The 55,832-nt window shown below is 63.5% G+C and carries 52 protein-coding genes and 1 tRNA gene (1 of these 53 running past the window's edge); 32 read left to right on the top strand and 21 right to left on the bottom strand.

The window, feature by feature from the left end:
* Positions 1-557, bottom strand: the 5' portion of a protein-coding gene (locus AC04SF_RS32305; protein WP_488481085.1) for an SDR family oxidoreductase. The gene continues 310 nt to the left of window position 1, outside the view; the window shows 557 of its 867 coding nt (coding positions 1-557); the start codon lies at positions 555-557; the stop codon falls past the left edge of the window.
* A 58-nt stretch (positions 558-615) separates the two neighbouring features.
* Between AC04SF_RS32305 and AC04SF_RS32300 the strand changes: the two genes are divergently transcribed.
* A complete protein-coding gene (locus tag AC04SF_RS32300; protein WP_027047430.1) occupies positions 616-1,467 on the top strand; it encodes a YihY/virulence factor BrkB family protein in 852 nt (283 codons plus the stop codon).
* Between the two features lie 94 nt (positions 1,468-1,561).
* Here AC04SF_RS32300 and AC04SF_RS32295 read toward each other — a convergent pair whose 3' ends face one another.
* Both AC04SF_RS32295 and gluQRS read right to left on the bottom strand, forming a co-directional pair.
* On the bottom strand, positions 1,562-2,473 hold the full coding sequence (locus AC04SF_RS32295) for a DMT family transporter (protein WP_488481084.1): 912 nt from the start codon (positions 2,471-2,473) through the stop codon (positions 1,562-1,564).
* 150 nt (positions 2,474-2,623) lie between these two features.
* The gene (gluQRS, locus tag AC04SF_RS32290; protein ID WP_488481083.1) at positions 2,624-3,499 is read right to left on the bottom strand and encodes a tRNA glutamyl-Q(34) synthetase GluQRS; all 876 of its coding nucleotides are present in this window, start codon (positions 3,497-3,499) and stop codon (positions 2,624-2,626) included.
* Positions 3,500-3,574: 75 nt separating this feature from the next.
* Here gluQRS and AC04SF_RS32285 point away from each other — a divergent pair, with 75 nt between their 5' ends.
* Positions 3,575-4,216, top strand: coding sequence for a DNA-3-methyladenine glycosylase family protein (locus AC04SF_RS32285; RefSeq protein WP_488481082.1), 642 nt, complete (start codon positions 3,575-3,577; stop codon positions 4,214-4,216).
* A 128-nt stretch (positions 4,217-4,344) separates the two neighbouring features.
* Positions 4,345-4,902: an HNH endonuclease gene (locus AC04SF_RS32280; protein ID WP_010911702.1), complete on the top strand. Its 558-nt coding sequence runs from the start codon at positions 4,345-4,347 to the stop codon at positions 4,900-4,902.
* 400 nt (positions 4,903-5,302) lie between these two features.
* On the opposite strand, the gene AC04SF_RS32275 is transcribed toward AC04SF_RS32280, so the two are convergent.
* The gene (locus tag AC04SF_RS32275; RefSeq protein WP_488481081.1) at positions 5,303-5,821 is read right to left on the bottom strand and encodes a disulfide bond formation protein B; all 519 of its coding nucleotides are present in this window, start codon (positions 5,819-5,821) and stop codon (positions 5,303-5,305) included.
* Between the two features lie 78 nt (positions 5,822-5,899).
* Entirely contained in the window at positions 5,900-6,487 is a 588-nt protein-coding gene (locus AC04SF_RS32270) for a YqaA family protein (RefSeq protein WP_096450663.1), read from the bottom strand.
* A gap of 573 nt (positions 6,488-7,060) precedes the next feature.
* On the opposite strand from AC04SF_RS32270, the gene AC04SF_RS32265 reads away from it, so the two are divergent.
* From AC04SF_RS32265 to AC04SF_RS32255, 3 genes are all read left to right on the top strand, one after another.
* The gene (locus AC04SF_RS32265) at positions 7,061-8,134 is read left to right on the top strand and encodes a DUF3616 domain-containing protein (protein ID WP_488481080.1); all 1,074 of its coding nucleotides are present in this window, start codon (positions 7,061-7,063) and stop codon (positions 8,132-8,134) included.
* A gap of 123 nt (positions 8,135-8,257) precedes the next feature.
* Positions 8,258-8,342 (top strand) — tRNA-Leu (locus tag AC04SF_RS32260).
* A gap of 265 nt (positions 8,343-8,607) precedes the next feature.
* A complete protein-coding gene (locus AC04SF_RS32255) occupies positions 8,608-8,808 on the top strand; it encodes a hypothetical protein (protein WP_488481079.1) in 201 nt (66 codons plus the stop codon).
* A gap of 243 nt (positions 8,809-9,051) precedes the next feature.
* On the opposite strand, the gene AC04SF_RS32250 is transcribed toward AC04SF_RS32255, so the two are convergent.
* The 6 genes from AC04SF_RS32250 to secA all read right to left on the bottom strand — a co-directional run bounded on the left by AC04SF_RS32250 (position 9,052) and on the right by secA (position 17,648).
* Positions 9,052-9,855: an oligogalacturonate-specific porin KdgM family protein gene (locus AC04SF_RS32250; RefSeq protein WP_488481078.1), complete on the bottom strand. Its 804-nt coding sequence runs from the start codon at positions 9,853-9,855 to the stop codon at positions 9,052-9,054.
* 148 nt (positions 9,856-10,003) lie between these two features.
* The gene (locus tag AC04SF_RS32245) at positions 10,004-11,167 is read right to left on the bottom strand and encodes a YVTN family beta-propeller repeat protein (protein ID WP_488481077.1); all 1,164 of its coding nucleotides are present in this window, start codon (positions 11,165-11,167) and stop codon (positions 10,004-10,006) included.
* The gene (locus AC04SF_RS32240) at positions 11,164-12,036 is read right to left on the bottom strand and encodes a creatininase family protein (protein ID WP_488481076.1); all 873 of its coding nucleotides are present in this window, start codon (positions 12,034-12,036) and stop codon (positions 11,164-11,166) included. Before AC04SF_RS32240 ends, AC04SF_RS32245 begins: the two co-directional genes overlap by 4 nt.
* A gap of 75 nt (positions 12,037-12,111) precedes the next feature.
* Entirely contained in the window at positions 12,112-13,392 is a 1,281-nt protein-coding gene (locus AC04SF_RS32235) for a GNAT family N-acetyltransferase (RefSeq protein WP_096450651.1), read from the bottom strand.
* Entirely contained in the window at positions 13,392-14,792 is a 1,401-nt protein-coding gene (locus AC04SF_RS32230) for a lipopolysaccharide biosynthesis protein (protein WP_488481075.1), read from the bottom strand. The genes AC04SF_RS32235 and AC04SF_RS32230 overlap by 1 nt, the downstream gene beginning before the upstream one ends.
* Positions 14,793-14,915: 123 nt before the next feature.
* On the bottom strand, positions 14,916-17,648 hold the full coding sequence (gene secA, locus AC04SF_RS32225) for a preprotein translocase subunit SecA (RefSeq protein WP_488481074.1): 2,733 nt from the start codon (positions 17,646-17,648) through the stop codon (positions 14,916-14,918).
* Positions 17,649-17,910: 262 nt separating this feature from the next.
* On the opposite strand from secA, the gene AC04SF_RS32220 reads away from it, so the two are divergent.
* A complete protein-coding gene (locus AC04SF_RS32220) occupies positions 17,911-18,834 on the top strand; it encodes a peptidylprolyl isomerase (protein WP_488481073.1) in 924 nt (307 codons plus the stop codon).
* 66 nt (positions 18,835-18,900) lie between these two features.
* On the opposite strand, the gene AC04SF_RS32215 is transcribed toward AC04SF_RS32220, so the two are convergent.
* Entirely contained in the window at positions 18,901-19,500 is a 600-nt protein-coding gene (locus tag AC04SF_RS32215; RefSeq protein ID WP_488481072.1) for a TetR/AcrR family transcriptional regulator, read from the bottom strand.
* Between the two features lie 207 nt (positions 19,501-19,707).
* Between AC04SF_RS32215 and AC04SF_RS32210 the strand changes: the two genes are divergently transcribed.
* Positions 19,708-20,925 carry an MFS transporter gene (locus AC04SF_RS32210; RefSeq protein ID WP_488481071.1) on the top strand — a complete coding sequence of 406 codons (1,218 nt, stop codon included), beginning with the start codon at positions 19,708-19,710 and terminating at the stop codon, positions 20,923-20,925.
* A 21-nt stretch (positions 20,926-20,946) separates the two neighbouring features.
* Here the strand turns inward: AC04SF_RS32210 and AC04SF_RS32205 are convergent, their stop codons facing one another.
* Entirely contained in the window at positions 20,947-22,176 is a 1,230-nt protein-coding gene (locus AC04SF_RS32205) for a caspase family protein (RefSeq protein WP_488481070.1), read from the bottom strand.
* Positions 22,177-22,344: 168 nt separating this feature from the next.
* Between AC04SF_RS32205 and argJ the strand changes: the two genes are divergently transcribed.
* From argJ to AC04SF_RS32180, 5 genes are all read left to right on the top strand, one after another.
* The gene (gene argJ, locus AC04SF_RS32200; protein WP_488481069.1) at positions 22,345-23,586 is read left to right on the top strand and encodes a bifunctional glutamate N-acetyltransferase/amino-acid acetyltransferase ArgJ; all 1,242 of its coding nucleotides are present in this window, start codon (positions 22,345-22,347) and stop codon (positions 23,584-23,586) included.
* Positions 23,587-23,615: 29 nt separating this feature from the next.
* A complete protein-coding gene (locus AC04SF_RS32195; protein ID WP_096450637.1) occupies positions 23,616-24,368 on the top strand; it encodes a GNAT family N-acetyltransferase in 753 nt (250 codons plus the stop codon).
* Positions 24,369-24,376: 8 nt separating this feature from the next.
* Positions 24,377-24,799, top strand: coding sequence for an 8-oxo-dGTP diphosphatase MutT (gene mutT, locus AC04SF_RS32190; protein ID WP_488481068.1), 423 nt, complete (start codon positions 24,377-24,379; stop codon positions 24,797-24,799).
* Between the two features lie 128 nt (positions 24,800-24,927).
* Positions 24,928-25,245 (top strand): hypothetical protein, encoded by a 318-nt coding sequence (locus AC04SF_RS32185; RefSeq protein WP_488481067.1) that lies wholly within the window; start codon positions 24,928-24,930, stop codon positions 25,243-25,245.
* Between the two features lie 110 nt (positions 25,246-25,355).
* On the top strand, positions 25,356-25,538 hold the full coding sequence (locus tag AC04SF_RS32180) for a Flp family type IVb pilin (RefSeq protein ID WP_095199754.1): 183 nt from the start codon (positions 25,356-25,358) through the stop codon (positions 25,536-25,538).
* Positions 25,539-25,617: 79 nt separating this feature from the next.
* Here the strand turns inward: AC04SF_RS32180 and AC04SF_RS32175 are convergent, their stop codons facing one another.
* On the bottom strand, positions 25,618-26,490 hold the full coding sequence (locus AC04SF_RS32175) for a methyltransferase domain-containing protein (protein WP_488481066.1): 873 nt from the start codon (positions 26,488-26,490) through the stop codon (positions 25,618-25,620).
* A 65-nt stretch (positions 26,491-26,555) separates the two neighbouring features.
* On the opposite strand from AC04SF_RS32175, the gene AC04SF_RS32170 reads away from it, so the two are divergent.
* The 4 genes from AC04SF_RS32170 to AC04SF_RS32155 are packed head-to-tail and all read left to right on the top strand — an operon-like array spanning position 26,556 to position 28,951.
* Complete coding sequence (locus AC04SF_RS32170) at positions 26,556-27,356, top strand: ComF family protein (protein ID WP_096450631.1); 801 nt, start codon at positions 26,556-26,558, stop codon at positions 27,354-27,356.
* A 26-nt stretch (positions 27,357-27,382) separates the two neighbouring features.
* Entirely contained in the window at positions 27,383-27,652 is a 270-nt protein-coding gene (grxC, locus tag AC04SF_RS32165; RefSeq protein WP_095199655.1) for a glutaredoxin 3, read from the top strand.
* Between the two features lie 10 nt (positions 27,653-27,662).
* Positions 27,663-28,529 carry a carbon-nitrogen hydrolase family protein gene (locus AC04SF_RS32160; protein ID WP_488481105.1) on the top strand — a complete coding sequence of 289 codons (867 nt, stop codon included), beginning with the start codon at positions 27,663-27,665 and terminating at the stop codon, positions 28,527-28,529.
* Positions 28,526-28,951 (top strand): DUF1178 family protein, encoded by a 426-nt coding sequence (locus tag AC04SF_RS32155; RefSeq protein ID WP_096450627.1) that lies wholly within the window; start codon positions 28,526-28,528, stop codon positions 28,949-28,951. The genes AC04SF_RS32160 and AC04SF_RS32155 overlap by 4 nt, the downstream gene beginning before the upstream one ends.
* Before the next feature lie 4 nt (positions 28,952-28,955).
* Here AC04SF_RS32155 and AC04SF_RS32150 read toward each other — a convergent pair whose 3' ends face one another.
* Complete coding sequence (locus tag AC04SF_RS32150; protein ID WP_488481065.1) at positions 28,956-29,441, bottom strand: MarR family winged helix-turn-helix transcriptional regulator; 486 nt, start codon at positions 29,439-29,441, stop codon at positions 28,956-28,958.
* Between the two features lie 117 nt (positions 29,442-29,558).
* Here AC04SF_RS32150 and AC04SF_RS32145 point away from each other — a divergent pair, with 117 nt between their 5' ends.
* Entirely contained in the window at positions 29,559-30,467 is a 909-nt protein-coding gene (locus tag AC04SF_RS32145; protein WP_488481064.1) for a DMT family transporter, read from the top strand.
* 6 nt (positions 30,468-30,473) lie between these two features.
* Here AC04SF_RS32145 and AC04SF_RS32140 read toward each other — a convergent pair whose 3' ends face one another.
* On the bottom strand, positions 30,474-31,067 hold the full coding sequence (locus AC04SF_RS32140; protein ID WP_488481063.1) for a winged helix DNA-binding protein: 594 nt from the start codon (positions 31,065-31,067) through the stop codon (positions 30,474-30,476).
* Between the two features lie 110 nt (positions 31,068-31,177).
* On the opposite strand from AC04SF_RS32140, the gene AC04SF_RS32135 reads away from it, so the two are divergent.
* Positions 31,178-32,302, top strand: coding sequence for an LLM class flavin-dependent oxidoreductase (locus AC04SF_RS32135; protein ID WP_488481062.1), 1,125 nt, complete (start codon positions 31,178-31,180; stop codon positions 32,300-32,302).
* Between the two features lie 69 nt (positions 32,303-32,371).
* The gene (locus AC04SF_RS32130; RefSeq protein WP_488481061.1) at positions 32,372-32,884 is read left to right on the top strand and encodes a flavin reductase family protein; all 513 of its coding nucleotides are present in this window, start codon (positions 32,372-32,374) and stop codon (positions 32,882-32,884) included.
* 43 nt (positions 32,885-32,927) lie between these two features.
* Here AC04SF_RS32130 and ubiG read toward each other — a convergent pair whose 3' ends face one another.
* Entirely contained in the window at positions 32,928-33,677 is a 750-nt protein-coding gene (gene ubiG, locus AC04SF_RS32125) for a bifunctional 2-polyprenyl-6-hydroxyphenol methylase/3-demethylubiquinol 3-O-methyltransferase UbiG (protein WP_096450615.1), read from the bottom strand.
* A 246-nt stretch (positions 33,678-33,923) separates the two neighbouring features.
* Between ubiG and AC04SF_RS32120 the strand changes: the two genes are divergently transcribed.
* Together AC04SF_RS32120 and AC04SF_RS32115 are read left to right on the top strand one after the other, a co-directional pair.
* Positions 33,924-34,493, top strand: coding sequence for a putative glycolipid-binding domain-containing protein (locus AC04SF_RS32120; protein ID WP_488481060.1), 570 nt, complete (start codon positions 33,924-33,926; stop codon positions 34,491-34,493).
* Between the two features lie 122 nt (positions 34,494-34,615).
* Positions 34,616-36,847, top strand: a complete 2,232-nt coding sequence (locus AC04SF_RS32115; protein ID WP_488481059.1) for a diguanylate cyclase — start codon at positions 34,616-34,618, stop codon at positions 36,845-36,847.
* A 110-nt stretch (positions 36,848-36,957) separates the two neighbouring features.
* On the opposite strand, the gene AC04SF_RS32110 is transcribed toward AC04SF_RS32115, so the two are convergent.
* Together AC04SF_RS32110 and AC04SF_RS32105 are read right to left on the bottom strand one after the other, a co-directional pair.
* The gene (locus tag AC04SF_RS32110) at positions 36,958-37,140 is read right to left on the bottom strand and encodes a hypothetical protein (RefSeq protein WP_488481058.1); all 183 of its coding nucleotides are present in this window, start codon (positions 37,138-37,140) and stop codon (positions 36,958-36,960) included.
* 5 nt (positions 37,141-37,145) lie between these two features.
* The gene (locus tag AC04SF_RS32105) at positions 37,146-38,987 is read right to left on the bottom strand and encodes a CHASE3 domain-containing protein (RefSeq protein WP_488481104.1); all 1,842 of its coding nucleotides are present in this window, start codon (positions 38,985-38,987) and stop codon (positions 37,146-37,148) included.
* 246 nt (positions 38,988-39,233) lie between these two features.
* Between AC04SF_RS32105 and AC04SF_RS32100 the strand changes: the two genes are divergently transcribed.
* The 8 genes from AC04SF_RS32100 to AC04SF_RS32065 all read left to right on the top strand — a co-directional run bounded on the left by AC04SF_RS32100 (position 39,234) and on the right by AC04SF_RS32065 (position 50,964).
* Positions 39,234-40,487: an aspartate kinase gene (locus tag AC04SF_RS32100; protein WP_096450605.1), complete on the top strand. Its 1,254-nt coding sequence runs from the start codon at positions 39,234-39,236 to the stop codon at positions 40,485-40,487.
* Positions 40,488-40,568: 81 nt separating this feature from the next.
* On the top strand, positions 40,569-42,839 hold the full coding sequence (gene ptsP, locus AC04SF_RS32095) for a phosphoenolpyruvate--protein phosphotransferase (protein WP_096450603.1): 2,271 nt from the start codon (positions 40,569-40,571) through the stop codon (positions 42,837-42,839).
* 10 nt (positions 42,840-42,849) lie between these two features.
* On the top strand, positions 42,850-43,929 hold the full coding sequence (gene prfA / locus AC04SF_RS32090; RefSeq protein ID WP_488481057.1) for a peptide chain release factor 1: 1,080 nt from the start codon (positions 42,850-42,852) through the stop codon (positions 43,927-43,929).
* The gene (gene prmC / locus AC04SF_RS32085; RefSeq protein WP_488481056.1) at positions 43,922-44,794 is read left to right on the top strand and encodes a peptide chain release factor N(5)-glutamine methyltransferase; all 873 of its coding nucleotides are present in this window, start codon (positions 43,922-43,924) and stop codon (positions 44,792-44,794) included. The genes prfA and prmC overlap by 8 nt, the downstream gene beginning before the upstream one ends.
* A gap of 310 nt (positions 44,795-45,104) precedes the next feature.
* A complete protein-coding gene (locus tag AC04SF_RS32080) occupies positions 45,105-46,043 on the top strand; it encodes a DUF4167 domain-containing protein (protein WP_488481055.1) in 939 nt (312 codons plus the stop codon).
* 220 nt (positions 46,044-46,263) lie between these two features.
* Positions 46,264-48,870 (top strand): ATP-dependent chaperone ClpB, encoded by a 2,607-nt coding sequence (gene clpB, locus AC04SF_RS32075; RefSeq protein ID WP_488481054.1) that lies wholly within the window; start codon positions 46,264-46,266, stop codon positions 48,868-48,870.
* A gap of 63 nt (positions 48,871-48,933) precedes the next feature.
* On the top strand, positions 48,934-49,296 hold the full coding sequence (locus tag AC04SF_RS32070; RefSeq protein WP_488481053.1) for an MmcQ/YjbR family DNA-binding protein: 363 nt from the start codon (positions 48,934-48,936) through the stop codon (positions 49,294-49,296).
* Between the two features lie 150 nt (positions 49,297-49,446).
* Positions 49,447-50,964 carry a L,D-transpeptidase family protein gene (locus AC04SF_RS32065; protein WP_488481052.1) on the top strand — a complete coding sequence of 506 codons (1,518 nt, stop codon included), beginning with the start codon at positions 49,447-49,449 and terminating at the stop codon, positions 50,962-50,964.
* Here the strand turns inward: AC04SF_RS32065 and AC04SF_RS32060 are convergent.
* Positions 50,938-51,570 carry a TMEM175 family protein gene (locus tag AC04SF_RS32060; RefSeq protein WP_096450591.1) on the bottom strand — a complete coding sequence of 211 codons (633 nt, stop codon included), beginning with the start codon at positions 51,568-51,570 and terminating at the stop codon, positions 50,938-50,940. The two genes, AC04SF_RS32065 and AC04SF_RS32060, sit on opposite strands and share 27 nt — an antisense overlap.
* 151 nt (positions 51,571-51,721) lie before the next feature.
* On the opposite strand from AC04SF_RS32060, the gene AC04SF_RS32055 reads away from it, so the two are divergent.
* A complete protein-coding gene (locus AC04SF_RS32055) occupies positions 51,722-53,296 on the top strand; it encodes an MFS transporter (protein ID WP_488481051.1) in 1,575 nt (524 codons plus the stop codon).
* A gap of 25 nt (positions 53,297-53,321) precedes the next feature.
* On the opposite strand, the gene AC04SF_RS32050 is transcribed toward AC04SF_RS32055, so the two are convergent.
* A complete protein-coding gene (locus tag AC04SF_RS32050) occupies positions 53,322-55,292 on the bottom strand; it encodes a M23 family metallopeptidase (protein ID WP_488481050.1) in 1,971 nt (656 codons plus the stop codon).
* Positions 55,293-55,580: 288 nt separating this feature from the next.
* Between AC04SF_RS32050 and AC04SF_RS32045 the strand changes: the two genes are divergently transcribed.
* Positions 55,581-55,832, top strand: a 252-nt coding sequence (locus AC04SF_RS32045) for a hypothetical protein (RefSeq protein ID WP_488481049.1), incomplete at its 3' end; no start/stop codon positions are given.

Below are 55,832 nucleotides of genomic sequence, written 5' to 3'. Positions count from 1 at the left end.
AGGCAAACATGGACGCCGCTGCCTTCCAATTCCTGGCGCTGACAGAGCATCAGCGCTTCGAGTGCATGTTTGGATGCCGAATAGGCACCACGAAAGCGTACCGGCACGAGACCAAGGATCGATGAGCAATGGACGAGGCGGCCTTGGCGCTGGCGGCGCATCACCGGCACGAGACGGCTGGTCAAATCATGCCAACCGAAGAAATTGACCTCGAACTGCTCCTTGAGCACTGCCACCGACAGGTCTTCGACGGCGCCGGCCTGGGCGTAGGCGCCGTTGTTGAAGAGCGCGTCCAGCCTTCCGCCCGTGCGCTCGAGCACTGAAGTCACCAAAGCGGCGATTGAGTCCGGTTCGCTATAGTCGAGATAAAAAGCCTCGATGCCGTCCGTTTCGAGGGCGGCGATGTCTTCCGGCTTGCGCGCCGTGGCGAACACGCGCCAGCCCTCGGCCTTCAGCGCTCGCGCGCAATAGGCGCCTATGCCTGAGGACGCACCGGTGATGATGATGGTGCGCAACTCGGTCGCTGGAGAATTCGTGGTTTGACTCAGGGTTGCCATTTGCCGCATTCACTTCCCATATTCGCGGCGTCGAGACAATCGAAGGGAGCGCGCGTCCTTGCTGCGGAATATTGTCGCCCTGCGCCGCGTGCTCTACGACGCGCTCGGTCATTTCAACACCGATGACGGCTGGGCGATGGCCAGCCATCTGGCGATCACCTCGCTGATGGCGCTGTTTCCGTTCCTGATCTTCGCCACGACGCTGGGCAGCTTCCTCGGCGCCCAGGCCTTTGCCGACACGGCCGTGCACCTGGTCTTCGACACCTGGCCGGATCAGATCGCCAAGCCGATCGCGCATGAGGTGCTGAACGTGCTGACCGTCCGGCGCACCGATCTGTTGACCTATGGCGTGCTGCTTGCCGCCTACTTTGCCTCGAACGGCATCGAGGCGCTGCGCACGTCGCTCAACCGCGCCTATCGGGTCACCGAGACGCGCGGCATCATCTATCGCCGCGTGCAGAGCATCTTCTTCGTGCTGATCGCGACGGCCGGTTTCCTGGCGATCAGCGTGCTTCTGGTGTTCGCGCCGTTGCTGGCGCGGTTGGCGGAAGCGCATTTCGAATGGATCAAGCCCTATACCGGCACGATCACGCTGTGGCGTTACGTCATTGCCTCAGCCGTAATCATCGGCGGATTGTTTGCCGTACATTACTGGCTACCTGCCGGCAAGCGCCGCTTCGTCTCGCTGGTGCCCGGCATCGTCTTCACGCTTGCGGCATGGCTCATCGGTTCGACGATGTTTGCCACCTATCTCGACCATTTCTCGTCCTATGTGACGACTTATGCTGGTCTCGCCTCGATCATGATCGCGGTGGTTTTCCTCTACATCGTCTCGGCGATCTTCATCCTTGGGGGCGAGCTCAACGCTGCCATCAGCCGTTATCTGGAGGCGCGGGCGCGGGTTGGATGAGGAAATGAGGAACTGGAGAGTTGAGGAGCTGAGGAACTGAGGAACGAGCACACAGCGCCAGATATGGCCGCTTTTTCTTCAATTCCTCTATTCCTCAATTCTTCAGTTCCCCAATTCCCAGCCCCACAGCTCTCCCCTTGGCCTGCCGCGCCGTCGCCAGGCCGACGCCGAAGGTGGTGATCGCCATGCCGACGATCTGCAGCGCGTTGAGCTGTTCGTCGAACAGCGCCCAGGCGATGATCGCCGTCACCGCCGGCACCAGGTAGAACAGCGAGGCGACTTTCGACATTTCGCCGTCGCGGATCATCACCATCAAAAGGAAGATGGCGCCGAGCGACAGCACCAGCACCAGCCAGGCCATGGCGAAGATCAGTTCGCCGTTGATGATGACGGTGTGTGTTTCGAAGGCGAGCGCGGCCAGGATCATCAGCGCGGCGCCGCCGACATATTGCCACATGGTCGCCGCCACCAGGTCACCGCCGGAAGCAAAGCGCTTTTGCCAGATCGTGCCGGCGCTCATGCCGAGCACCGAGACCAGCGAGGCGGTCAGTGTCGCCGCGGTCACGCCGCCGCCCAGCGCGCCAAGCTTTGGCCACAGCACGATGACGATGCCGATCAGGCCGATGCCGAGGCCAAGCCAGTGGCGCGGCAGGATGGCCTCGCCCAGGAACTTGCCGGCCAGGACGGCCGTGATCAGCGGTTGCAGGCCGACGATCAGGGCCGAAAACCCGGCCGGCATGCCCCTGTGGATGGCCCAGAAGACGGCGCCGAGATAGACGCCATGCATCAGCACGCCGGCGCCGGTGGCGTGCAGCGCTTCCTTTCGGGTGGCTCGTTTCGAGCCTAGGACGGGCATCAGCACAGCCAGCAGGATGGCCGCAATGACGAAACGGGCGGCGAGGAAGGTGAACGGCTCCGCCCACGGCATGGCGTAGCGCGCGCCGATGAAGCCGGTCGCCCACAGGACGACGAAGGTGGCGGGGATGAACCGCTTGATGCTGTGCATTTTCGGGAGACCGCGACGCTGGTGAGAACTGAACGTGGCGTTGCTCTAGCCCCGTTCAAGCCGGCGTGCAAAACGAAACGATTGATCCATGCATCACGGGAATTCAATCGGTGGCGGGTTCTGCGGGTGGTTCTCCCGATCTCGCAGCCGTCAAAGTCCGACCATTCGCCTGATATCGTCGGGGCTAGCGCCGGCCCCGCGCAGCTTGGCAAGGCCGGTGTCGCCAAGGCTCTTCGATAGTTTTCGCCCGTCCGGTCCGAGGATAAGCCGATGGTGGAAATAGGCGGGTTGCGGCAGCCCAAGCAGTTCCTGCAGCAGGCGCTGCACGCCGGTGGCGGAAAACAGGTCCTGTCCGCGCACGATATGGCTGACGCCTTGCAGGGCGTCGTCGACAATGACGGCGAGGTGGTAGCTGGTCGGGATGTCGCGGCGCGCCACGATCACGTCGCCCCAGTCCTGCGGACGCGCTTCGACCGAACGGGTCGCGGACAGCGTCTCATCGGTGAACTCGGTCCATGCGAGGTCTCTGCCGACATGCGCCATGGCGGCGCCGATATCCAGCCGCCAGGCGAAGGGCGCATTTTCGGCGATGCGCCGCTTGCGCTCGCTCACGCTCAACGCCTTGTCGGACGGAGGGTAGAGCGGCACGCCGTCGGGATCGCGCGGCCAGTCGCGCCCGCGCTTTTCGCCGTCGGCGATGAAGGCCCTGATCTCGCCACGGCTCATGAAGGCGGGATAGACGAGTTCTTCTTGGATCAACCGGTCGAGCACCGCCTCGTACTCGGCGAAATGCTCGGACTGGCGGCGCACCGGTTCCTCCCAGCCAAGCCCCAGCCATTTCAGATCGGCAAACACGCCCGCCTCGAATTGCGGCGTGCAGCGCGTGGTGTCGATATCCTCGATGCGCAGCAGCAGGCGGCCGCCACCGGCCTTTGCCAGCTTCTGGTTGAGCAGCGCCGAATAGGCGTGGCCGAGATGCAGTTCGCCGTTGGGGCTGGGCGCGAAGCGGAATGTCAGGAGCGTCATGTTTCAGGCGGCAATCGGGTTGTGCTGCGGTTTCGGCGGTTGCTACTTTGCGGCACATTCGCGGACAAGGATACCATGCAACGCATCGCCACACTGGACGACATTGCGCTCGGGCTCGATGCGCTTTGCATCATCGACCCGCGCCTGGAAAAGGTGCGTGGCATGGCCGGCGAAGTGCCGCTGCGGCTCTCCGAGCCTGGCTTCAGGAGCCTCGCCTCGATCATCGTCTCGCAGCAGGTCTCCCGGGCGAGTGCTGATGCCATATTCGGCCGGCTGACGAAGCTGGTCGATCCGCTGACGCCGCAGGCGATCCTGGCCGCCGGCGAGGACATGTTTCGCGAGGCCGGCCTGTCGCGGCCCAAGCAGCGCGGCCTGATCGCGATTGCCCAGGCCGTGGCCGACGGGCTCGACCTCAATCACCTCTGTTCGCTCGATGCAGAGGAAGCGATCACGGCGATGACGGCGGTGCCCGGTATCGGTCCCTGGACGGCGGAAGTGTACCTCCTGTTCGCCGCCGGGCACCCCGACATTTTTCCCGCGCGCGACGTCGCGCTGCAAACGGCGGTCGGCCATGCGCTCGGCATCGACCCGCGTCCGCCGGAGAAAACACTGATCGCATTGGCCGAATCATGGAGCCCGTGGCGAGGTGTCGCATCGCGGCTTTTCTGGTCCTATTATCGCGAAACCAGGGGCAGGGACGCCGCACCGCCCGCCTGAATCCGCAAAAAAGCATAAAAATCATGCTTTTTTGGCACGTCGCGCGAACCACAATCCGCTTCACATCCCTGTCATGTCGGGCTTACAGTATCCGCGCCGTTCGGGTCTAGAACCAAGGAGGTAAACACGTGACGGTTGCCGTATCTCCGGATGGGCTTCCAGCACTGGTGCTGAATGCGGATTACCGTCCGCTCAGCTATTACCCCTTGTCGCTCTGGTCTTGGCAGGACGCCATCAAGGCGGTGTTCCTCGATCGGGTGAACATCGTCGCTGAATACGAGCATGCGGTGTCCTCGCCGACCTTCTCGATGAAGCTGCCGAGCGTGGTCAGCCTGAAGGCTTATGTGAAGCCGTCAAGGCATCCGGCCTTCACCCGCTTCAACGTCTTCCTGCGCGACCGCTTCCAGTGCCAATATTGCGGTACGCCTGACGATCTGACCTTCGACCATGTCATCCCCCGCCATCGCGGCGGTGCGACGACCTGGGAGAATGTCGTGGCCGCCTGTTCGCCCTGCAATCTGAGGAAGGGCGGCATGATGCCGGCGCACGCCAAGATGTGGCCGCTGCAGAAGCCCTATCAGCCGACCGTGCATGATTTGCACAACAATGGCCGCCTGTTCCCGCCGAACCATCTGCATGAAAGCTGGATGGATTATCTCTACTGGGATGTCGAGCTGGAGCCATAGAGTTCGGCAGAAATCCGCCATGCTGGCCGCCTGACGCAGCTTTCTGCGCTTCCGGTGCTCACGCACTTATCGGACCAGCTTGGCCGTGCTCACTTATCTGCGGCTTCGCATTTACCGACCGGCTTCCCCACTCCGTCGCTGCTTCGCAGCGCCACCTCTCCCCCCTCCGGAGGGAGAGGAAGGGAGCCTGTTAGCGGCCTGGAGTAGAGAGCCTGTTGGACGAGCGCTGGCTACAACAGGCTCGCGCCCTTCCTCTACCCCGTCGATCGGGGGAAAGGTGGCTCGGCGAAGCCGAGACGGACTGGGGGTCGACCTGGCTCGGGCGTCGAAAGCCGCGCCACGCGACTCAGCCTACCGAATTTTGCTCGAACCCTGCGCCGTGCGACTCAATCGAATTTGATCAATCGCTGGCCAGCGCGCCGCGGAAGGCGACGGCCGCGAGGATCAGGCTGGCGATGGCGTTCCAGCCGGCCAGCGACAGGCCCAGGATGCGCAGCGCGGCCTTGTCGCAGGAGGGCGGCACGAATTTGTCGAGCGCGTCGAGCACGCCCTTGCCGCCGGTGTCGACCGGGCCAGCGCCCGCCGTGCAATCGGTCGGGCCGGCCCACCACTGCCATTCGACGCCGGAATGGTAGACGCCGAGATAGAGGCCGTAGAGCATCAGCAGGCCGCCAATGCCCAGCAGGCCACGCGTCAGCCAGACCGGCGCGCGCAGCATCGAGGCAATCACCGCCAGCACCATCAGCGGTGCGCCGATATAGTAGGGGGTGCGCTGTTCCAGGCAGAGGTGGCAGGGGATATAGCCGCCAATGTACTGGAAGCAGAGCGCCGAACCAACGGTCGCGGCCATGGCGACGGCGAGAAACAGGGCGGTTCGCGTCCGCTGGCGTCCGGTATCGGCATTCATGGTCGCTGTCATGGGTCTTTCGTCCATTGAGTTCGCCGCCCGCTAGGTCCGCTTGCCGTCTCAAAGCCGTTACCCGGTTTTGACGAGGCCTCAGAGGGCGTATTTGACGACGATATAGAGCAAAATCAGGGCAGCCGCCGCGGCGCCGACGATCAGGCCGAGGCGCTTTTCGATGAACTCGCGGATCGACTCGCCGTAGCGGCGCAACAGCCAGGCCAAGAGTAGGAAACGGGCGCCGCGCGCCACGATGGCCAGCGCGATGAACAGCGCCAGATTGACGCCGATAACGCCGGACAGGATCGTCACCACCTTGATCGGCGGCAGGTGCGCCGCGCCCGAGGTGATCAGCATCAGGATGATGAAGCCGACGCCCGACGAGACGCGCAACTGCTCGAACTCGTCATATTTGCCGTAGAATTCGAGGATCGGCCTTGCCACCGCCTCATAGGCGTAGTGACCGATGAACCAGCCGGCAATGCCGCCCAGCACCGAGGCGACGGTGGCGATCAGCGCATAGCGATAGGCGCGATCCGGCCGCGACAAGGCCATCGGCAGATAGAGCACGTCGGCCGGCACCAGGAACACCGAGCTCTCGACGAAAGCGATGAAGGCCAGCCACCATTCGGCGGATTTGCGCGCCGCCAGCGACAGGGTCCAGTCGTACAGTCCGCGAAGCATCGGCTCTCCTATGCGTGTCGCCCAAAAGTGCGCAGATGCCTGGGGTGAAACAAGACCCAAACCGTGCGCGGCCATCCTTCAGATGCGCCATGCTGCATGCGCCGCCTGTCTAGAAAGATTTTCCGCGCTGCACAATGGCAGCACAGTCACGAAATCAAAAGGCGAAGATTGGTCGCATCCGCGCGCCTGGCTCTCAAATCGAATATGCGGCTACGAGTCTCCGTTGAGTGGGGCGTCGGATTTTCCCGAAACGGGCCCCAGCGCTGTCGAAGGGATGATTTGATAGAGCACCGCACGGCTTTTCCAGAGGGACGGCTGTTTCACTCAGTGCTGCCGGCGAAATAAATGCCAATGCATTGCAAGTATCCAAAATAGGGATAAAGTCGATGTCACGCAGAAATTCTTTTAGTATTGCAGCGCAGCATCTCTATTATTGAGAAAGGCGGTTTGCGTGAGCAACGCGGTCGATCGGTTGAAAATGGCGACATCTATTTTGGACTTTGCGGCGCGGAGGGAGAATGGACATCTTGCGATTTGCAAGTTGCCCTCGGACGATGGGGGAGGTTCCTACATATGATGCGGGTCGAAGGCGTGACGTATCGACGGTATGTGCAAAAATGGCTGGTCGTAGCCGCTTGTGCCATGATCGGACATGCCGCATCCGCCGGATCCCTGGCGCCAGTCGGTGGGCCTTGGCAGAGCGAGGCCGGGCTGCCGTTCAAGAAGAAGACGCGTCGATCGGTGAGTGGAATCGCCTGTGCGGTTCAACCGGCTCCGCAAAGATGCCTGCTGGCATTGGATGAGGGTTCCGCCACGCGCACGATCCTGTTGGGAGACGAATCCTTCGCGGTGGACGAAAAACCACTCGACTTGCCGCTGGACGGCGCGGAGATGGACGCCGAGGCGGCTGCCGCGGACAGTGGGTTTTACTATCTGCTTGGCTCACACGCCCGCAAGCGCGAAAGCTGCGAGTTCAATCCGGCCAGCCACCATTTGCTCCGCCTCGGTTATGATCCGGCCAGCGGAGCCGTTCTGACAGACGCCAATGGCAAGATAAGCGATATCACCGACGCCACCGGGCTGGACAAGGTTTTTGCTGCCGTTTCGGGCGTTAAAGAGCATCTCGACGACTGTCTTGATGATGGCCAAGGCGTGGACATGGAAGGTATGGCCGTCATGGGGCCGAAGCTGTATCTGGGCTTTCGGGGACCGGCAAACGCCGGCTATGCGCCAATTCTGGCTCTCGACAAGAAGGCCCTGTTCGCCAATGAACCCGCCTCGCCCGAATTGACCAATCTAGAGGTTGGCAAGGGGCGCGGCATCCGTGATCTGGCAGCCGTCAAGGACGGTATCCTGGTCCTTGCCGGGCCAGGAGATGCGGAGCTGAGCGCTGGTACGTCTCCGCCAACATGGACCTTCAGCCTGTGGGATGGCTCGCATGATGACGGCGGCAAGGCCACGCCCAAATTGTTGACCGAACTTGACCTGTCAGGGGTCGCGCTCCGCGACGGCGCGGGCTGTGACGATAAGGAAATCAAACCGGAAGGCATTGCCGTGCTCAGCGATGAGCCGCATCGCCTTAAAATTCTGGTCCTGTCCGACGGCATGTGCGATGGCGGCCCCCTGGTCTTCTCCGTCGATTTCTAGAGGCATCGCTATCACGGAAACCAGTGGCGAAATCTGGCGGTATCCGGGATCGTCGGCAATTGGCCAGTTGACGAACAGGCCTCCAACCGTATAGTCCGCGCCCATCCAGGCCGCCCGGCCTGAGCCCCTATGGCGGAATTGGTAGACGCGCTCGACTCAAAATCGAGTTCCGCAAGGAGTGCTGGTTCGATCCCGGCTAGGGGCACCACCCTATTTTTCAGGCACTGATTTTGTTCAGTTTTTCGCCTGTTTTTGCCGCCATTTTTTTCAAGCTCTGAATCCGGTGGGACAACTTCACCGGCGACGACGCGCCGTTCATTCGATGGAATGGGACTGGTCGAGCGCGGGATCATTCGATGAGCCCGCCTCATCCAATTGATGGATGAAGCCCAACATGCGCCAGTGCTATTTTGGACGCATGGCTCGCGACTTACCTCCGGTCTGCGGAGGCTCGCTGGCTTGGGTGGCCAAATATGAGCAAGACGACACTCGTTGCTATCACTGTCCTAGCTATCAGCATCGGCTATGCCGAAGCCAAGGACAAAGACCGACCGGTTTGCGCTGCGTCGAGCCCGCTTTTCAAAGTTCTCGGCAACAAATGCATTCTCGTGAAAGGTTCGATGATCTATGGCGACATTGCGGACCTGTCCCAGATAGTCCGCTTTGGCTGGTAGCTTCGCTCTTCGAGCTTCGGATGGCAGGCCATCCGAGGCTTGTCAGACGAAGGAGTGTCCTCGGAAGCCTTGGCGAAAGAGGACTGGCACAGATTTCGGCTCAGCGCGCCGCCAAGGTGCACCGTCTGAACTGCGCGTTGCCGGTTCGGGCTGTCCGGAGCGGTGGATTTCGCCGCTCCGGATGCAACTGACAGATGGATGAAGGCCTGTGCCAAAGCCAAGCCTTAACTCTCGTCAATCCACTCAGAGCGAATGCTTATAGCCGATCCCGATGTTCCATTTGTCGCCGGCGAGATCGTTGTAGGGGGCCGAAATGGTATCGGTCTTCTTCCAGGAATAACCGACGCTGGCACAGACAGCGTTGGTGGAGTCGATGTTGTAGGTCACGCCGGTGGCCAATTTCGGCGTTTCCCAGGTGGTGCTGAAGGCATTGCGGTAGCGGAAGTTGAAGACGTTCCAGGTCCACTGCTTGGAGACCTTCCAATCGCCCGCGATGTACAAGGCGTAGTAGGGAACATTCGCGTTGGCGTCGCCGTCCTTGATGATGCCCGTATCGTGCCAGGTGTAGCCGAGCCCGAGGCTGGGGGTCAGGCTGAAGGCATCCGTGACCTTGATTTTGTAGCCGAGGCTTGCTTCGGCGTAGTACTGCGACTTTCCGCCGGTCTTGAAGGTCGGCTGGATAAAGATCCCGCCGACGAAGTTGTTGTCGAAATTGTGCGAAACGCTGAGCTTGAAATAGGTGTCGGCAAGCGACCGGGCGGTGTTGCTGCCATTGTCGATGGCGTAGAATTCCGGGTCCCCCTCGATTGCGATCGTCCAGGTTGGCGCTGCCGGTGGCGGGGCTTCGACCAGGTCGCCTGCAAAGGCCGATGTGGCCATGGATAAGCAAACGCCCAATGGGGCGATGATGGTGCGCAAAAGCATGGTCTCGAGATGTGGCGGCGCATCGGGATGGAGCGGCGCGTTGGGATGTGGCGGCGATTTAGCTAGGCGCGCGCTACTACAGTTATGTGACGATGTGCCATTCGTCTGGACGGCTTTGTCCAAACGGCTCTCGGCAGGAAATCGGCGATGCGGTTTGGCCACACAAGCGAGGCGGCGGCGGCAAGAACCTCTTCGATGAGAACGGTTTTATTGCCTTGGACGACGGAGCGGCATCAGGCGGTTGTTTCGCGCGTCTTCGCGGTCGAGATGCCTATCGCATGTTCCCGGTGTGGCCCTGCGAGTATCTGCCGGGCTGCGGCCAGACCGTCAGGCCGTGAGGCTCGACGCCGACCCGGATTTTCGTCACGGCGCCCGAGGTCGTGTCGATCATGTAGACCTCGCTGTCGAAGCGGCCGGACAGCCACAATTGCTTGCCGTCGGCGCTGACATTGCCCATGTCGGGGCTGCCGCCACCCGGTATGGGCCATTGCGCGACGACCGAGCGCGTGGCGAAATCGATGACGGTCACGCTGCCCGGCCCCTTTGCACGGCCTTGCTCCATCTTGTGCGAGCCGCGGTTTGAAACATAGAGCTTCGTCCCGTCACGGCTCACGACAAATCCGTGCGTTCCGATGCCGGTGGCGATGAAGCCGATTTCGGAAAAGCTGTCTCCGTCGATCAGGAACACGCCGTCGTTCATCATGTCGGCGACATAGAAGACCTTGCCGTCGGGAGAGAGCCTGACGTCCTGTGGCATGCCCATCTTCGACAGAGCGAGGTGGCCGAGCACCTTCTGGTTTTTCAGGTCCACCTTCAACAGGCCGCCATCGCCATATTCGCAGGTGAAGATGGCGTAGGCATTGTCGGCGGAAAAATCCGCGTGGTTGATACCCGGGCAGGTAGGTGTCGGTATCGTCGATTTCAGCGCCATCGTCTGCGGATCGCGCAGGTCGAGCCGCTGGTAGGCTTCATCGACGATGACGGCCGAACTTCCGTCAGGCATGAAATACATGTTGTAGGGGTCGTCGACCGAAATTTCGTGGCCCGGCTTGGCGGTCTTGGGGTCGATTGATGTCACGCTGCCCTTGCTGGTGCCGCTGGCGTTGTTGGCGACCCAGAGCGTCTTAAGATCCCAGGACGGAACGACGTGCTGCGGCTTGCTCCCGACAGGGAACCTGTCGACTTCCTTGAGGGCCACGGGGTCGATGACCGACACGCTGTTGGACGAGCGGTTCGGAACATAGACACGTGGCAGCGCGCCTGCCGTCGCCGGGCTCAAATGATCGGAAGTTGTCTGGCTGTAGATATTGATCGGAGCGCGGGGCGGCGGCTCGCTGCAATCTTCCGGGCACGAGCCGGCTGAAGCCGATACCGACGCGAACAACAACACGAGCGGCGCGCACAGGCTCGTGAACCACCAATATGCCTTGATCATTTGGGCTGCTGCTTTTCGATGAAGCTGCGGATCGCCTCGGTCGTTCCGTTGACGATCAGGTCCACGCCGAGCTGGCCAAACGCGGCTGATGATCGTGTCGGATCGCCGCCATAGACGCCGTCGCCGGCATTGAGCTTCGGGGCGGCCGCAAGGCGATCCTTGCGCACCATGGACGGGTCGATGGCGAGCATGAGCGATGTGTCGGCCAATCCAGCGTGGGTTCCGATTTCCGGCCGCGTCGCGCCGGCCGACAGGAGCTTGTCGACATAGGCGCCCTGGGTGATCTGATAGTATTCGAGCGCCGCAAACACCCGGACCGGGGTTTTGCGCCATTCGGTATTCAGGCGATCGGCGACATGGCGCTCGTCGGCCTGATAGCCGCCATGGTCGCCGATCAACACGATGGTCTTGAAGCCATGCAGCTTGAAGCTGCGGGCCGCGGATTCGAGCAGCTCCTCGAAAGTCTTGTCGCTGACGGTGATCGTGCCGGGAAACCGCATATGGGCGGTCGGCGGATCGATGGTTCCTTCCGGAACATAGGAGATCACGGGCGCGACCAACGCGTTGCCCAATTGGCCGGCTATTTTTTCAGCCAGGAACTTGACCCGCACATTGTGCTTGCCCAAAGCCATGGCGGGGCCGCTCTGTTCAGTGCCACCTATCGGGACAATGATCGTCGTCGTTCCGGCGCCGATCCGATCGCGCAGTTCGGTCCAGGTCTGGTCCTCAAGGAAGACCGATGTATTGGCGGCGTTCGCAGTCGATGCCAGACCCGACAGAAGCCAGAGGCCGATGGCGGTGCCTGCGAACCGTGCAATCGTTCCAGCCTTTGCGCCATATGTCGCGCTGAACCGCGGACGCCCGTCCATTGTTGTTGCGCCATTTGTGTGAGGGGCAGGGGGCTCGGCAAGGTGCCTGCAGTCGCGGAAGTTCGCGATCATGGTCTACCGCCGTCTTAGCAGGCTCTTCATGCGGTTGCGCAGCAGGCGGGCCATGTTGCGGGTCTCGCGGTAGAGATGCAGCTGCGAGGCGGCCTGGCGGGCGAGACGGTCGGCGTCCGGCGTCAGCCCGATCACCAGCGTGCCGATCGGCTTGCGCTCGCTCCACAGCCTGCTCATCACCGGATGGTCCGGCACCGCACAGGAATCGGTCATCATGATGTTGGGATCGTCGAGATGCTGCCTGGTGACCTCGATCATCAGCAGCGTGCCGGGCGAATAGGCTGATAGCGTCTCGTCATAGGCGGTCTTCCAGGTATAGGCGACGCCGGCCTCGACGAAGACGATCAGGCAGGCGATGGTGCGGCCGTCGAGCGTCAGGGAATGGATGCGGCACATGTCCTGCTCGGCGAGCCGGTGCACGGCCTCGCGGGCAAAGGCGGCGCGGAAGCGGTCGATCGCCATGGCGGTGCGCTCGCGGCCCTTCCAGCCGGACGCTTCCAGCGTCAGAAAACTTTCGATGGCGTGGCGGATTTCTTCGGGGCCGCGCGCCACCACATGCTCCAGCCTGCCTTGGTCGGCAAGGCGCCGCTTCAGGCGGCGGAACTCGCGATAGTGGTGCGAACGCAGCGATGCCTTCAGATAGTCGTCGCCGTCGAGTTCGCTCTGCAGCACGGGTCGCGAGGTCTGACCGGTGGTGACCAGCGTCAGGCCGCGCGTCTCGGCCACGGAGTCAAGCAGGCTTGCCACCGGACCATCGAGCCTGATGTCGGGCAGCACGAGGACTTTCGGCATCTTGAGGTGCGGGCGCGACAGCATCGAGAAGAAATCCTCGACGACGCCGATCGGATCGTCGCGGTCGATCAGCGGCGTGCCGAGCGGACCGAACGGGCTGGCCCAGGTGCGCATCACCGGAACGCCGAGCGGCACCACCGGACGCTCCACCGAGATCGGCACCAGCAGGCGCAGCCGGTTGCGGTATTCGTCGCCGTCGCGGATTACCGCCAGCCGCACCTCGCGATCCTCCAGCCGGGGCATGGCCGGCGCCAGGAAGCGCGGGTTGAAGAAGACGTTCGGCTCGATGGTGCGGGCGCAGAGATAATCCAGCTCCTCGACCAGGTCGAAGCCGGCGGACGCCGGATAAATGGCAAGCTTGCGCTCCGGGCGGTTGTTGGCGAGGATTTCGATATGGGCTGGGTCGGGGTCGCGCGCCAGTCCGGCAAGGCCGGACACCATGGCGCCGGCGGTGCCGCCGCTGGTTTCCTCGAGCAACGGGATGGCGGCCATCAGGCTACTCCTTTGGCAGGCACGAAGATCGCCATGACGATGCCGAGCTTGCGCCAGACCGTGAAGGACAGTGCGCTGGCCTCGAAGATCATGGCAAAGGCGGTGGCCATGGCCGCGCCCCACAGGCCGAACATCGGGATCAGCACCACGTTGAGGCCGATGTTGAAGGCCAGCGTCATGGCATAGACGGCGGCACAGATGTTCTGGTTGCCGCTCATGGTGAGCAGGCTTTCGCAAGGGCCGACGGCGGCGCGCGCCACGACGCCGAAGACGAGCAGGAACAGCAGCGGATAGCCCGATGTGAATTCGGGGCCGAACAGCACCAGCATGGGCTTGCCCAGCACCAGCACCAGCAGCGCCATCAAGAGCGACGGCCAGAAGGTCCACGACACCGTCTCGCGGGCGAAGGCGGCAAGCTTTTCCGGCTCGCCATGGGTGAATTGCGCATAGCGCTGGGCGACACCGGCCTTGACGGCGAAATAGACGAAATGCACCAGCGCCAGCGTCTTGACCGTGGCGAAATAGACGGCGACGTCGTTGGGATCCATATAGGCGCCGACCATTAGCACGTCGGCATTGGTGAGCAGGAAGAAGAAGCTCTCGACCAAGAAGATCGGCAGCGAGACGATGAACCATTGCGCGAAATGCACTTTCATCGGCCCGGCCGGGATCTGCCTTTCCATGCGGTGCGTGACGCCGATCAGCTGCGCGAGCGTGGTGACATAGGTGGCGGCGATCGAGGCGAAGATCGCCGTCCTGGCATCGGCGGCGTAGCCGGCATAGAGCATCAGCGCCATGAACAGCAGGATCAGCACCGGCCGTATCAGATAGGTCGGCGACAAAGCGAAAAGCGCCCAGCTGTTCGCCCTGGCCTGACCCTGCAACAGATCCGACACCGCGATCATCGGCAGGCAGATGACGCCGAGGATAAACGGGATCACGTAGTAGTTCTCGATCCAGGGCGCCGCCAGCCAGACGCCGAGCGCGCCGAGCCCGGCGATGACGGTCGAGGCGATCAGCACGAACAGGCGGCTGGCCACGACGATGCCGCGCAGTTCGTCCATCATTCCGCGCTCGCGGTATTCGGGGATGAAACGGATGACCGAAGTGTGGAAGCCGAGGCAGGCGAGGTTGCCGACGATGACCATCGTCACCCAGACGAGCACGAAGATGCCGTATTCGAACGAGCCCATCCAGCGCGCCATCAGCACCTGGCTGATGAAGGCGATGACGGCGCTGACGATGCGGATGGAAAAGGCGATGACCGACATGCGGCCGGCCTCGCCGCGTTCATCGGCGGTGAACAGTACGGCGTCGATGCGGCCAAGCAACGGTTCGACGCGCAGCGCCAAACGCTGCGGCAAGAACCGCCCGGCAGTCGTGGCCGCGGAAAAGCGCACCCCGATCTCTCTCCGTTTTCCGCCTCTTTTTCAGGCTTTGGTGTAGCGGAGACACATTAAGAAACGGTTGGGTGCGGACCACGCCTCACCCCCCGTGAACGGGGAGAAGGAAGAGGGCGTCCCTTACGCAAACGCCCCATGACAATGCTTGTACTTCTTCCCCGAGCCGCAGGGGCAGGCTTCGTTGCGGCCGACCTTGCCCCAGGTGGCCTGGTTCTTCGGGTCGCGGTCTTCGGGGGCGACGATGGCGTTCTGCTCCTGGCGCACCAGGAGGGCGGTTTCGCCGCCTTCGAAATCGTTCTCGCCGGTGGTGCCGTCAATATGGGTGCCGAACATGTCGGGGGCTTCCGGGGGCGGGGCTTCGGCGGCCTGGCGGACCAGCTCGACGCGCATCAGCTGCGCGGTGACGGCCTGGCGCAGATTGCCCAGCATCGCCTGGAACAGCTCGAACGCCTCGCCCTTGTATTCCTGCAGCGGATCGCGCTGGGCGTAGCCGCGGAAGCCGACGACCGAGCGCAGATGGTCGAGGTTGACGATGTGCTCGCGCCACAGATGGTCGAGCGTCTGCAGCACCACGGAGCGCTCGACATAGGTCATCACCTCGGGGCCGAAGCGCTCGGAGCGCTCCTTGGCGGCGGCGTCGGCGGCGGCAGTGATGCGCTCGCGGATGTCGTCCTCGGCGATGCCTTCTTCCTTGGCCCATTCGTCGACCGGCAGGTCGAGATTGAGGAATTCGGCGACCTCGGCCTTCAGCCCCGCAACATCCCACTGTTCGGCATAGGCGTTTTCGGGAATCGCCTTGGCGACGATCTCGTCGATGACGCCTTCGCGCATCTCGGCGATGATCTCGGTCAGGCCTTCGCCGTCCATCAGCTCGATGCGCTGCTCGAACACCACCTTGCGCTGGTCGTTGGAGACGTCGTCATATTTCAACAGGTTCTTGCGGATGTCGAAGTTGCGCGCCTCGACCTTCTTCTGCGCCTTTTCCAGCGCCTTGTTGATCCACGGGTGGATGATCGCCTCATCTTCCTTGAGGCCGAGCTTCTGCAGCATGCCGTCCATGCGCTCGGAACCGAAGATGCGCATCAGGTCGTCCTGCAGCGACAGGAAGAATTTCGAGCGGCCGGGGTCGCCCTGGCGGCCCGAACGGCCGCGCAACTGGTTGTCGATGCGGCGCGATTCATGGCGCTCGGTGGCGAGCACGTAGAGGCCGCCGGCGGCTAGCGCCTTTTCCTTCAGGCGCTCGACGTCGGCGTAGATCTCTTTTTCGCGCGCCTCGCGCTCGGGGCCTTCCGGCATGTCGCCCAGTTCGTCGGCGATGCGCATTTCGGCGTTGCCGCCGAGCTTGATGTCGGTGCCGCGGCCGGCCATGTTGGTGGCAATGGTGATGGCGCCGGGCTTGCCGGCCTGGGCGACGATCGCCGCCTCACGCTCGTGGTGGCGGGCGTTCAGCACCTCGAAATCCTTGAAACCTTCCTTGCGCAGGCGCTCGGCCAACTGCTCGGACTTCTCGATCGAGGTGGTGCCGACCAGCGTCGGCTGGCCCTTGGCGCTGGCTTCGCGGATCTCCTTGACGATCGCCTTGTACTTCTCCTCGACCGTCCGGTAGACCTCGTCGTCCTCGTCCTTGCGGATGACCGGCAGGTTGGTCGGGATCTCGGTGACTTCGAGGCCATAGATGTTGCCGAATTCCTCGGCCTCGGTCAGCGCCGTGCCGGTCATGCCGGACAGCTTCTTGTAGAGGCGGAAGTAGTTCTGGAAGGTGACGGAGGCGAGCGTCTGGTTCTCCGGCTGGATCGCCACATGTTCCTTGGCTTCCAGCGCCTGGTGCAGGCCTTCCGAATAGCGGCGGCCCGGCATCATGCGGCCGGTAAATTCGTCGATGATCACGATCTCGCCGTTGCGCACGATGTAGTCCTTGTCCTTCTGGAACAACCGGTGCGCCTTCAACGCGTTGTTCACATGGTGGACGATGGCGACGTTCTCGACGTCGTAGAGCGACTCGCCCTTCAACAGGCCGGCATCGCGCAGCAGGTTCTCCAGCTTCTCGGTGCCTTCCTCGGTGAAGATCGAGGTCTTCTGCTTCTCGTCGATCTCATAATCCTGCGGCTGCAGTTGGATGATGAAGGTGTCGATGGTGTTGTACATTTCCGAACGGTCCTCGAGCGGACCGGAAATGATCAGCGGCGTGCGCGCCTCGTCGACCAGGATGGAATCGACTTCGTCGACGATCGCGTAATTGTGGCCGCGCTGCACCATCTGGGCGCGCTCATACTTCATGTTGTCGCGCAGATAGTCGAAGCCGAGTTCGTTGTTGGTGGCGTAGGTGACGTCGGCGGCGTAGGCGACGCGGCGCTCCTCGTCCGAGAGGCCATGGACGATGACGCCGACCGAGAGGCCGAGGAATTTGTAGACGCGGCCCATCCATTCGGAGTCGCGGGTGGCGAGATAGTCGTTGACGGTGACGACATGGACGCCGTTGCCGGCCAGCGCATTGAGATAGACCGGCAGCGTCGCGACCAGGGTCTTGCCTTCGCCGGTGCGCATCTCGGCGATGCCGCCATTGTGCAGCACCATGCCGCCGATCAGCTGGACGTCGAAGGGGCGCATGCCGAGCACGCGGCGCGCGGCCTCGCGGGCGGTGGCGAAAGCCGGGACCAGAAGGTCTTCAAGGCTGGCGCCATTGGCAATGTCCTGGCGGAATTTTTCCGTACGCCCGGCGAGTTCGGCGTCGGAAAGCGCCCGCATCTCGTTTTCCATGGCGTTGATCGCCTCGACGCGGGGCCGGGTCGATTTGACCCGACGGTCGTTGGAGGAACCGAAAACCTTACGGGCGAGACCGCCGAGACTGACCATCCAATGGTCCTTTCGATAGAATTCTCAATCTTCAGACGAGCGCCGGCCGGCCCCATCACATCCGCGTGAACGCACCGCCTGAATACGGGCAAACACAAAAAGCGCCCGGAAAACGGTTCTGGACGCAAAGTCGTTGGACAGATAAGAGGGGGCTCAACTGATGTCAACGCCGCGCTGGCCCTGCCGGTCGCGCCAAATTCCGCCACAATCTGGCTGATCTGGAAGCCACCCCTCCTTACAATCCTTCCCCGGAGTCATCCTTATGCCCTTGTTGTTCCGCCGTGCGTCGCTTGCCAGCCTTGGTCTGGCCTTCGGCCTGTCGGCTCTTTGCCTGTCGCCTGTCATGGCGCAGGAGACCGCTCCCGCTGCTCCGGCCGATGCCGCCGCGGCACCGGCGGCAGCGCCGGTCGATCCGAATGCCGTGGTCGCCACGGTAAACGGCCAGCCCTTGACCGAAGCCGATCTGGTGCTTGCCGAAGGCGAGCTGTCGCAGCAATTCGCGCAACTGCCGCCCGACCAGCGCCGCGCCGCGGCCCTTTCGGCGGCCATCGAAATCCGCGTGATGGCCGCCAAGGCCGTTACCGACGGCCTTGACAAGGATCCCGACTTCCAGCGCCGCATGGCGTTCCTGCAGCAGCGCGCGCTGCATGGCGAGATGGTCGAGAAGGGTGTCGTCAACAAGGTCACCGACGCCGAGATCCGCGCCCGCTACGACCAGGAAATCGCCAACACGCCGCCGGTCAACGAGGTGCATGCCCGTCACATCCTCGTGAAGACGAAGGAAGAGGCTGAGGCGATCATCAAGCAGCTCGACGGCGGCGGCGACTTCCAGAAGCTCGCCAACGAGCACACCAGCGATCCCTCGGGCAAGTCCAATGGCGGCGACCTCGGCTGGTTCGGACCTGGCCAGATGGTGCCGGAGTTCGACAAGGCCGCCTTCGCGCTTGAGGTCGGCAAATACACCAAGCAGCCGGTGCAGACGCAGTTCGGCTGGCATGTCATCAAGCTCGAGGACAAGCGCGCCAAGCAGCCGCCGGCCTTCGACGACGTCAAGGACCAGGCAAAGCAGGCGGTCATCCGCGACAAGTATTTCGCGCTGGTCAAGTCGCTGCGCGCCGGCGCCAAGGTCGAAATCCCGGACGCCAAGCTGAAGCAGGCCGTCGATACGATGGAAGCCGGCAAGTAGGCCTGAACGATTTTTTCAAAAGGGCGCGGCAGCCAAGGGTTGCCGCGCCCTTTTTGTTGGCCGCCATTATCTGCCTGATGCCGCTATGCCTCGCAGGAGATAGCGGACCATCTTGCGTATCGTCGCCTCAGGCTCGTCGAGCCGGTTGGTCAAGAGATGCCGCCAGGCGTAGGAAGCGATGAGATCGGCGACCACACCCGGATCGATATCGCCGGCGATCTCGCCGCGTGCCTTGGCGCGCTCGATGATCTGGCCGGTGTGGGTACGGCGCGCTCCGGCATAGCCGGCCAGGGCCGCGGCCGCGGTTTCATCCGACTGCGCCTCGGCGATCAGCGATTTGAAAACACTGCCCGACGATGTCTCGCGCCAATGCGTGAACAGATTGATCAGGAAGCCGACGAGATCCTCCTCCAGGCTTCCGGTATCGGGAATGTCGACGCGCTTCTGGCGCTGGTAGACTTCGAGCAGCAGCGCCGCCTTGCTTGGCCACCAACGATAGATGGTCGGCTTGCCGGCGCGCGCACGCCGCGCCACCGCCTCGATCGAGAAGCCGGCATAGCCGGCCTCGATCAGCACGGCTTCGGCAGCCTCCAGAATCGCTTCGGCGCTGTCGGGATTGCGCCTGGCGCCAATCGATTTGCGTGCCGGATCGGCGATTTCGCCCATTGGCCGTTCCTCCTGAAGCGGTTTCTCGTCTAAAACGACAACCCACCGGCAACTGTTTGCCTTTTACGGACTAAATGAAGCCATTTGGCCGCAAAATGCGCCGCTGCCAAGAGATGCTCACACATCGAGATGTTCATACATCATCGCTTGACGAAACGGAACGGTTCGTTCTATTCAACGAAACGTTTCGTTCCGATGGAGATCGTCATGACGGCTGTTATCTCACCCGGCCCCGCCCCCGCCGAGACGACGATTTCGAACTGGATGACCTTTTTGCTGGCCGCCGCCTGCGGGCTGATTGTCGCCAATATCTATTATGCACAACCGCTGATCGGCCCGATCGGCGCTGAACTTGGCCTGCCGCCACATGCCGCGGGCCTGATCGTCACGATGGCCCAGATCGGCTACGGGGTGGGTCTGCTGTTTGTCGTGCCGCTTGGCGACCTCATGGAAAACCGCAGGCTCGTGCTTGGCATCCTCGCCGTTGCAACGCTTGCCTTGCTGGGCGCGGCGATTTCAACACAGCCGGCGACGTTTCTGGCCGCGATGCTGTTTGTCGGCCTTGGCTCGGTCGCGGTGCAGACGCTTATCCCCTATGCGGCGCACCTGGCGCCCGAAGCCAGGCGTGGCCGCGTGGTCGGCAATGTCTCGGTGGGATTGCTGCTGGGCATCATGCTGTCACGGCCGTTCTCCAGCTTCATCACCGCGCTGTCGTCCTGGCATGTGGTCTACCTCACCTCTTGCGCCGTCATGATCCTGCTGATCGCGGTGCTACGGTTTGCGCTGCCCAGGCGCGTGCCGACGGCGCGTCTGAGCTACGGCGCGCTTTTGGCGTCCATGGTGCATATTGCGCGCACGACGCCGGTGCTGCGGCGGCGGGCTCTCTACCAGGCGTTCCTGTTCGCGGCTTTCAGCCTGTTCTGGACGACGACGCCGCTGCTGCTGGCCGGGCCTGATTTCGGCTTGACGCAGCGCGGCATTGGCCTGTTCGCGTTGGCCGGCGTCGCCGGCGCAATCGCCGCGCCGCTCGCCGGAAGGGTTGCCGACCACGGATGGGGCCGGCCGGCAACCGCCTTTGCCATGCTGTGTGTCGCTGTCGCGTTTCTCATCACCCACATCGCCCGCAGCGGCTCGACGCTTTCAATGGCGCTGCTGGTCGCAGCGGCAATCGTGCTCGACTTCGGTGTGCAGACCAACCTTGTCCTCGGCTATCGCGACCTGTTCGCGCTCGGCGCCGCACATCGCAGCCGTTTGAACGGCCTCTACATGGCGACGTTCTTCATCGCCGGCGCGATCGGCTCGGCTGTCGGCGGTTGGGCGTATGCGCAAGCCGGCTGGCCGCTGGTGTCCTGGATCGGCCTGGCGCTGCCGGCTGCGGCACTGCTCTGTTTCGCTATCGAATTCATGTCGCGCCAGCGCGCGTGAATTCGCACCCGGATCGGGTTATCATTGCATCGCTTGCGAGGTTTCGGACTCGATGCGCCATCCACCTTCGGCCTTGACCAGCCCGAGCGTGACGCGCGCCTTGCCGGTCAGCCGGGCCGCCGACTTGTCCTTCGGCACATAGTCGTAGCGCATGGCGAAGGCGGCCTCAGTGCGGTCCTCGCCATGCGGGGTAACTTCCAGGCTGCCAGGTTCCAGCCCGAGCGACCACGAGGCCCATTGCGCGAACCAGTCGGTCTTCACCTTGACGATGGCATCGGCGTCGTAGCGCGTGCCGAAAATGGTGGCGGACGAGCCGTAGATCCGTTTGACCGTTTCAGCCATCGTCCTGGTGTCGGGCGTCAGATAGTCTCGGCGCAGGAAACTTTCGATCGAGGCCTTGTCGTCGCCCACGGAGCGCTCCAGCGCCGCGACCTGCGAGGCTGGTGCTGGCTCAGCCGCCGGCTTCGGCTCCGGAGCGGGCCCTTCACCCGGGACGAATTCGAAGCGTTCGAGCAGCGAGCCCTGTTCCCAGGGACGCTGGCCTTCACCGGTTTGCGAAACGACGTCGCGGCGCACCGCGATCATCATGTCGTTGATGCTCTGGCCGGGTTCGGCGATATGCCGCAAAAGCGCTGCGGCAAATGGCGAGTTGCGCCCGGTGCCGTCCATGGCAACCGCACCCGGCGCCGTCGAAAAAGCGATGAACGAGCCGCGCGTCGAATCGAATTGCGCCAGGCCTGCCAGCGCCGTCGCCGAACGCGTGGTGGCGGTGCGGCTCAAGCTGCGGGCAAACGGATTGTTGCGGCAGGCGTCGAGAAACACCAGGCTGACCTTGGTCTGCTGCTCCATGATGTCGAGGACTTCGTCGATCGGTACGGCCTCGAGCTGCAGTTTCACCGGCATGTCGAGCCTGGCGTCGACCGGCACGATGTAATTGCGGCCGTCGACCTGCAGGCCGTGGCCGGCATAGTAGAAAAGCCCGACGCCGGCGCCTTCGAGCGCATCGGAGAATTCGCCGATGCTGCGTTCGAGCTCGCGTTTGCCGAGATCGTTGCCTTCGATGACCTCGAAACCGATGGAACGCAGCTTGTCGGCGATGTCGAGCGCGTCGTTGACCGGATTGGCCAGCGTCCCGGCCTCGGCATAAGTGCCGTTGCCGATGACGAGCGCCACGCGCCGCGCCGGCTCAGCGTCGGCGCTCAGCAGCAGAAGTCCCAGAAATGCCCATGCGAGGATCGCAAGCCTGCCCATGGGGCGTAATCATAGCGCCACGGGCCCCGGCGACGCCAACAGATTTGAAATGCAGGCTTAATCCGGCGTGGTTCGCTGCCCCGGCAGGCGCGGCGAAAACGCCCTTGCGCCCGCGCGCCGTATCGGGCAAACCGGCCTTCCCTTGCGATTTTCCCGCCCGAGGTCCCCATGTCCACGACGATTTCGCCGCTCGCGCCGAAGAAATACCCCAAGATGCCGGTCATCGAAGGGGTGCGCATCGCCACCGCCGAAGCGGGGATAAAGTACAAGAACCGCACCGACCTGCTGGTCATGGTGTTCGACGCCGGCACCGCGGTCGCCGGTGTGTTCACCAAGTCGAAATGCCCCTCGGCGCCGGTCGATTTCTGCCGGCAAAACCTTGCCGCTGGCAAGGCGCGGGTGCTGGTCGTCAATTCCGGCAATGCCAATGCCTTCACCGGCCAGAAAGGCCGCGCGTCCACCGCGCTGACCGGCGAGGCGGCGGCCAAGGCCGCCGGATGCACGCCAAGTGAGGTTTTCCTGGCCTCGACCGGGGTCATCGGCGAACCACTCGACACGACCAAGTTCAGCCATCTGCTCGCCGGGCTGGTCAGCGACGGCAAGCCAGACCTGTGGACCGAGGCGGCGAAGGCCATCATGACCACGGACACCTATCCGAAAGTGGCGACGCAGACGGTCAAGCTTGGGGACACCGATGTCACCATCAACGGCATTTCCAAGGGCGCCGGCATGATCGCCCCCGACATGGCGACGATGCTGTCCTTCATCGCCACTGACGCGCCGATCGCCGCCCCTGTGCTGCAGGACCTGTTGTCGCGCGGCACGGCCAAGACGTTCAACGCGGTGACCGTCGACAGCGACACCTCGACCAGCGACACGCTGCTGATCTTCGCCACCGGCAAGGCCGCCAAGCGCGGCGCGCCCGAGATCACCGACCCCAAGGATGCCCGGCTCGGCCAGTTCCGTCGGGCGCTCGGCAAGGTGCTGAAGTCGCTGGCGCTGCAAGTGGTGCGCGACGGCGAGGGTGCCCGCAAGCAGGTCGAAGTCACCGTCACCGGCGCGAAATCGGCGCGCTCGGCCAAGCGCATCGCGCTGTCGATCGCCAATTCGCCGCTGGTCAAGACGGCGGTCGCCGGCGAGGACGCCAATTGGGGCCGCGTGGTCATGGCCGTCGGCAAAGCCGGCGAGCCGGCCGACCGCGACCGGCTGTCGATCTGGTTCGGCGACAATAGGCTGGCGCATGAGGGCGAGCGCGACCCGGCCTATTCGGAAGAAAAGACCTCGGCCTATATGAAGCGCGACGATATCCGCATCCGCGCCGATATCGGCATCGGCCGCGGCAAGGCGACGGTGTGGACCTGCGACCTCACCAAGGAATATGTCGCCATCAACGGCGATTATCGGAGCTGACGGTTTTGGCTTCCAGGCATCCGGCAAGCATGCTTGCGATCGTGCGCCGCTACGAGGCGGCCGGCTTTCGCGCCTGGCCGGCGGCCGCCGTCCATTATGACGGCACCTGGGTGGTGCGGCTGACGGCCGGCCATCCGGCCAAGCGGCTGAATTCGGTCAATCCGCTCGATCCCGGCGACACCCAGCACATCGCCGACCGCATCGGCCGGGCCAGCCGCCGTTTCGATGCCTATGGCAGGCCGCTGACGTTCCGCATGTCGCCGCTGTCTGGCCCCGATCTGGCCAGCCATCTCGACAGAGAGGGCTGGAGCCGGTTCGACGAATCGCTGGTCATGCGGCTGCCTCTGGCCGACGCCCAGCTCGATGCCGCGATGGACCAGATTCCGCTCAAGGACATCAGCCGCTTCATCGGTGCGTTGCTCAAGGTCAACGGCTCTGATGTTTCGCTGCGGCCCGGCCTGTCCGAGATCATCGGCGCCATCCAGCCCGAGGCCGGGCTGTTCGCGCTCGAAGATGGGGTCGAACCGCTGGCGACGCTGATCTGCGTGCATGATGGCGATCTCGCGGGCCTGTTCGAGGTCGCCACCGACAGATCGGCGCGCAACAAGGGCCATGGCCGCAACCTGATCCTGTCAGCGCTGAAATGGGCGCGGCTGCGCGGCGCGCGGGAAGCCTGGCTGCAGGTCGAGGCCGGCAATGTGCCTGCGCTGGCGCTCTATCGGTCGCTCGGCTTCGAGGAAGTCTATCGCTACCACTATCGTCGGCCGCCTGGTCATGAGTGAAATAGGGCATGAATGATCTGGCCAATACCGGCAAGCGCCTGCTGCTGGTCGCCGCCTGCGCGCTGGTCGATGCCGACGGCCGCGTGCTTTTGGCGCAGCGGCCGGAGGGCAAGCAGCTTGCGGGCCTGTGGGAATTTCCAGGCGGCAAGGTCGAGCCCGGCGAGACGCCGGAACAATGCATCATCCGCGAACTGCATGAGGAGATCGGCATCGAGGCCGAGATCCCGTGCCTGGCGCCGCTCACCTTCGCCAGCCACTCCTATGACGACTTCCATCTGTTGATGCCGCTGTTCGTCTGCCGCCGCTTCCGCGGCATCGCCCAGCCCCGGGAAGGGCAGGCGTTGAAATGGGTGCGGCCCAAGCAGATGCGCGACTATCCGATGCCGCCGGCCGACGCGCCGCTGATCCCGTTCCTCATCGACCTGCTCTGAGGGGGCGGCGACGGACCGGACCACGATTCATATCAGCCAGCGTTAATGGAAGATTTATCTCATCATGAAAAATTGATGCATGGCCGTGTCCTCGCGGCCGCGTCGCCAATTGGCTGGGGAGCGATAGGATGAGCCTGGACAAGGATTGGGATTCGATCCGGCCCGACCGCAGCTTCCGTGCCGCCGATGCGGGCATGGGCATTCTGCGCGTCGCGCTGCTGTTCGGCTCGGCCGCGGTGGCGCTGGCGCTGATAGCGACCCCTTTCCTCGACAGCCAGACGCGTTCGCAATCGGCGCGGGATGATGTTCCCGGCGGTCTCGATATGACGGCCACCGGCTCGATCAGCCATCGCAGCATTTATACGGTGCGCCGCAGCGTGCTGCAGGCGCAGCCGGGTTCCGTCTGCATCATCGGCTCCGACGGCAAGACGAGCGGCGACTGCTGACATGGTTAAGATATTCGCGAAAGGGCGGCCGTTTCACCGCCTGTTAAGCCTTTGCCGTTAACCTTTCTTAACAGATCGGCGGTAAGGTCCTGGTAATGGGGATCGAGGTGATGAAAACAGTGCTGCTGCGTTTTCTGACGGATGAGACCGGCGCTACTGCCGTCGAATATGCCCTGATTGTCTGTGTGCTGTCATTGACCATCATCGGCGGCATCGGCCAGGTTTTCAACCAGATCACCTGGCTGTTCAGCGACAACACCAGCAGGCTTGCGAACGCCTTTGCATCGCCTTGATCGCAATCGCGACGGCCGCCTAAAGCGTTTTTATGCATGTCGTCTTCCCAAAACCGAGGTCACGTTTGGGCGACATGCATCAGGATTCGCCGGAACCCTCCAGTATAGCTTTCAGCGAGACCTTGGCTGAACCGGGTTTCAGCGGTTTCTGCTGCGACGCATCGGGCGCCCAGCCGGACATCCAGACCATCGAGAAACTTGCCCGGATCCGGCCGTCGGGGTCGGAAAACCGCTCGGCGTAGATTTCCGCGGCACGGGCAAACAGCCGGCGCGTGCCTGGCCGCCGGCTGCGATCGGCAAGCGCGCTGGTTTCACCCATGGCGCGCAGATCGGCCATCAGGGCAAACAGATTGGCATAGCGCACCGTCACCGTCTCGACATCGGCGACCGGCAGAGCGAGACCGGCGCGCTGCAAAAGCGCGCCGGCATCGCGCACGTCGGTGAAGGGGATGACGCGCGGGCTGGCGCCGCCGTAGAGCTCGGTCTCGGCCGCAAGCAGGCTTTCGCGCAACTCGCTGAGCGTGCCGGCTCCGGCAAAGGCGCCGAGAAAGAGGCCATCCGGCCGCAGCGCGCGGCGGATCTGGATCAGCATGCCAGGAATATCGTTCATCGCCTGCAGCGACAGAAGCGACGACGCCAGATCGAGACTTTGCGGCTCGAAGGGCACAGTTTCCAGCGGCGCGACCAGGCCGGCGGCACCATTCAGGAAAGCCGCGTCCGTCTCGACACGGACGATATCCGTCACCTTGCCGCTCGCGGCGAGCACATCGGCCGCGGCCGGCGTCTGGCAAAACAGCACCGCCGCCTTGCCGAACCGGCGCTCGACGGCGCCCAGCCGGTCGGCAAGGTCCTCGGCGGCGCGGTTCATGAGAAAATCGGCGCCGTCGATCGGATGGGTGAGCGCGCGCCGCTTGTGCGCCAGCCAGAGATCGGTATCCATTATCGGGTGCAACGGGCGGATCCTTGTTTGTCCACGCCCTGATATACTTGGTATACACGGTGCGCAGGACCAACCACGTGGCCGATCCCATGTCCAAGATCAAGTCCATCGGGATCAGGAACCTCACCCGCTCGGCTCTCGGCTGGCCGGCGCGCATCCTGTTTCCGCCGGTCTGCGCCGGCTGCCGCCGGCATGTCTCGCAGCCCGGCGTGCTGTGCGGAGCCTGCTGGCCGAAGCTGCGGCTTTTGGAACGGCCCTGGTGCCCGGTGATGGGCACGCCGTTCACCCATCATATGGGTGAGGGCTTTTTGTCGGCCGAGGCGATCGCTGATCCGCCGCCCTTCGAACGGGCACGGGCGGCAGTCGCCTATTCCGGCGTCGCCCGCCAGATGGTGCAAGGGCTGAAATACCAGGATCGCACTGATCTCGCCCCTTGGATGGCGCGCTGGATGGTGCGCGCCGGCGCCGATCTCATCGCCGAGGCCGATGTGGTGGTGCCGGTGCCGCTGCACTGGCGGCGTTTTTTCCGGCGGCGGTTCAACCAGTCGGCGGAACTGGCGCGCGCGGTTTGCGAGCTCAGCGGGCTGTCTTTCGCGCCTTCCGCCATGCGGCGCGTAAAGCTCACCCGCCAGCAAGTCGGGCTGGAGCGGCAGGAGCGCGAGGAGAATGTGCGGGCCGCCTTCCGTGTGCCGGCCGAGGCGGAAATCGAGATCGCCGGCCGCAGGGTGCTTCTGATCGACGATGTCTACACCACGGGCGCCACGGTGCGTGCGGCGACCAAGGCGCTGAAAAAAGGAGGTGCGGCCGCCGTCGATGTGCTGACCTTTGCGCGGGTGTTGCCGGGGGACTTTCGGGCGGACGAGTCCGCGACTATATAAGTCGGCAACGAAAGCGGAAATTCGTCATGGTCGATGTCACGATCTATACACGCATGATGTGCGGCTATTGCACGGCGGCCAAGCGGCTGCTGGAGCGCAAGGGCGTCGCCTTTACCGAGCATGACGCTTCGTTCTCGCCGGAATTGCGCCAGGAGATGATTTCGCGCGCACACGGCCGCACGACCTTTCCGCAGATTTTCATTGGCGACACGCATGTCGGCGGCTGCGATGACCTCCACGAGCTGGAAGCCGAAGGCCGGCTGGACAGACTGCTCGCCAACGGCGCAACGATTTGAGGGTGTGATGATGGGTGTTTTCAAGGCTGCGTCGGTCCAGATGCGTTCAGGCGAAAGCCCCGAGCGCAATGCGGTCGATCTCGAACGGCTGGTGCGTGAGGCAGCCGGCCAGGGCGCGACCTACATCCAGACGCCGGAAATGACCGGGGCGCTGATCCGCGACAAGGAAGCGCGTGCAGCCTCCTTCACCTCCGAGGACAAGGACATCATCGTCGCGACCGCGCACAGACTGGCGCGTGAACTCGGCGTCTTCCTGCATATCGGCTCGACCGCCATTCTGCGTGCCGACGGCAAGCTCGCCAACCGGGCGCTGTTGTTCGGTCCGGATGGCGCGACGCTCGCCACCTATGACAAGATCCACATGTTCGACGTCGATCTCGACAATGGCGAAAGCTGGCGCGAATCCGCCGCCTATGAGCCAGGCACGGAGGCGGTCGTGACCGAGGTTGCGGGCGCCAAGCTGGGTTTTGCGGTCTGCTACGACCTGCGTTTCCCGCAACTGTTCCGCGCCGAGGCGCTGGCCGGCGCTGATGTTTTGACCGTGCCTGCCGCCTTCACCCGCCAGACCGGCGAGGCGCACTGGCATGTGCTGCTCAGAGCCCGCGCGATCGAGAACGGCGCCTTTGTCGTCGCCGCCGCGCAAGGCGGCCTGCACGAGGACGGCCGCGAGACGTTTGGCCATTCGCTGATCGTCGATCCCTGGGGCCGTATCATCGCCGAAGCCGCGCATGACGAGCCCGCCGTGATCGTCGCCGAGATCGACCCGGCACAGTCGCTTGCTGCGCGCAAGAAGATCCCCAATTTGAAGAATGCGCGGGATTTCACCATCAATGCCGGCGCGGTGGACGCGCCGCTTCTGCGGGGTGCAGCCTCTTGATCCGCTTTTCCCTGATCTGCGAGAACGAGCACGAGTTCGAGGGCTGGTTCCGCAGCAATGACGATTTCGACAGCCAGAAGAAGCGTGGCTTTGTCGATTGCCCGAGCTGTGGCTCGCACAAGGTGCAGAAGGCCCTGATGGCGCCCGCCGTTTCGACGGCCCGCAAGCAGGAGACCATAGCGCTCGCCATGGGCGAGGCGCAGAAGCAGGCCCTGGCGCAACTGAAGGCGATGGCCGAGAAGGTGCGCGAGAATGCCGATTATGTCGGCGACAAATTCGCCGAAGAAGCGCGAAAAATCCATTTCGGCGAAACCGACCCACGCGGCATCTATGGCGAAGCGACGCTGGAAGAGGCCAAGGGCCTGGCGGACGACGGCGTCGATTTCATGCCGATCCCGAGTTTTCCCGACGAACGGAACTGAGCGATCAGCTCACGCTTTCGATCAATTTGCCTAGCAGCTGAGCCAGCGTCTCCCGCTCGGCGCCGGTGAGGCCGGCGAGGATTTCATGCTCGTTGGCGACGTGGGCGGTCACGGCGTCATCGATCAAGGCGAGCCCTTTTTCGGTCAGCTGCACGACAATGCCGCGCCGGTCATTGGGGTGCGGGCCGCGCAGGATCAATCCGGCCTTCTCCAGCCGGTCGAGCCGGTTGGTCATGGCGCCTGACGTCACCATCGTCGCTTCGTAAAGAGCGGTCGGCGTCAGCGTGTAAGGCGCTCCGGAGCGGCGCAGCGTCGCCAGTACGTCGAACTCGCCGGCCTGCAATCCGAATCGAGCAAACAGCGGAGCGAGTCGATCGCGCGCGATCAGCGACGAGGCCTCGTTCAGCCGCCCGAGCACGCCCATCGGCGAGACATCCAGGTCCGGCCGCTCCCGTTTCCACTGCTCGATCGCTTTTGCCGCGCGATCCATCTGTCTCACCGTTAAATATCTTGACGTTAAGAATCTTTGTATTATCTTACCTCAAGATACAGAGCCGGCCAAGCGCGGCAAGTGCCAAATTTCGCAATTGAGTGACGGGACCATCCGATGAATATTCTCTGGGATTCGGCGCTCGGCCTGCTGGTCGTCACTGGCGGCCTGCTCGGGCTGACGCTGCCCTTCGGCAAGCTCGCCACGGCGGCCGGCGTGCCGGCCATGGTCTGGGCCTTCGTCATCTCGCTCGGCGCCGGCGGCGTGCTTTTGTGCGTGCTCTTGGCACGCGGTCAGCGCGTCCGGCTCACCCCCCACAAACTGCGCTATTTCTTCGTCACAGCGGCCGTGTCCTATGCCGTGCCCAATCTCTTGATGTTCTCGGCCATCCCGCATCTGGGCGCCGGCTACACCGGCATCATGTTCACGCTGTCGCCTGTCATCACGCTGTTGTTTTCGATCCTGCTGCGCGTCCGGCGCCCCAACATGCTGGGCATTGTCGGTATTGCCGTCGGCTTCGTCGGCGCCGTCATGGTGGCAGTGACGCGCGGCGAGGCCGGCCAGCCGGCCGATCTGTTCTGGGTGGCGCTCGGCCTGCTGATCCCAGTCAGCCTTGCCGCCGGCAACATCTACCGCACCGTCGACTGGCCGGAAGATACCGGGCCGATCGAGCTTGCCGTTGGCAGCCATCTGGCGTCGGCGACGCTGCTGCTCGCCGGCATTCTTGCCCTGTTCGGCGTCAAGGCCTTCGCGCCGCTCGGTGCCGTGCCGCTGGTCGTCGTTGCGCAGGTCGCATCCGCGTCGGCGATGTTCGCCTTCTTCTTCCGGCTGCAGGCGGTCGGTGGCCCGGTCTATCTCAGCCAGATCGGCTATGTGGCCGCCGCCGTCGGGCTCGTTGCCGGCACGATCTTCCTTGGCGAGCACTATCAGCTGCTGACCTGGGCCGGCGCCGTCGTCATCACCGCCGGTGTCTTCGTCACCACGAAGGCGCAGAGTCAGGCCGTCGCGAAGCTGCAGCCTGCGTAAACGTCTTCAAAGTTTTTCGCCGCCGGCATCGCCGCTGGGCTCCGGCCTTGGATGCCGGCGGCGGTGCGTGGCAGCGGCGCGCGCCGCCTGTTCGTAGATGCCGGTCATCAGCTCGAGCGTGCGCGCGACATCTTCGAGCTTGTCAGCCATTTCGGGAATGCGCGTCACGGCATCGATGAGCAAGACGGAGCGGATGTCGGCGTAGCGGTCGGTCACGCGATGCCCGAGCGGCGTCACTTCATAGGTGACGCCGGCCCTGCCGCTGCCGGTGCGGGTGATCAAACCGCCCTTGAGCAGTTTGCGCAGGCTGTACTGGATGTTGGGAATGTCGTCGCGGTTGGTCATCTGGGCTAGATCGCGCACGCTTTTCGGGCGGTCGTTCATCCGGATAATGTGGAGCAGCGCGTTCTCGGGTCCGCTGGCGGAAAACTCGATCACCGTAGCAAGGCATTCGGCCTGCCAATGGCCGAAGGCCTCGTAGGAGCGCATCAGCGCGTACTCGACTTCGGTGACGTCGATTTCCAGCGGCGTGCGCGCCAGATGCCAGCCGCGATCCAGCAGCTCGGCCTGTGTTTCCAATGATTTGCGCCGATCGTTCATCTGTCTGTTCCCCACGACCAACATGCGCTGATCCCAGTGATTGCGTCTACATGGATTTATGATAGACTTTCTATCATAAATTATAAGCAAAAATGAGGAGAACGTCACCCATGAGCATGCTCGACAAGACCGCGCGTCATGCGCAGCCCTTCTTTCTCGGCACTTTCGCGTCAAATTGTTCCGGCGGCATGACCGTCACCAAGGTGCCCGAGCGCTGGGTCAGCTCCTGGGACAACAATTTGCGGCTGGCGCATCTGCTCGACGAGGCCGGCATCGACTTCATGCTGCCGATCGCGCGCTGGATCGGCTATGGCGGCGAGACCAATTTCCACGGCAATGTGCTGGAAACGATCACCTGGGCGGCCGGGCTTCTGGCGCTCACCCGCAACATCACGGTTTTCGCCACCACCCACACCGCGGCCAACCATCCCGTCGTCGTTGCCAAGCAACTGGCGACCATCGACCAGATCAGCCGTGGCCGCATCGGCCTCAACATCGTCGCCGGCTGGAACAAGCCGGAATATGAGGCGCTTGGGCTGACACTGCCCGATGACCACGTCACGCGCTACGGCTATGCCCAGGAATGGTTCGATATCGTCCAGGCGCTATGGAGCCGTACGGAGGCCTTCGACTGGGACGGCACCTGGTTCAAGCTCAAAAACGTGCTTGGCGACCCGCGCCCGTCCTCGCGGCTGCCGATCCTCAACGCCGCCGGGTCTGATGAGGGCCGCAAATTCGCGGTCCGCAATGCCGATTTCCTGTTCACGCCGGCGATCGACCTGGCGCGCTCCAGGGATGAGATCATTGCGCTGAAGGAGCAGGCGAGGGCCGCCGGCAGCGATGTCGACGTGCTGACCTTCGCCCATGTCGTGTGCCGGCCGACCGAAAAGGAAGCTACGGACTATCTGGAACATTTCGGCCGCAGCAATGCCGACTGGGCGGCGGTCGACAATCTGGTGCGGCTGCAGTTCGCCCATGCGCAGTCGTTTCCGCATGATCTCTTGGCGCTCATTCGCGACCGCATGGCGGCGGGCCATGGCGGCTTCCCGCTCACCGGCACGCCCGAGCAGGTCGCCGACGGGATCACCGCTCTGCATGAGGCCGGGTTTCGCGGCTCGACGTTGTCCTTCGTCGATTATGCCGAGGAGTTCCCCTATTTCCGCGACACCGTGCTACCCATTCTCGAACAGAGAGGCATCCGCATCGCGCCGGCCGCGATGCAGTCGGCGGCTTAGAGCAATTCCAGGAAAAGTGTGAAACGGTTTTCCGTCCGGAATTGCGTCCAGGCTGCAAAGGAGGATGTTATGTCCACAGTCTCGAGAGAGGGGCCGGTCGACGTCGCCGACTTCCGCGCCGCCATGCGGCTCATCGTCGGCAATGTCAGCGTCATCACCGCCGGCGTCGGTGACGACTGCTCCGGCCTTGTCGTCATTTCGGTGGTCTCGCTGTCGGCCGAGCCGCCCAAGGTGATCGCTTGCGTCAACCGATCGTCATCGACCTGGCCGGTGATAGAGCGTTACCGGCATTTCGGCGTCAATTCGCTCGGACCTCAACACCAGCGCGTGGCGGAGCGGTTCTCCGGCTTTGGCGGCATCAGGGGCAAGGACCGTTATGAGGGCGCCGAATGGGTGACGCTGAAGACCGGAGCCGCGCTGCTTTCGGACGCGGTGGCCGCCTTCGACTGCAGCCTCGACGAAATGATCGACCGCGGCACGCATTCCATTGTCATCGGTTCGGTCGAAGCGGTGCGCACCCACGATGCCGGCCAGGCGCTGATCTACTGGCGGGGCGGCTATCGGCCGCTCGATTCGGCCTGACCCGAATCTCAACACGTCCTCGGCGCGAATTCCGCGAACGTGGTCAGACCGATCCTTTTTCCGCCAGCACCATGTAGTTGACGTCCATGTCCTTCGACCGCGCCCAGCGATCGGCAAGCGGATTGTAAGTGACGCCCGTGCGGTCGATGATGGTCAGACCGGCGCCGCCGAGCGCCTTTTCCAGCTCTTCCGGGCGCACCAGCTTGCCGAACTGGTGCGTGCCGCGCGGCAGCCAGCGCAGCACATATTCGGCGCCGATGATGGCGAGACCCAGCGCCTTCAGCGTGCGGTTGATGGTGGCCACGAACATGATGCCGCCGGGCCGGACCATCTGTCCGCATTTGGCGACGAACAAGTCGATGTCGGCGACATGCTCGACCACTTCCATGTTGAGGATGACGTCGAATGTCTCGCCGGCGTCGGCAAGGTCCTCGGCCGTTGTGGCGCGGTAGTCGACGCTGACATTGCCTTCGGCCGCGTGCAGTTTCGCCACTTCGATGTTTGTCCCGGAAGCATCCGCTCCGACGACCTCGGCGCCAAGCCGCGCCATCGGCTCGCACAAAAGACCACCGCCGCAGCCGATATCGAGGATGCGCAGTCCCTCGAACGGCCGCGCGGCACGCGGGTCACGGCCGAAGCGCGCCGCGATCTGGTCGCGGATATAGGAAAGCCGGACCGGATTGAATTTGTGCAGCGGCCGAAACTTGCCGTTCGGATTCCACCATTCGGCGGCAAGGGCGGAAAAGCGCTCCACTTCTCCGGCATCGATCGTCGACCGTCGGGGCTCTGGCATTGGTTGGTCTCCTAGAGCTCTTTGATTGTCGTAATTCCGGACGGAAAACCGTTACACACTTTTCCTGGAATTGCTTCAGAGCGCTAGGAAGTCGGGCGTGGGAGCCGGAAAGTCAAGGCAACAATTTTCCTGTGCCGACAGGGCGATGCACCCTGTCAGGGCATGTCAGCTGCCGTGTGCGGCGGTGAAACACAATTGGCCTGGCGGGCGAATGAAAGGCATCGTTTTGCATTCGAGGAGTGGGCGATGACGGTCACGACGGCTTCGATCCTTTGGCGCCGGCTGGATGTGGAGGGTCACGACGCCTGCCTGCTTTCGCAAGCCGATGGTGCGCACAGCCTCGAGGGACAGGCCATCTTCGTCCAGGACGGCAAGCCATGCTGCCTTGCCTATGCGGTGATTTGCGACACCGGCTGGCGCACGCGATCGGCGCGGGTTGATGGTATTCTCGGCATGCGCGAACTGCACTACGCCATTGAACGACGAGCCCACGGCGCGTGGATGCTGAACGGCGAGCCTCAGCGGGGCGTTGCCGGCCTTGTCGATGTCGACCTCGGCTTCACGCCGGCATCGAACCTGCTGGCGATCCGCCCGTTTAACCTCGGCATCGGGGAGACGACACCCGCTCCAGCCGCCTATCTAAGCTTCCCCGCGATCGAGATGGTGCTTCTCGAGCAGAGCTATCGGCGTCTCGACGCAATCCGCTACGCCTACAGCGCGCCTATGTTCGGCTATGAAGAGATTCTCGATGTCTCGCGGCACGGCTTCGTCGTCGACTATCCCGGCCTGTGGAAAGCCACGGCGCAGCCGGGCTGACCCGGTCCGGGAAGGGCGGCTGATCGGGTTCCCTTAACATCAAATTTACGAGGTTGGCGGTTTCCTGAGGCACGAGCGGGATTCGGCATGTACATTGCCTTCCCATTGATTGGGATGGCTTGGTGCGGATCAAGACCCAGATTGTTGCCACCTTGTTGAGCGCCGCGGCCTTGATCGGCCTGGTGGGCGGCATTGCCATAGTCTCCCAGATGTCGCTGACCAGATCCGCCGCAGTGGCCGAGGCGACAAGCGTCGGGCGGCAATTGGCCGAAGCGATTGCCTTCAAGGCTTCCGATGCGCCGCATTCCCTGTTCGAAAGAGCGGACGCACTGCGCGAATTCGTGAAATCGCAGCACAGCGACTCGAAACGCGATCTCGTTGTCGTCAATCATGACAAGGTCATCCTTGCCGACGTCCCGGGCGAAGAAAAAAATATCGGCACACCGTACCACCACGATCCCGGCAATGAAGTCGGCCGGACGATCGAGGACGGCGCGCCGCGCGACTTCATCGAAGACAGCGGCGATGTGGCTGAGCCGATTAACCTGGTTGCGGTGCCGATCAAGGATGCTGCCGGCAAGACGGTCGGCGCAGTGCTGTTCGAGTACACGCCGCTGCTGCACGCCGCCCAACAGCGCACCAACAACATGCTCTGGCTTGTCGGTCTGTGCACCGCAGCCGCCGTGTTGATCTCAGCGATCTCGACTTTTTTGTTGCTGCGGGGCTTCGGCGCCGGTCTTTCCGGCCTCAACCGCGGCATCGAATCGCTGGCGCGCGGCGACGCCGGGGCGCGTATCGGCCTGACCTCCAATGATGAGTTCGGCCAATTGGCGCGAGGGTTCGACAGCATGGCATCCGAACTCGAATCCTCGCGTGGGCAGCTCGTCGAGCAGAAGACCTATATCGAGGATATTGTCCGCACTGTCGCGGAAGGCATTGTCGTCATCGACGGCAATGGCCGGATCGTCTCGGTCAATCCGGCGGCCGCCGAGATCATCGGGCGGCGCAATGACAAGATCGAGGGCCAGGATTGGCCGTCGGTTCTCGATATAAGGGGACTGTCGGGAGACAGGCTGGGGCAGGCAACATCCCCGATCGAGCTGGCGCTGACCACGGGTCGCGGGCATCAGGCCGAGGTGCGGCTGGTAAAGCCGGACGGATCGTACCTGCCGGTGATTGCGAGCTGCAATCCGCTCAATCGCTCCGACGGCGGGATCGTGCTGACGTTGAACGATATCAGAGAGTTGCGCAGCGCCGAGCGGGCGGTCAGCGATCGCGCCGAGGAACTGGCGACGCTGAACCGCGAACTGAAGGAAACGTCCCAGGCAACGACCCGCCTGGTCAAGCTCGGCGAACTGCTCCAGGCGTGCGTCACCTTCCATGAGGCATTTTCCGTGGTCGGTTCGGCCATGCCCGATTTCTTCGGCGGATTGAGCGGAACCGTGCATCTGACCAGTGCCTCGCGCAATCTGGTCGAGGAAATGGAGCATTGGGGTGCTGTGCGTTCGAGCGTTGGCCAGTTTGCGCCGGAAGATTGCTGGGCGCTGCGGCGCGGTCAGGAACATGTGGCCGGCCCCGGCATGCTGACGCCGCGCTGCAATCACATCACCGAGAATGGCGGCCGTGGTTACGTCTGCATGCCGTTGGCGGCGCAGGGGGAGACGCTTGGCATCGTGCATTTGTGCGAACCGGATGCCGCCGGCAGGCCGGACTGGCTGACCGAGCGGCAACAGATCCTGCGCGGCGTCGTCGATACACTGGCACTGGCCCTGGCCAATCTGCGCCTGCGCGAAACATTGCGGCAGCAATCGATCCGCGATCCGAATACCGGGCTCTACAACCGCCGCTACCTCGAGGAAACAAGCAGCCGCGAACTGAGGCGCATGGAGCGTTCCGAACAGCCGTTGGCGATGATCATGCTCGATGTCGATCATTTCAAGCAGTTCAACGACACGTTCGGCCATGAAGCGGGCGATCTCGTGCTCAAACAGGTCGCCGCCACGCTGCTCGACCATGCCAGGGAAAGTGACGTGGTGTCGCGCTACGGTGGCGAGGAATTCGCCCTGATGATGCCGGGGACGTCGCTCGCCGATGCCGCCGAGCGCGCCGAGGCGCTGCGCAAGGCGATCAAGCAGCTGCATCTGGCGCATCGCGGCCGCACGCTTGGAACCATCACGGCCTCGTTCGGCGTGTCCGCCTTCCCGGAACTCGGCGCGTCATGGGTCGAGATCGTCAACGCCGCGGATCGTTCGCTCTATCAGGCAAAAGCGGACGGCCGCGACCGCGTCGTTACCGGATTGGGCAGGGTTGATCCCCAGTGGGACCTTTCGACGGCCAGCCAAAGCGTGGGCTAATTCGACAGAACGAGTTCGGCATGCTTCATGTCGACACTGGCAGGATCGATGGCGCGCATGGCCTCGCAATCACCGATCTCGGACATGATCCGCCCGGCTGCGGTGAGGGCCTACTGGCGGCTCTGCCCGCGCACGATATCGACCCAGCCGCCATCATCCCGCCGGGCCAGGCAACGGCTGACGAAACCCGGTTGCCGCGCCAGCCAGTCGCTGACCAGGCGGTTGCCGGCGGCAAAGCCCGCTTCGGTTCCGGGCTTGAGGCGAAAATTGACGATTTCCAAGGTTTCGGTCATGCCAGCTATCCCTGTGCGTCCAGCACTTCTCGCAGCTTGGCCTCGAGCTGCTCGATAGTGAACGGCTTGGCCAGGAAGTGCACGTGATGGTCGAGCACGCCGTTGTGGACGACGGCATTCCTGGTGAAACCCGTGGTGAACACGACTTTCAGACCGGGTTGGCGCGCGACCGCTTCCTCGGCGAGCTTGCGGCCGTTCATCACCGGCATGACAATGTCCGTGAAAAGCAGGGCGATGCCGGGTGTCGCGGCCAGCTCCTGAAGGGCCTCCTGGCCACTGCCGACGTGGATGACGGTGTAGCCGAGTTCGCGCATCGCGTCCGTCGTGGCGGCCCGCACGCGGGCGTCGTCCTCGACGACGAGGATCGTTTCGGTGACCTTGGCGGTGCTCTTGCCGCGCCCGGCAAGTGCTGCCGGCTCCTCCGCCCCGAAAAACCGGGGCAGATAGATCCTGATCGTCGTGCCTTCGCCCAGTTCGGAGTAGATCTTGACGTGGCCGCCCGACTGCTTGACGAAGCCGAACACCTGGCTCAGCCCAAGTCCCGTGCCCTTGTCGACCGGCTTGGTCGTGAAGAAGGGTTCGAACGCCTTGGCGATGACCTCGGGCGACATGCCCGCGCCGGTGTCGGTTACCGCGATCATCACATATTGGCCTGGCGTGACCTCGGCATGCGTGGCGGCGTAGGCGTCGTCGAGGTGGCTGTTGGCGGTCTCGATGGTCAACTTGCCGTCATTGTCCATGGCGTCGCGGGCATTGACGGCAAGGTTGAGGATGGCATTCTCGATCTGGCTGGGGTCGGCGTGGGTTTTCCACAGGCCGCCCGCCAGCACCGTTTCGACGCGGATGCCTTCGCCGAGCGCACGGTGCAGAAGGTCGGACATGCCGGTCACCAGCCGGTTGGTGTCGACCACCTGCGGCGCCAGCGGCTGCAGACGGGAGAAGGCAAGCAGCCGGGAGGTTAAATTGGCGGCACGGCTGGCCGCGTCCGTCGCCGCCTCGATGAATTTCTCGATATCATTCTCGCCGCGCTTCAGCTTGCGCTGGGCAAGGTTCATTGCGCTGAGGATCACCGCCAGCATGTTGTTGAAATCATGGGCGATGCCGCCGGTCAGTTGGCCGACGGCCTCCATCTTCTGCATCTGGCGGATCTGGGATTCGGCCTTTTCACGTGTCTGGATCTCGCTGCCGAGCTCGATGTTCTTGCGCATCAACTCTTCCTGGGCGGTGGCGACCTCGCGGAAGCGGCGGCGGGATTGGCGGATGGTGTAGGCGCCGAGCAGGAAGATCGCCAGCAGTGCGACAAGAGACCCGATACGCAGCCAGGCCTCGACCTGGTCGGTATGCTCGTCGCGCGCGGCGATGTCGGCAGCGCCGATGCGCCGGATCGTGTCTATACTGGCGCGGATTTCGTCCATGGCCGCCTTGCCCTGGCCACTGCGGACCAGTTGCAATGCCTTGGCCGCGTCGCCCTTGTCGTAGAGCGTGATCGTCACGGCCAGTTCAGCCTGCTTTTGCGCCAGCGCGTCCTTGATGTGGCTGATCTGCGGGGCGAGCTGATCGTTGGATGAGGTCATGGCATCGATGCGGGCAAGTTGCCCCGGGATTGCATCGACAGCCTTCTGGTACGGTTCGAGGTAGGATTTCTCGCCGGTCAGCAGATAGCCGCGCTGGCCGGCCTCGGCGTCCTGCGCCAATGAAAGCAGTCCGGAAAGCTGTTCCTGGTATTCGATTGTCTCGCGCGCGGCGGCACGATTGGCCCTCTGGCCCTCGACCAGCAAGGCGCGGGTGCCGACGATCAGTGCCAGCACCGCGAAGCCGGCGGCAAGCGGCAGCGATTGCAATCGCATGGCGCGCCGAAGACGAGCAATCATCTGTTATGCCGGACCAAAAGGAATTCCCCGCGGGCAGCATTTGGTAAGCGGCGCCGGCCTGGAAGGCAATATCCATCTTCTTGAAGCCGGCAATCCGCCGCCAGCCTTGCGAAACCCAAAGCATTTGGCTAAGGAGGCCGCGCATTCAGCGGCCGGCGCCAGCCGGGCGCTTTCCTTCGTTTTCGGCTCCAGGCCGGCTTCAGTCAAAGGCATTTCGCTTCCATGGCGCGTATCGTGATGAAATTCGGCGGAACCTCCGTCGCCGACATCGCCCGCATCCGCAATGTGGCGCGTCACGTCAAACGCGAGGTCGACGCCGGCCATGAGGTGGCGGTGGTGGTCTCGGCGATGGCCGGCAAGACCAACGAACTGGTCGCCTGGACGCGCGAGGCCTCGCCGATGCACGACGCACGCGAATATGACGCGGTCGTCGCTTCCGGCGAACAGGTCACGGCCGGTCTGCTGGCCATCACCTTGCAGAACATGGGCGTGCATGCGCGCTCCTGGCAGGGCTGGCAGATCCCGATCAAGACCGACAACGCGCATGGCGCGGCGCGCATCCTCGACATTGACGGCGCCTTCCTGATCAAGCGCTTCGGCGAGGGCCAGGTGGCTGTCATCGCCGGCTTCCAGGGCATCGGGCCGGACAATCGCATCGCCACGCTTGGCCGCGGCGGTTCCGACACCAGCGCGGTCGCCATTGCCGCGGCGGTCAAGGCCGACCGCTGCGACATCTACACCGACGTCGACGGGGTCTACACCACCGATCCGCGCATCGAGCCCAAGGCGCGGCGGCTGGCCAAGATCTCGTTCGAGGAAATGCTTGAAATGGCCTCGCTCGGCGCCAAGGTTCTGCAGGTGCGTTCGGTCGAGCTTGCCATGGTGCACAGGGTGCGTACCTTCGTGCGGTCGTCCTTCGACGATCCCGACGCGCCCGGAATGGGGGATTTGCTCAATCCCCCGGGAACGCTCATTTGCGACGAGGAAGAGATCGTGGAACAGCAGGTCGTCACCGGAATTGCCTACGCCAAGGACGAGGCCCAGATTTCGCTGCGCCGCGTCGGCGACCGCCCTGGCGTCGCCGCCGGCATTTTCGGGCCGCTGGCCGAGGCCAACATCAATGTCGACATGATCGTCCAGAACATATCCGAGGACGGCAAGTTCACCGACATGACCTTCACCGTGCCTTCCGGAGACGTCGACAAGGCGCTGGCCGTGCTCGACCGGCTGAAGGCCGAGGTCGGCTACGATGTCGTGCAGTCGGAAGCGGGCATGTCTAAGGTCTCGGTCATCGGCATCGGCATGCGGAGCCATGCCGGTGTCGCCGCCACCGCCTTCAAGGCGCTGGCCGACAAGGCGATCAATATCCGCGCCATCACCACCTCCGAGATCAAGATTTCGATACTGATCGACGGTCCGTACACCGAACTGGCAGTTCGCACTTTGCATTCCGTCTACGGTCTGGATAAGCAGTAGCAAGACTGAATCAGTTGTTGCGCGCATGCCGGCAGCGGCGGAAACTGCGCCGGCAAGTGTTTCATTGGAGAAGAAGCCGCGATGCGTGACCAGGCCAGCGGCCCGCGCGTTTTGCTGAAACGGCTCCGCGAGCTCATGCAAGAGCCGCTGGAGCCGCAGGAGCGGCTTGACCGGATCGTGCGCGACATCGCCTCCAACATGGTCGCGGAAGTCTGCTCGCTCTATGTGCTGCGCGCCGATTCGGTGCTCGAACTCTACGCCACCGAGGGTCTGAACCCGAACGCCGTCCACCTGGCGCAACTGCGGCTCGGACAAGGTCTGGTCGGCACGATTGCCGCCAGCGCGAGGCCGCTCAACCTGTCCAACGCGCAGGAGCATCCGGCCTTCGCCTACCTGCCGGAGACCGGGGAAGAGATCTACAATTCCTTCCTTGGCGTGCCGGTGCTGAGGGCAGGGCGTACGCTCGGCGTCCTGGTCGTGCAGAACAAGACCATGCGCCATTATCGCGACGACGAGGTTGAGGCGCTGGAAACCACGGCGATGGTGATCGCCGAGATGATCGCCACCGGCGATCTGGCACGGCTGACCCGGCCTGGGCTGGAACTCGATTTGCGCCGGCCTGTCAGCTTCACCGGCCTGTCCTTCAACGACGGCGTCGGGCTTGGCCATGTCGTGCTGCACGAGCCGCGCATCGTCGTCACCAATCTGTTCAACGAGGACAGCGAGGAAGAAGTCAGGCGTCTCGAGACCTCGCTCGGTTCGCTCAGGCTTTCCATCGACGACATGCTGGAGCGTCGCGACGTCGCCTTCGAGGGCGAGCATCGCCAGGTGCTCGAAGCCTACCGCATGTTCGCCAATGACCGCGGCTGGGTACGCCGCCTGGAAGAGGCGATCCGCAACGGCCTGACGGCGGAAGCTGCCGTGGAAAAGGTGCAGAGCGACATGCGCGCGCGCATGCTGCACATGACCGATCCCTATCTGCGCGAGCGGATGAGCGACTTCGACGATCTCGCCAACCGGCTCCTGCGCCAGCTGATGGGTCGCGGGCCGGAGGATGTCGCGGCCTCGCTGCCGAAGGACGCCATCATTGTCGCCCGCTCGATGGGGGCGGCCGAACTGCTCGACTATCCCCGCGACAAGATGCGCGGCCTGGTGCTCGAGGATGGCGCCGCCACCAGCCACGTCGTCATCGTCGCGCGCGCCATGGGCATTCCTGTCGCCGGCCAGATGAAGGGTGCCGTTTCCATGGCGGAAAACGGCGATGCCATCATCGTCGACGGCGAAGAGGGCGTAATCCATCTGCGGCCGCAATCCGATCTCGAAGCTGCCTATGCCGAAAAGGTGCGGTTCCGCGCCCGCCGGCAAGAGGTCTACCGCGAACTGCGCAAGAAGCCGTCGACAACCAAGGACGGCGTCCAGGTCGACCTGTTGATGAATGCCGGGCTTGCCGTCGACCTGCCGCAGCTGGCCGAGGCGGGTGCGGCCGGCATCGGCCTGTTCCGCACCGAATTGCAGTTCATGGTCGCTTCGACCTTTCCGCGCGCCGAGGCGCAGGAGAAACTCTACCGCGACGTGCTCGAGGCGGCGCGCGGCAAGCCGGTCACTTTCCGCACCATCGATATCGGTGGCGACAAGGTGCTGCCCTACTTCAAGGGCGCCATCCAGGAAGAGAATCCGGCGCTTGGCTGGCGGGCGATCCGCCTGACGCTTGATCGGCCGGGGTTGCTGCGCACCCAGATCCGCGCCTTGCTGAAGGCCAGCGGTGGGCGCGAGCTCAAGCTGATGCTGCCGATGGTGACCGAGCTTGGCGAGATCGCCCAGGCGCGCGAAATCATCGACCGCGAGGTACGGCATCTCTCGCGCTTTGCCCATCATCTGCCGACCAGTCTCAAGCTGGGTGCGATGCTGGAAGTGCCGTCGCTGCTGTTCCAGCTCGACGAATTGATGAAGGCCGTCGACTTCGTCTCGGTCGGTTCGAACGACCTGTTCCAGTTCGTCATGGCGGTCGACCGCGGCAACACGCAACTGGCCAACCGCTTCGACACGCTGTCGGCGCCGTTCCTGCGCGTGCTCAAGCAGATTGCCGATGCCGGCATTCGCAACCACACGCCGGTAACGCTGTGCGGTGAACTCGCCGGCAAGCCGATCTCGGCGATGGCGCTGATCGGCCTCGGCTTCCGTTCGATCTCGATGTCGCCGGCCTCGATCGGCCCGGTCAAGGCGATGCTGACGGAATTGCCGCTGGATGAACTGACGGCGTTCTTCGACGACAATCTGATGGCGCCGGCGCAGGGGTTGCCGATGCGGGCGCTGCTGCAGGCCTTCGCCGACGACCGCTCGATCCCGTTGTAGCGCCCTCACCATGGTCAATTTGCCCCGCGATCGTATGGATCAAGTCGTCAAGCGTTTCGAGATGCTCGAAGCGCAGATGTCGGCCGGCCCGGCGCCGGATGCCTATGTGAAGATGGCGTCGGAATATGCCGAGCTGCAGGACATGGTGGCCAAGGTCAGGGAATTGCGCTCGGCCGAGCATGAGCAGGCCGACCTCGAAGCGATGCTCGCCGACAAGGGCACCGATGCCGAGATGCGGGCGCTCGCCGAGGCGGATCTGCCCGGGGTGGAGCAGCGCATCGAGGCGCTGCAGAAGGACATTCAGGTCCTTCTGTTGCCCAAGGACGCTGCCGACGACAAGAACGCCATCCTCGAAATCCGTGCCGGCACCGGCGGCGATGAAGCGGCCCTTTTCGCCGGTGACCTGTTTCGCATGTATGAGCGCTATGCCGCCGAGCGCGGCTGGCGGTTCGAGACGGTGTCGGCCAGCGACGGCGATGCCGGCGGTTTCAAGGAAATCATCGCCACCATTTCCGGCCGGGGGGTGTTTGCTCATCTGAAATTCGAATCCGGCGTGCATCGCGTGCAGCGTGTGCCGGCGACCGAGGCCAGCGGGCGCATTCATACCTCGGCGGCAACGGTGGCCGTGCTGCCGGAAGCGGAAGAAGTCGACATCGAGATCCGCGCCGAAGACATCCGCATCGACACGATGCGCGCCTCGGGCTCCGGCGGCCAGCACGTCAACACCACCGATTCGGCGGTCCGCATCACCCATTTGCCGACCGGCATCATGGTGGTGCAGGCGGAGAAGTCGCAGCACCAGAACCGGGCGAAGGCCATGCAGATCCTGCGTGCCCGGCTCTATGACCTGGAGCGCAGCAAGGCGGACGAGGAGCGCTCGGAATCACGCAAGTCGCAGGTCGGTTCCGGCGACCGCTCGGAGCGCATCCGCACCTATAATTTCCCGCAAGGCCGCGTCACCGATCACCGCATCAACCTGACGCTCTACAAGCTCGACCGGGTGATGATGGGCGAGCTCGACGAAGTCATCGACGCGCTGATCGCCGATCACCAGTCGAAGCTGCTGGCCGATATCGGCCTTGATGGCTGATCCTCTGCCCGAGGCGCTGGGAGCGCTGCTGCGGGAGGCGCGGGCCAGGCTTGCCATGGCCGGGGTCGATGATCCGGCGCTCGATGCGCGGCTGATCGTTGAACATTTTTCAGGCACGACGCGTACGCAGGCCATTGCCGACCCTGAGCGCAGGATCGACGGAACGGTCATCACCGCGATCGATGCCGCCCTGACACGGCGAGCCGGTGGCGAACCGGTGCATCGCATCCTCGGCTACCGCGAATTCTACGGTTTGCGCCTGTCACTGTCGCCGGAAACGCTGGAACCGCGGCCGGATACCGAAACGCTGGTCGAGGCGGTGCTGCCCTTCGTCAAGGCAATGGCCGCGCGGGAGGGCACCTGCCGCATCCTTGATCTCGGCACCGGGACGGGCGCCATCGCGCTGGCGCTGCTGAGTGCCGTGCCGACCGCGACCGCGACCGGCGTCGATATTGCTGCCGGCGCGCTGACAACCGCGGCTCGCAATGCTGGGGAACTCGGACTTGGCGATCGGTTCACGGCGGTGCAGTCGGACTGGTTCGAAAAAGTTTCCGGCCGATACCATGTAATTGCCGCAAACCCTCCCTATATACCCTCCAGAGATATTGGAAATCTGCAGGACGAGGTCCGCGATTTCGACCCACGCCTGGCCTTGGATGGTGGCGTGGATGGGCTGAACCCCTACAGGATCATTGCCGCCGAGGCGGCACGGTTTCTTGAAGCCGAAAGCAGGATTGCGGTCGAGATCGGCCACACGCAACGCAATGGGGTTACGGATATATTCAAGGCGGCTGGTTATGCATCGGCTGCTGCTATGCGTGATCTCGGCGGAAACGACAGGGTTCTTGTCTTTCAATGGGGATAAGCCTTGACGCAGTGCGAAAAAACCGCTTGGCAATACCGGGGAATGCGGCTAGGGTCGCCTCAACCGGATGAGACGAAGCAGGCAGTGCTCTTAGCGATTCGGTCCTCCTTGGAAATAGCTGCCTTCTTGCGCAAACGACGCCCAAGCTTCGTGCGGGAATCGTCCGGCAAGTGATGTAACCGGAACAGGATGGCACGTGGCGCCAACGCAATTGATGCGGGCGAACGCCGGTGAAGAAACGAAACGGCTGGCTGCATGAGCGCCACCGTTCGTAACGAGTTTTCGAAAATTTCAAGATGAAGAGAGTCGAATGAGGCCACAACAGCAGAACAGGCGCATGCGCGGTCGCAACAACAATGGCGGCGGCGGTGGCAACAACAATAACAACAACAACCGCAAGGGCCCGAATCCCCTGACGCGCAACTACGAGAGCAACGGCCCGGACGTGAAGATTCGTGGATCGGCTCAGCAGATCGCCGAAAAATACGCCACCCTGGCCCGTGACGCGCAAAGCTCCGGCGACCGGGTCATGGCGGAGAACTACCTCCAGCACGCCGAACACTACAATCGCATCATTGCCGCCGCGCAGGCGCAGATGCCGATCCAGAATACGCAACAGAATCGCGACGATTTCGACGATGACGGCGATGAGGATCGTGATGACTTCGACAATGCCGGCAACAACGGCAACAACGTTTCCGATGCTCAGGCCAACCATGGCGCCGGCCCGCAGCCGGTCATCGAAGGCATGCCTGCCGAAGTCGCCCTGAACCGGGAAGGCGGCCGCGATAATCGTGATAATGGTGGGCGCAACAATGGCGGGCGCGACAACAATGGCGGGCGTCACCGCGATCGCCGTCCCAATGGCGGCTATGGCCAGAATGGCCAGCGCGATTATGCTCCGTCGACCGAGCAAGGCGGCCAGCAGCAGCGCAACGAGACCCCGGTCCAAGCAGACACCCAGGCAGAGGTGCAGCTAGAGCCCGGTTTGCCGATCGAGACCGTTGCGGCAGCCGCGCCGGCTCCGCTATTCGAGAGTTTCTCGCCGGCGGCCCTTGCCGCCCAGGCCGAGCTCAACGAGGCGGCCGCCGAGAGTGGTGCTGCCCGTCGCCCGCGTCGTCCGCGCCGCCCGCGCACAAATGCCGACCAGGTCGATGGCGGTAGCGACAACGCCGATGCCGGCGATGCGGCCGCCAGCCCAGTCGAAAACGGCAATGCCGAACCGGTGATTGTCGATATCGACAACTGATCGAACAGCATTTCAAGGCGTTGAACGGCGGAGAGCAATCTCCGCCGTTTTCGTTCGGGCTGACGTGGAATATTATGCATTGACCGATATCAAGGCGTCTTGAGACGGCATGGCCTATGCACCATATCTCGGCTGAACAGGATCCGGCTCGAATGGGCGGGTCCGTCACCGCAATCTGATCCGGTGCCGCAAAGCGGGCCGGTGACGGAAGGAGACAGATATGAACCTTGAGAAATACTCCGAGCGCGTGCGCGGCTTTATCCAGTCCGCGCAGACCATGGCGCTCTCCCGCAACCACCAGCAATTCACCCCCGAACACATTTTGAAGGTTCTCGTTGACGATGACGAGGGTCTGGCCGCGTCGCTGATCGAGCGCGCCGGCGGCAATGTCCGCGACGTCAAGCTCGGTGTCGAGACGGCGCTCGAGGCGATGCCCAAGGTGGAAGGCGGCAACGGCCAGCTCTATCTGGCGCAGCCACTGGCCAAGGTGTTCTCTACCGCCGAAGAACTGGCCAAGAAGGCCGGCGACAGCTTCGTCACGGTCGAGCGGCTGCTACAGGCGCTCACCATGGAAAAGTCGGCCAAGACCGCCGACATCCTGGCCAAGGCCGGCGTCACCGCGCAGGCGCTGAACCAGGTCATCAACGATGTCCGCAAGGGCCGCACCGCCGATTCGGCGAGTGCCGAGCAGGGCTATGACGCGCTGAAGAAGTACGCGCGCGACCTGACGGCCGATGCCCGCGCCGGCAAGCTGGACCCCGTGATTGGCCGCGACGACGAGATCCGCCGCACCATCCAGGTGCTGTCGCGCCGCACAAAGAACAATCCGGTGCTGATCGGCGAGCCGGGCGTCGGCAAGACGGCGATCGCCGAAGGCCTGGCGCTGCGCATCGTCAACGGCGACGTGCCGGAATCGCTGAAGGACAAGCAGCTGATGGCGCTCGACATGGGCGCGCTGATTGCCGGTGCCAAATATCGCGGCGAGTTCGAGGAGCGGCTGAAGGCCGTGCTCTCCGAAGTCACCTCGGCCAACGGCAACATCATCCTGTTCATCGACGAGATGCACACGCTGGTCGGCGCCGGCAAGGCGGATGGCGCCATGGATGCGTCGAACCTGCTGAAGCCGGCGCTGGCGCGCGGTGAACTGCACTGCGTCGGCGCGACCACGCTCGATGAGTACAGAAAACATGTCGAGAAGGATCCCGCCCTTGCCCGCCGTTTCCAACCGGTCTTTGTCGATGAGCCGACGGTGGAAGACACCGTCTCGATCCTGCGCGGCCTGAAGGAAAAGTACGAGCAGCACCACAAGGTGCGTATCTCCGACTCGGCGCTGGTGGCGGCGGCGACGCTGTCCAACCGCTACATCGCCGACCGCTTCCTGCCGGACAAGGCGATCGACCTCGTAGACGAAGCCGCGTCGCGGCTCAGGATGCAGGTCGATTCCAAGCCCGAGGCGCTGGATGAGATCGACCGCCGCATCATGCAGCTCAAGATCGAGCGCGAGGCGCTGAAGGTCGAGACGGATGATGCCTCGAAGGACCGGCTCGCCCGCCTGGAAAAGGAACTTGTCGGCCTCGAGGAGGAATCGACCGAGATCACCGCCAAGTGGCAGGCCGAGAAACAGAAGCTCGGGCTCGCCGCCGACCTGAAGAAGCAGCTCGACGAGGCGCGCAACGACCTCGCCATTGCCCAGCGCAAGGGTGAGTTCCAGCGCGCCGGCGAGCTTGCCTATGGCAAGATCCCGGAACTGGAAAAGAAGCTCAAGGAAGCCGAAGCCCAGGACGGCAAGGCCGGCATGGTCGAGGAAGTGGTCACGCCCGACCACGTCGCCCATATCGTGTCGCGCTGGACCGGCATTCCGGTCGACAAGATGCTGCAGGGCGAGCGCGACAAGCTGCTGCGTATGGAAGACGAGATCGGCAAGCGCGTCGTCGGCCAGGGCGAAGCGGTGCAGGCCGTTTCCAAGGCGGTGCGGCGCGCCCGCGCCGGTCTGCAGGATCCGAACCGGCCGATCGGCTCGTTCATCTTCCTGGGACCGACGGGTGTCGGCAAGACCGAACTGACCAAGGCGCTGGCAAGCTTCCTGTTCGACGATGATAGCGCCATGGTGCGCATCGACATGTCGGAGTTCATGGAGAAGCACTCGGTCGCCCGGCTGATCGGCGCGCCTCCCGGCTATGTCGGCTATGAGGAGGGCGGTGCGCTGACCGAAGCGGTGCGGCGCCGGCCCTATCAGGTCGTGCTGTTCGACGAGATCGAGAAGGCGCATCCGGATGTCTTCAACGTGCTCTTGCAGGTGCTCGACGACGGCCGGCTGACCGACGGGCAGGGCCGCACGGTCGATTTCCGCAACACGCTGATCATCATGACGTCGAACCTCGGCGCCGAATATCTGGTCAATCTCGGCGAGGACCAGGATGTCGACGCCGTGCGCGACGAGGTGATGGGTGTGGTCAAGGCATCGTTCCGGCCGGAGTTCCTCAACCGCGTCGACGAGGTGATCCTGTTCCACCGGCTGCGCCGCAAGGACATGGACCGCATCGTCGAGATTCAGCTCAAGCGGCTGGAAAGCCTGCTTGTCGATCGCAAGATCACGCTGTCGCTGGATCATGAAGCGATCGAGTGGCTGGCAGCCAAGGGTTACGACCCGGCCTATGGCGCGCGGCCACTGAAGCGGGTGATGCAGAAGGAACTGCAGGACCCGTTGGCGGAGAAGATCCTGCTCGGCGAGATTCTCGACGGCTCGACCGTCAAGGTCACGTCCGGCTCCGACCGGCTGAACTTCCGCTCGAAGCCGACGGTCGTCGCGACCGAAGCGGCGGCCTGATTCCAACGCCGCGCGTCCGCCCTGGACGCGCGGCGTTTTCATAATAAGGGTGGGGGCGGGCGGATGACGCTGGATGATTACAACGGCTTCTGCGCCTCACTGCCGGCGACCAATCATGTCGTCCAATGGGGCGGCGCCCATGTCTGGAAGGTTGGGACCAAGGTGTTCGCGATCGGCGGCTGGGATCAGGGCCAGCAGCTCTTCGTCACCTTCAAATGTTCCGACATCGCCTATGATGTGTTGAAGGAACAGCCGGGCCTGCGGCCCGCGCCCTACCTTGCCTCGCGCGGCATGACATGGATCCAGCGTCGGACAAGCCAGAGCATGGATGATGCTGCGCTGAAGGACTATCTGCGCGAGAGCCATCGCCTTGTTGCGCTAAAGCTGACGAAGCAGGCGCGCAAGGAATTGGGGCTCGCAAGCTAGCTAGTATTCCTCGATGCGCCGGAAAACCGCCATCTTCATGCCCGGTTCATATTGGAACCATATGGTGGGTTAACTGGTTTGCTGGCGAAGGGGTTCGCCCAGAGAACAATGCCGGGCGGCGGCAATTACGGACCGGAGAGTTTGGCCACAATGTTCCGCACGATCTTTGCCCTTTCGGCGCTTGCCGCCGGGCTTGTGTCTTCTGCCGCGCTTGCCGCGCCGACGCGGGACAATGCACCAAGGATTGTCCGCGCTGCCGACGATGGCGGCATTCTCGTTGCCCAGGACGGAAATCTGGACATCTACTACGACGCCCGCGGCAACCGGGTCATCGTCGATGCCGATACCGGCAAGGTCATCGCCATCCAGCCGCCGGGGACACGGCTCGACCGTCGTGCGCTGCGCCGCGAGACAAGGCTGCGCGAGTTGGGCCGGGCTCCCGCCGATGATGATCGCTACTATCTCGACGATCCGGAAGACATGGCGCGGTTCCGCCGCAAGCAGCTGGAAGAGGAGGGCCGGGTCATCCCGCCGCCGGTGGATGAGTCCGACCCTTATGGCGACAACTCCGTCGACGCCTATCCGCCGGCGCCGCAGGACGACGGCAGCTACGACAACACCTATCCGGATGCGCCGCAGCCGGCAAAGCCGGGCACCATCAAGCGCCAGCCGCTGAACGAGGCTTCGATCGATCAAGCGCAGCCGGACGTGCAGCAGGCCAATCCGGAGTCGCAGTCGTCCCTGCCGCCGGACACTGGCGGCAAGGCCGCCGTCGATCCGTCGCTTACGCTGGGAGCCCGCCAGGATGTCGCAGCGCTTCAGGTGCTGCTCGACCGTGGTGGTGCTTCGCCAGGCGTGATCGACGGGCGCTTCGGCTCTAACGTCGACAAGGCTTTGGCCGCCTATAATGAGATCACCGGCAGCAATCTGAAGTCGACCGATACGGTCGGTATCCAGGCGGCACTTTCACAATCCGGTGGCGACGCCTTTGCCAGCTACACGATCACTGCGGAGGATGCGGCCGGCCCGTATGTCGCCTCGATCCCGGAAGACTACGGCCAGAAGGCGCAGCTCAACTGCATGTGCTACACCTCTGTCACCGAAGCGCTGGCGGAGCGCTTCCACATGGACGAGAACTATCTGAAGTCGATCAACAAGGGCCTCGACTTCAATAGCCCCGGCACGATCATCAAGGTCGCCAATTTCGGCAAGCTGGTCTCGACACCGGTCGCGCGGATCGTCGCCGACAAGACCAAGAAAGAAGTGTACGCCTACGATGCGGGCGGCAAGCTGGTCGCAGCCTATCCCGCCACCATCGGCTCGGCCGACACGCCGTCGCCCACCGGCATTCACGCTGTGTCGCGCATCGCACTCGACCCGAACTACACCTACAACCCGAACATCAATTTCAAGCAGGGCCAGAACGACAAGATCCTGACCATTCCGCCAGGCCCCAACGGACCCGTCGGGTCGGTCTGGATCGCCCTGGACAAGCCGACCTACGGCATCCACGGAACGCCCGAGCCGTCGAAGATCGGCAAGACCGAAAGCCATGGCTGCGTGCGCCTGACCAACTGGGACGCGCGCGAACTCGCCAAGCTGGTGTCGCCAGGCGTCACCGTGGAGTTCGTCGGCGGACCTTCAGCCGATGACGTTGCGCAGCAATGAACCGCGCAGCGCAGCGGCATAGATCAGCTGCACCGCCAGGATAAAGACGACGCTGAGCAACGGGTTGATCAGGCACAGTGCGGCACCGATCGCCCACAAGATCTGCGCCTTGACGATGCGCTGATAGACCGTGCGCGTCGTTTCAGCGTCGACATCTTCCGCGACAAAGCCGTTCTTCTCCGCGTAGCGCCAGCTGGCGAACAGGGTGACGCCGAGCATCAGCAGGTTGAGCCAGTAGACCAGCACCGCGGTCCTGAATTCGAGGAAGTCGGCCAGAAGGTCGGTCGAGAACGGCAAGAGCGCGATGAAGGCGAGAAAGCAGAGGTTCAGCGTGGCAAGCCGTCGGTCGGATTTGGCGATGAGCCCATGTTGCGCCTGCTGGCCGAACCAGAAGATGGTCAGGGTCAGGAAACTCAAGGCATAGGTCAGGAAGCGTGGGGCGAGTGCCGCAATGGCGGCAAGCAGATCGCGCTCGGAATGAACAACCTCATGCGCCGGCACCCTGATCTCAAGCACGATGAGCGTGAGCGCGATGGCAAAGACGCCGTCGGTGATGCCGACAATGCGGCCGCGTCCTTCCGGCGATGCTTCAAGTGGGCGCTTCATTGATTTCTCCCCGCCTGCCGAGTTCCGGAACTTAGCATGGCCGCCGCCATTTGCATCCCGATAGGATGTCTCCTGGCAATATGGCTGGTTTCAAGGACTGCAGGCTGCTGGCTGGTTGTTGCCAGCACGGCGGCGGTCTAAGCAGAGTGCCATGCATTCACCCGATGAAGCCGCCGCAGTCCCGCTGATCAGTCCAGTCACGAACGGCACCTTCTGTTCGCAATCGCAACGGCGGTTCGTATTGATCGCAGCGATCCTGGCCTCGGCGCTCGGCTTCATCGATGGTTCCATCCTGGCCATTGCCATGCCGGCGATCCGCGTCAACCTCGGTGCCAGCCTTGCCGAGGCGCAGTGGATTTCCAATGCCTATGCGTTGACGTTGTCGGCGCTGATCCTTGCCGGCGGGGCCGCTGGCGACCGGTTCGGGTTGCGCCGCGCCTTCGTGGCCGGCATTGTGCTGTTCGTCGCAGCTTCGCTCGCCTGTGCGCTCGCGCCGAATGCTGTCGTGCTGATCGCGTTTCGCGCCCTTCAGGGCATCGGTGCGGCGATCATGGTGCCCGGCAGCCTCGCCATCATCGCCAAGGCCTATCCGAAAAAAGAACGCGGCCGCGCGATCGGCATCTGGGCCGCCGCCTCGGCGCTGACGACGGCGCTCGGGCCGGTGCTGGGTGGCTTCGTCCTGTCGACTTTCGGCGACGGTATCTGGCGGGCGATCTTCGCCGTCAACCTGCCGCTTGGACTGCTGTCGGTCTATCTTCTGCTGACCAGGGTTCCGGCCGACGCGGCGACGGAAAGGCGAAGCCTCGACCTCGGCGGCGGGGCGCTGGCGACGCTGGCATTCGGAGCGCTGGCCTATGGGCTGACCTCGATGAGCGCCGAGGGTGGCGGGCACGTGTCGGGGCCGAGCATCGTCGCCGGTCTTGTGCTGCTCGTCGCCTTCATCGCCTTCGAGCGGTGGCAGCGCGAGCCGATGATCGACCTGTCGCTGTTTAGAATCCGCGCCTTCGCCGGCGTCAACGTCGCGACATTCTTCCTTTATTTCGCACTCTCGGCCAATCTCTTCTACCTGCCGATGCTGCTGATTGCCGGCTGGGGGCTGAGCACGGCCGAGGTCGGCTTCATCTTCCTGCCACTGTCGGCATCGATTGCACTTTTATCGGGTCCGGTCGGCCAGCTTTCCGATCGGATCGGACCCCGTTTCCCGATCGCCTGCGGCAGCCTGATCGTGGCTTTCGCCTTCGCCGGACTTGCCTTGCTCACCCATTCCGGCATTCACCATTTCTGGACCGGGACATTTCCGCTGATGGCGCTGATGGGGCTCGGCATGGCGCTGGTCGTCTCACCGCTGTCGACCGCGATCATGACGGCGGTGGAAGACAAGGATACGGGGGCCGCGTCCGGCATCAACAATGCCGTCTCGCGCATTGCCGGCCTGATCGCGGTGGCGGCAATGGGATCGCTGGCCGCCTGGGTCTATTCGACGATGCTCGACACCAGCGTCAGGCCGGGTATTCCGGGTTTTGGCGAACCGGTATCGACAGGCTTGCCGCCCGAACTTGAAGCAACGCGGCTTGCCGCCAGCGACGCGGCTTTTTCAGCCATATCCTTGACGACCGCTGTGCTCTGCCTGCTTGCCGCATTCATCGCCTGGATGACCGTTTCGGGTCAGGCATTGCCCTGGTCGCGCCGCACCGATGAATCGTCGGCCGATTCGTCGCGGAGCTGATTCTCCATGTCGGATCGGTCGAAGATCAGCCTTCGATCTTGGCGCTGGCAACCTTCAGCGAATTGCCATCTTCCTGCTTCAGCAGATCGTCGATGCGCTCGCGCTCGCGCTTGAAGGCGACGAGGTCGTCGCCCTTCAGCACTTTGCCGACCGGCAGGCGGACACGCATCGAATCGACCTTGGTGCCGTTGACGATCAGCTCGTAGTGGAGGTGAGGACCTGTGGAGAGACCGGTCTGGCCGAGATAGCCAATGACCTGGCCTTGGCGAACATGGACGCCCGGCGCGATGCCTTTGGCAAAGGCGCTCTGGTGATTGTATGAAGTCTCGTAGCCATTGGCATGGCGCAGGATGATCTGCTTGCCATAGCCGCCGGCCCAGCCGGCTTTCTCGACGACACCATTGCCGGCTGCGATGATCGGCGATCCGATCGGGGCGGCCCAATCGGTACCTGTGTGCATGCGGACGTAGCCGAGGATAGGATGCTTGCGCGCACCAAACCCGGAGGTGAATCTCCCGTTGGGCAGTGGGTTGCGCAGCAGAAACTGCTCGGCGCTCGAGCCATCCTCGTCGAAATAGTCGGTGCTGCCGTCCTGCATCTGGAAGCGGTAGAAGTTGCGCGTTGTGCCACCGAAGGTCGCCGAGACATAGAGAAGCTCGGAATCGTCTGATGTCTGGTCGTCGCCGTCGGGCTGCGAGAACAGCACTTCGAGGCGATCCGACGGATTGAGTCGCGACTGGAAGTCGACGCCAGACGCCAGCAGCTTGATCAGCCGCTGGGTCATCTTCTTCGACATGCCGTAGGAATAGGCAGTGCGGTAGATGCCGTCATAGACATTGGGCAGGTTGCCGCGCACCACCACCGGTGCCGACGAATCATCGAATGCGGTCAGCAATTCGGGATTCGGATCCGGCTCCTGCGCCGGAACGTATTGGCCGCGATCGTCGAGCGCGATGGTGACGATATGCGTGGTCTTGTCGTAGACGCTGGTGCGCACGACCTTGGCGGCATCGCCGTGAACCTCGAGGCCGACGCGCAGCACCGTTCCGGCTTTGAGCGTCGGCGCGTTCAACAGCTTGGCGATCGCTTCGGCCATGCCGGTGGCGTCGTCGCCTGTGTAGCCCGAATCGGCAAAGGCCTCGGTGAGGTCGGTGTCCTTGGTGAAGGGAATGATTTCCTCGGCGAAAGCCGGCGCCTGGTCGTCGGTGGCAGCACGTGGCGACACCGAGACGTTTTCCGGCACAATCTTCACATCGTAGGAGCCGGCCATCGACTCGGCAAAGGCTTCGCCGAATCGCTGCGGATCGACATAGTGGAGTGAAGCGACCTGCACCGCGCCGTCGCTGAGGTCAGTGCCGGCTTCGCGCACCACTTTTTCCACCTCGTCGGCGGACAGGTCGCTCTTTTCGTCGAAGGAGGCCGTCTCGAAGGGGAAATCGACGGTCTTCAGGCTCATCTCGCTTTCGACCTTGGCGCCATAGATCTGGCCGGACGCAGCGGAGGCCGTCGCCGGTTGCGCCGGAGTATCGTCGCCGTCGTCGCCGAACACCTGCATCGGGTCGAAGGGCGGGTAGGGTCGGCTGGTGGTGTGGCCGGCGGCGAGCGCCATCTTGATCTGCACGAAAGGCATGGTGTGGATGACATCACGGTCACCGACCTTGGTGACCATCGACACTTCCATGCGGCGGCGGTCCTTGGCCTTGGCGATCTGACGCGGCGCCACCAGCCTGGTCGTCTTGGCCACCTCGCCGGAATCGCCATTGCTGGTAAGGCCGATCAGTTCCGCGATCTCGGGTGGGGTCGCCAGTTGCTGGCGCCCGTCAAGGGCGGCAAACAGCGCCACGCCCATCAGCACGCTCGAGGTCACGCCGGTCAGGAATGTGCCCGACAGCCAGCGCGCAGAAACCTCACGCCGATCGGGCGGGCCGCTGCGGCCATCCGCGATAAGCGGCGGCTCATTGCCGAGTTCGGCTATGACATCTTCCGTGTCTGGCATCCAGAAAGGCTGCTTCTTCCCCGGGCGGAACGGCTTGTCGCTTTTGTTGTGGCCATGACATTTGCCTGTCACGGCAGGTTAAGTCAACGAAGCCTCAGGCCCCGGTCGAATTCCCCTCGCGCACTTCTCTTATAGAGCGCTCTGCAAAGTGGGCGGCGTGCCTTCTCTATAAGGCTCATCGCGCGCGCTCTTATGAGGCTCCTAAAAGAGGGCATTGCACGGCTGTGCCATGGCCTCTTTTGTTGGCCTTGGTGTCGAACGGCAATGCGGCGGCAATAGGGCTCGTTCATGGCCGGCCGCGTGTTGTCCTTTGTTCCCCTGCGGCAGCCGGCTATCGACAAAGCGTGCCCGAAATTTCTGTCGCAAAAAGTTCAAAAACTTTCGAATGGTGTGTTGACAGTTTGGATTGGTGGCGACTATATACGCCTCACGAACGAGGGCGGTGCGCCGCTGGCGACGAAGAAGTTTGCTTCTAAGACTGCCCTCCGCGAAATTCAAGAGAGCCGCGTAAGCGACACTCGGACGGCCCCGAAGCCACAA

The organism is Mesorhizobium sp. CNPSo 4671 (assembly GCF_057784245.1).
The sequence above is the reverse complement of the archived record's forward strand: the minus strand, read 5'-3'. Positions and strand labels throughout refer to the sequence as shown.

What these genes read in the sequence shown, in the direction of transcription:
- AC04SF_RS32295 (WP_488481084.1), bottom strand. Translation starts at nt 2,473, where the DNA reads ATGCACAGCATCAAGCGGTTCATCCCCGCCACCTTCGTCGTCCTGTGG.
- gluQRS (WP_488481083.1), bottom strand. Translation starts at nt 3,499, where the DNA reads ATGACGCTCCTGACATTCCGCTTCGCGCCCAGCCCCAACGGCGAACTG.
- AC04SF_RS32285 (WP_488481082.1), top strand. Translation starts at nt 3,575, where the DNA reads ATGCAACGCATCGCCACACTGGACGACATTGCGCTCGGGCTCGATGCG.
- AC04SF_RS32275 (WP_488481081.1), bottom strand. Translation starts at nt 5,821, where the DNA reads ATGACAGCGACCATGAATGCCGATACCGGACGCCAGCGGACGCGAACC.
- AC04SF_RS32270 (WP_096450663.1), bottom strand. Translation starts at nt 6,487, where the DNA reads ATGCTTCGCGGACTGTACGACTGGACCCTGTCGCTGGCGGCGCGCAAA.
- AC04SF_RS32265 (WP_488481080.1), top strand. Translation starts at nt 7,061, where the DNA reads ATGATGCGGGTCGAAGGCGTGACGTATCGACGGTATGTGCAAAAATGG.
- AC04SF_RS32255 (WP_488481079.1), top strand. Translation starts at nt 8,608, where the DNA reads ATGAGCAAGACGACACTCGTTGCTATCACTGTCCTAGCTATCAGCATC.
- AC04SF_RS32245 (WP_488481077.1), bottom strand. Translation starts at nt 11,167, where the DNA reads ATGATCAAGGCATATTGGTGGTTCACGAGCCTGTGCGCGCCGCTCGTG.
- AC04SF_RS32240 (WP_488481076.1), bottom strand. Translation starts at nt 12,036, where the DNA reads ATGGACGGGCGTCCGCGGTTCAGCGCGACATATGGCGCAAAGGCTGGA.
- AC04SF_RS32235 (WP_096450651.1), bottom strand. Translation starts at nt 13,392, where the DNA reads ATGGCCGCCATCCCGTTGCTCGAGGAAACCAGCGGCGGCACCGCCGGC.
- secA (WP_488481074.1), bottom strand. Translation starts at nt 17,648, where the DNA reads ATGGTCAGTCTCGGCGGTCTCGCCCGTAAGGTTTTCGGTTCCTCCAAC.
- AC04SF_RS32220 (WP_488481073.1), top strand. Translation starts at nt 17,911, where the DNA reads ATGCCCTTGTTGTTCCGCCGTGCGTCGCTTGCCAGCCTTGGTCTGGCC.
- AC04SF_RS32215 (WP_488481072.1), bottom strand. Translation starts at nt 19,500, where the DNA reads ATGGGCGAAATCGCCGATCCGGCACGCAAATCGATTGGCGCCAGGCGC.
- AC04SF_RS32210 (WP_488481071.1), top strand. Translation starts at nt 19,708, where the DNA reads ATGACGGCTGTTATCTCACCCGGCCCCGCCCCCGCCGAGACGACGATT.
- AC04SF_RS32205 (WP_488481070.1), bottom strand. Translation starts at nt 22,176, where the DNA reads ATGGGCAGGCTTGCGATCCTCGCATGGGCATTTCTGGGACTTCTGCTG.
- argJ (WP_488481069.1), top strand. Translation starts at nt 22,345, where the DNA reads ATGTCCACGACGATTTCGCCGCTCGCGCCGAAGAAATACCCCAAGATG.
- AC04SF_RS32195 (WP_096450637.1), top strand. Translation starts at nt 23,616, where the DNA reads ATGCTTGCGATCGTGCGCCGCTACGAGGCGGCCGGCTTTCGCGCCTGG.
- mutT (WP_488481068.1), top strand. Translation starts at nt 24,377, where the DNA reads ATGAATGATCTGGCCAATACCGGCAAGCGCCTGCTGCTGGTCGCCGCC.
- AC04SF_RS32185 (WP_488481067.1), top strand. Translation starts at nt 24,928, where the DNA reads ATGAGCCTGGACAAGGATTGGGATTCGATCCGGCCCGACCGCAGCTTC.
- AC04SF_RS32180 (WP_095199754.1), top strand. Translation starts at nt 25,356, where the DNA reads ATGAAAACAGTGCTGCTGCGTTTTCTGACGGATGAGACCGGCGCTACT.
- grxC (WP_095199655.1), top strand. Translation starts at nt 27,383, where the DNA reads ATGGTCGATGTCACGATCTATACACGCATGATGTGCGGCTATTGCACG.
- AC04SF_RS32160 (WP_488481105.1), top strand. Translation starts at nt 27,663, where the DNA reads ATGGGTGTTTTCAAGGCTGCGTCGGTCCAGATGCGTTCAGGCGAAAGC.
- AC04SF_RS32150 (WP_488481065.1), bottom strand. Translation starts at nt 29,441, where the DNA reads ATGGATCGCGCGGCAAAAGCGATCGAGCAGTGGAAACGGGAGCGGCCG.
- AC04SF_RS32145 (WP_488481064.1), top strand. Translation starts at nt 29,559, where the DNA reads ATGAATATTCTCTGGGATTCGGCGCTCGGCCTGCTGGTCGTCACTGGC.
- AC04SF_RS32140 (WP_488481063.1), bottom strand. Translation starts at nt 31,067, where the DNA reads ATGAACGATCGGCGCAAATCATTGGAAACACAGGCCGAGCTGCTGGAT.
- AC04SF_RS32135 (WP_488481062.1), top strand. Translation starts at nt 31,178, where the DNA reads ATGAGCATGCTCGACAAGACCGCGCGTCATGCGCAGCCCTTCTTTCTC.
- AC04SF_RS32130 (WP_488481061.1), top strand. Translation starts at nt 32,372, where the DNA reads ATGTCCACAGTCTCGAGAGAGGGGCCGGTCGACGTCGCCGACTTCCGC.
- ubiG (WP_096450615.1), bottom strand. Translation starts at nt 33,677, where the DNA reads ATGCCAGAGCCCCGACGGTCGACGATCGATGCCGGAGAAGTGGAGCGC.
- AC04SF_RS32120 (WP_488481060.1), top strand. Translation starts at nt 33,924, where the DNA reads ATGACGGTCACGACGGCTTCGATCCTTTGGCGCCGGCTGGATGTGGAG.
- AC04SF_RS32110 (WP_488481058.1), bottom strand. Translation starts at nt 37,140, where the DNA reads ATGACCGAAACCTTGGAAATCGTCAATTTTCGCCTCAAGCCCGGAACC.
- AC04SF_RS32105 (WP_488481104.1), bottom strand. Translation starts at nt 38,987, where the DNA reads ATGCGATTGCAATCGCTGCCGCTTGCCGCCGGCTTCGCGGTGCTGGCA.
- AC04SF_RS32100 (WP_096450605.1), top strand. Translation starts at nt 39,234, where the DNA reads ATGGCGCGTATCGTGATGAAATTCGGCGGAACCTCCGTCGCCGACATC.
- ptsP (WP_096450603.1), top strand. Translation starts at nt 40,569, where the DNA reads ATGCGTGACCAGGCCAGCGGCCCGCGCGTTTTGCTGAAACGGCTCCGC.
- prfA (WP_488481057.1), top strand. Translation starts at nt 42,850, where the DNA reads ATGGTCAATTTGCCCCGCGATCGTATGGATCAAGTCGTCAAGCGTTTC.
- prmC (WP_488481056.1), top strand. Translation starts at nt 43,922, where the DNA reads ATGGCTGATCCTCTGCCCGAGGCGCTGGGAGCGCTGCTGCGGGAGGCG.
- AC04SF_RS32080 (WP_488481055.1), top strand. Translation starts at nt 45,105, where the DNA reads ATGAGGCCACAACAGCAGAACAGGCGCATGCGCGGTCGCAACAACAAT.
- clpB (WP_488481054.1), top strand. Translation starts at nt 46,264, where the DNA reads ATGAACCTTGAGAAATACTCCGAGCGCGTGCGCGGCTTTATCCAGTCC.
- AC04SF_RS32070 (WP_488481053.1), top strand. Translation starts at nt 48,934, where the DNA reads ATGACGCTGGATGATTACAACGGCTTCTGCGCCTCACTGCCGGCGACC.
- AC04SF_RS32065 (WP_488481052.1), top strand. Translation starts at nt 49,447, where the DNA reads ATGTTCCGCACGATCTTTGCCCTTTCGGCGCTTGCCGCCGGGCTTGTG.
- AC04SF_RS32060 (WP_096450591.1), bottom strand. Translation starts at nt 51,570, where the DNA reads ATGAAGCGCCCACTTGAAGCATCGCCGGAAGGACGCGGCCGCATTGTC.
- AC04SF_RS32055 (WP_488481051.1), top strand. Translation starts at nt 51,722, where the DNA reads ATGCATTCACCCGATGAAGCCGCCGCAGTCCCGCTGATCAGTCCAGTC.
- AC04SF_RS32050 (WP_488481050.1), bottom strand. Translation starts at nt 55,292, where the DNA reads ATGCCAGACACGGAAGATGTCATAGCCGAACTCGGCAATGAGCCGCCG.